Source organism: Glutamicibacter sp. GQ173, from assembly GCF_059759215.1.
The window spans coordinates 57,672-115,342 of record NZ_JCAXDT010000005.1 but is presented as its reverse complement, the minus strand read 5'-3'; the positions used below and the strand labels follow the sequence as shown (position 1 = coordinate 115,342).

The following is a 57,671-nucleotide window of genomic DNA, read 5'->3' as shown; positions in this document are numbered from 1 at the left end:
ACCACGGGAAAGAAGCCGCGGGTGGCGGCGGTTCACTGGACCGATGCCTCGGGGCAGCGGCAACGCACCGGGGCGCAGGCGGTGATCGGTGCCGCCGATGCGCGCCATATCGACGGCAGCCTGCTGCCATGGCACCTGCAGACGCATACGGCCAAGAGCTTTGCGCGCAGGGATCCGGGCCCGAGCGCCATCCTGGTCTGCCTGGGCATCACGGGGAAATTGCCGGAACTGGAACATCACAATCTGCTTTTCAGCAAGGACTGGAAGGATAATTTCGCGCGCATCCGCCAGGGCCGCGAACTGCAGCCGGAAACCAGCATCTACGTCTGCAAGCCCAGCGCCACCGACCCCTTTATCGCCCCCGCCGATTGCGAGAATCTGTTCATTCTCGTGCCCGCGCCGGCCCTGCCCGAATGGGGGCAAGGCGGCCCGGACGGGCTCGGGGATGCCATGGTCGAGCAGGTCGCGGACGCAGCCATCGACCAGCTGGCGAACTGGGCCGGAATCCCGGATCTGCGCCAAAGGATCGTGGTGCGCCAGAGCATCGGTCCGGCGGATTTCGAACAGCAATACGGCGCCTACCGGGGCGGGGCGCTGGGCCTGGCACATACCCTGGGCCAAAGCGCCATGCTCCGGCCCGGCAATCACAGCAAGAAGGTGCAGGGACTGCATTATGCCGGAAGCACGGTGCGCCCCGGGATTGGCGTTCCAATGTGCTTGATCAGCGGCGAGCTGGCGGCCAAGGCAGTACTGGGCATCACTGGCCCCGGGCCCTTGCCCCACGAGCGCCGAAGCGCCAGCAGCAGGGAAGCGGGAGCATGATCTATCTGGGTATTCTTCTCGGACTGCTCGCCTGCATGGCGCTCTTGGATGCCAAGTGGAAGCTTTTTGTCTTCCGCCACCCGCTGCGCGGGCTGATGGTCCTGGCGTTGGGGACGGGATTTTTTGTGCTCTGGGATGTCCTGGCCATCGGGCAAGGGATCTTCCTGCATAAGCCATCGGAGCTGATGACCGGGATCATGGTCGGCGAGCAATTCCCCTTGGAGGAAGTCTTTTTCCTGGTTTTCCTGTGCTATTGCGCGATGATCGCGGTGACCGGGGCGCAGGCGCTGATCAAGTTCCGCGCGCGGCGAACCCGTGGAAGCTCAAAGGCAGGGGAGGGCGACGGCCATGTTTCTTGAGATGAGCTTCTGGTTTCTCGCCGCAGCGGGCAGCGTGTTCCTCCTCGGCGCCCTGGCCGGCAGGAAAAAGCCTGCCGCCATCGCGCTGCCGGTCCTGGCAGCGATGATGCTGATGCTGCTGCTCACGGCGATCTTCGACAACCTGATGATCTTTGCGGGGCTCTTCGACTATGGGACGCACACCCTTTCCGGCCTGCGCATCGGGCTGGCTCCCATTGAGGACTTCGCCTACGCTGCCTGTGCCGTGCTCCTGGGGCCCGGCCTCTGGTGGCTCTTCGAGGCCTTGGCTTCACGGCGCAAGGACAGCGGCCATTCCATTCCTCCCAACGACAAGGCCTGACTATGCTCCATGGAATCATCACAACCTCGCGGCCGGTGTCGTGGGTGAACACCGCCTACCCCTTTGCCGCCGCCTACCTCTTGGCCGGAGGATCGGTGGATTGGAAATTTGTCGTTGGCACCATCTTCTTCCTGTTTCCCTACAACCTGGTGATGTACGGGGTCAACGACGTCTTCGACTATGAATCGGACCTGCGCAACCCGAGAAAGGGCGGCATTGAAGGCGCGCTGCTGGCCCGCCGCAGCCATCGGATGATCTTGCTGGCGAGCGCGGTCACGGCCGTGCCGTTCCTGGTTGTCTTGGCTTTTGCCGGAAGCGGCATCTCCACTGCGGTGCTGGCAGGGTCGGTTGCGGCGTTGCTTGCCTACAGCGTTCCGGTACTGCGTTTCAAGGAACGCGCTGGACTGGACTCCGTCACCAGCGCCGTCCATTTTGTGTCGCCGGCGATCTTCGGCTGGGTGCTGGCGGGCGCGCCGGTGCACCCCACCCAATGGCTGGTGTTCATCGCCTTCCTTCTCTGGGGCATGGCCAGCCATGCATTGGGCGCCATCCAGGACATCCTTCCCGACCGCGAAGCTTCGCTTGGCTCGATCGCGGTAGCGTTCGGCGCGCGGAGAACGATCTACTTGGTGGCAGGCGCGTATCTGCTCGCTGGGCTGCTGGTCCTGTTCGGAGTACGCGGAATCGGCTCGTTGGCCGGCTTGCTCGCCATTGCCTACATTCTTAATGTGCTTCCGCATCTTGGGGTGCAGGATTCGACGTCCGGTACGGTTAACCGGGCGTGGAAGAGATTTCTGTGGATCAACTACCTGTGCGGATTCCTGCTGACGATGTTGTTGATCTACGCAGCTGTATTCACCCGCTAACCACCAAAGAGAAGTCGAGGATTTGATGGATGTCATCCTGCTTTCCGAAGACGGCCAGCCAGTTGGCGCCATGCCCAAGGAAACAGTGCATAACAGGGATACGCCTTTGCACCAGGCGTTCTCCTGCCACGTCAGGAATTCCTTGGGGCAGGTGCTGATGACGCGCAGGGCGCTGTCAAAAGCGACATGGCCCGGGGTATGGACTAATTCCTTCTGCGGCCACCCCCAGCCGGGGGAGCAGATGGAAACCGCGATCCGGCGGCATGCTGCCGGGGAACTGGGCATGGAGATCCGGGATATCCAGGTAGCGCTGCCGGACTTCCGCTATCGCGCGGTCGATGCCTCCGGCGTCGTTGAAAATGAGATCTGTCCGGTCTTCACCGCCGTGATCGATGGGGACATCGCGGCTAATCCGGCCGAAGTCATGGATTACCGCTGGGTTGATCCCGCGGAATTTGCTGTAGCAGTCCAATCAGCTCCTTGGGCCTTCAGCCCATGGCTGGTCATGCAAGCCGGCGAAATGACCCAGTATCGGACCCGGTAGCGAACACCTGCCAGACCGGCTGCGCGCATAGCGCGGAGGAATAGGAAAACGGTGGATGCCATGCGGCATCCACCGTTTTGCATGAAGGGCCGGTGCGAAACACCGGCTTTGCGGCTATACGAAGTTCTCGGTGCCTTCGATGGTGTTCATGAAGTGGTCCATGAAGTCGGCAAAGTCGTGGGCATCGGATTCCTGGTCAACTTGTGCGCCAACGGTGACGGCATCATCGATGTGGTAATCGATGCTCAGCTTTTCTGGAATGCTGAACCGGAAAACCCTGCCAGTTGAGGTGGCAACTTCGTAGCCGCCATCGCTGAGCTCGGCGAGCTGGTTCACGTTGGTGTTGTTGATGTTGATGGCGTTTTCCGACGCGCGCAAATCGTTCGCGTTGACCGGGGCAATGATGAGTTCTGCTGGTTGGCGACGATATCCGATGACCTTGAGCCCTCCAGAACCGGCAGTTCCGGTTCCAGCCACGAGGTTGTAGCTGGCGAAATTAGGGATCTGCGAGTCGAAGGCCTCGTGGAGACGGGCCTTGACCTGCTCGGCTGGATTTTCGTCTGGGCGGTTGTCCATGACTCCTACTCTACCGATAAGTTTGGACAATTTGATCAGTCACATCATTTATCGAAATGTGTCACGGTTGCGTCATAGGTTATCCGATTGGTCATATTGACAACTAGAATGAGATTTATGAGCCAGGATGCTACGCCAGATATCAAACCACGTTCCCGTGTGGTCACCGATGGTATCCACGCCGCTCCAGCGCGAGGCATGTTGCGCGCTGTCGGCATGGGCGATGATGACTTCGCAAAACCGCAAATTGGCATTGCCAGCTCGTGGAACGAAATCACCCCTTGTAATCTTTCGTTGAACCGCCTTGCGCAGGGAGCCAAAGAAGGCGTCCACGCTGGCGGAGGTTTCCCGATGCAATTCGGAACCATTTCGGTATCCGATGGCATTTCCATGGGGCATGAGGGCATGCACTTCTCGCTTGTTTCCAGGGAAGTCATCGCCGATTCGGTTGAAACGGTCATGATGGCTGAACGCCTGGACGGCTCGGTGCTCTTGGCGGGCTGCGACAAGTCGCTGCCGGGCATGCTCATGGCCGCCGCGCGGCTCAACCTTTCGTCGGTCTTCCTCTATGCCGGTTCCATCATGCCAGGATGGGTGAAGCTGGAGGACGGCACGGAAAAAGACGTCACGCTGATCGACGCCTTCGAAGCGGTCGGCGCTTGCGCCGCAGGACGCATGAGCGAAAAAGACCTCGATGCCATTGAGCGAGCCATCTGCCCGGGCGAAGGCGCCTGCGGCGGCATGTACACCGCAAACACCATGGCATCCATCGGCGAGGCGCTGGGCATGAGCCTTCCAGGTTCCGCCGCGCCACCATCAGCTGACCGGCGCCGCGACATGTTCGCGCACCGCTCGGGCGAAGCCGTGGTGGAGATGCTGCGCAAGGGAATTCGCGCCCGCGACATCATGACCAAAGAGGCCTTTGAAAATGCCATCGCCGTGACCATGGCTTTTGGTGGCTCAACCAACGCCGTGCTGCACCTCTTGGCCATTGCCCGGGAAGCCGAGGTCGACCTATCGCTGAGCGACTTCAATCGGATCGGCGACAAGGTGCCGCACCTGGCAGACCTTAAGCCATTCGGCCGCTATGTCATGAACGACCTGGATCGCGTCGGCGGCGTGCCGGTAGTGATGAAGGCGTTGCTCGATGCAGGGTTGCTTCACGGCGACTGCTTGACGGTCACCGGAAAAACTGTCGCCGAAAATCTGGCCAGCATTGCGCCACCGGATCCTGATGGCAAGATTCTTCGAGCCATGGATAACCCCATCCACAAAACAGGTGGTGTCACGGTGCTGCACGGTTCCTTGGCTCCGGAAGGGGCCGTGGTGAAATCCGCGGGCTTCGATGCGGATGTCTTTGAGGGATCCGCGCGGGTCTTCGAGCGGGAGCAAGGCGCCCTCGAAGCGCTGGATGCCGGGCAGATCCAGGCCGGCGATGTCGTCGTCATTCGCTACGAGGGTCCCAAGGGCGGACCTGGCATGCGTGAAATGCTTGCCATTACCGGTGCCATCAAGGGCGCAGGCCTTGGCAAGGACGTGCTGCTGCTCACCGATGGCCGCTTCTCTGGCGGTACTACCGGGCTGTGCATTGGGCACGTGGCTCCTGAAGCCGTTGACGGCGGGCCCATTGCCTTTGTGCACGATGGGGACCGGATTCGCGTGGACATTTCCGCCCGCAGCTTCGACCTGCTGGTTGATCCTGCCGAGCTGGAAGCTCGAAAGGCTGGCTGGAAGCCGCTTCCCGCCAAGTTCTCCTCGGGCGTCTTGGCCAAGTATGCAAAATTGGTAAATTCGGCTTCGACAGGCGCATATTGCGGCTAATGAAGCCGTGGTCCAGGTGGGTGGGCGCCAAATGCGTCCACTCATTGGACATCCATCTCATATAATGAGATGAACGGGGTGTCTAGTTGAACTTTATCCTTGGGTAGAGAAAACTAGAGACATGCAAACAAACTTCGATGTTCTACTAGTTATCAGGCGCGGAGCCTGAGACGCTGTCGCACTAAGCGGACAGAACATCGGTAACGCGCAAGCCCCCTTTCGTCAGTAGTGACGGCCGCGGGGCGTTTTTTATGCGCAAACGAAGAGATAGAAATGGAAAGGATCCCGATGAGCAACTCAACACCAGCCAATCCGGCGTCGGTTGCGAAGTCAATCAATCGATCTAAGGATGCCGCCGCCGCTGTCTCTTCCGTCGTGGAAGCTTCGAACCCGGTACAGGGTCCGAATAATATCGTTGCTCCCACACAGATGACGGGCTCACAAGCCATCGTCCGCTCGCTGGAAGAACTGGGCGTCAAAGACGTCTTCGGATTACCAGGTGGGGCCATCCTTCCCACCTATGATCCACTGATGGATTCGACCAAGATCAACCACGTCTTGGTCCGCCACGAACAGGGTGCAGGCCATGCCGCACAGGGTTTCGCCATGGTGAGCGGGGAAGTTGGCGTATGCATCGCCACTTCCGGACCAGGCGCAACCAACCTCGTCACCGCACTGGCCGATGCCAATATGGACTCGGTGCCAATGGTGGCAATCACCGGTCAGGTCAATAGCGCCTTTATCGGCTCTGACGCATTCCAGGAAGCAGACATTGTCGGCATCACGATGCCGATCACCAAGCACGCCTTCCTGGTCACCAACGCGGAAGATATTCCCAAGACCCTGGCCAGCGCCTTCTACCTGGCACAGACCGGACGCCCCGGTCCGGTGCTGGTGGATATCACCAAGGACGCGCAGCAGTCGGAGATGACCTTCTCCTGGCCGCCCAAGGTGGATCTGCCCGGCTACCGCGTGGTGACCCGCGGCCACAACAAGCAGCTGCGAGAAGCAGCCAAGCTGATCGCCGCGGCAACCCGCCCGGTGCTGTATGTCGGTGGTGGCGTGATCAAGGCCAACGCCCACGAGCAGCTCAAGGAATTCGCGGAATACATCAACGCGCCAGTGGTCACCACCTTGACCGCCCGCGGTGCCTTCCCGGATTCGCACGAACAGCACGTGGGCATGCCCGGCATGCACGGTGCGGTGTCCGCAGTGACTGCCTTGCAGCAGTCGGACCTGCTGATCACCCTCGGTGCCCGTTTCGACGACCGGGTCACCGGAGTGCTTTCCTCCTTCGCCCCGAACGCGAAGGTGATCCACGCAGATATCGACCCTGCGGAAATCTCCAAGAACCGCGTGGCGGACGTGCCGATTGTGGGCTCGCTGGATGAAATCATCCCGCAGCTGCAAGAAGCCTGCGCAACGCGCTTCGAGAATGAGCCGCAGCAAGATCTTTCCAGCTGGTGGGGCTTGCTCAAGCGCCTGCGCGAGACCTACCCGATCGGCTACACCGAGACCCAGGACGGGCTCTCGGCGCCACAGCACGTCATCCAGCGCATTGGCGAGCTCACCGGGCCAGAAGGCGTGTACGTTGCCGGCGTGGGACAGCACCAGATGTGGGCCGCCCAATTCGTCAAGTACGAGCGCCCGCGCTCGTGGCTGAACTCCGCCGGGCTGGGCACCATGGGCTACTCGGTCCCTGCGGCCATGGGTGCCAAGGTTGCACAGCCGGATCGCGTGGTCTGGGCCATTGACGGAGACGGCTGCTTCCAGATGACCAACCAGGAACTGGCCACCTGCGTGATCAACAATATTCCCATCAAGGTCGCGGTGATCAACAACTCGTCCCTGGGCATGGTTCGCCAGTGGCAGACGCTGTTCTACGATTCCCGGTACTCGAACACGGATTTGAATACCGGGCACGGGACCGCGCGCGTTCCCGACTTCGTGAAGCTGGCCGATGCCTACGGTTGTGTGGGCCTGCGCTGCGAACGCGACGAGGACATCGACGCCACCATTGCCAAGGCATTGGAAATCAATGACCGTCCCGTGGTGATCGACTTTGTCGTCTCGGCCGACTCGATGGTGTGGCCGATGGTTCCATCGGGCGTGAGCAACGACCAGATCCAGATCGCCAGGGGCATGACCCCGGAATGGGAAGAGGAGGACTAGAACATGGCAAAGCACACTCTGTCGGTACTGGTTGAAGACGTTCCCGGTGTACTCACCCGAGTAGCCAGCCTCTTCGCCCGCCGTGCCTTCAACATCCACTCGCTGGCTGTGGGCCCCACGGAAATTGACGGCATCAGCCGCATGACCGTGGTGGTCGACGCCGAGGGGGATTCCCTGGAGCAGGTGACCAAGCAGCTGAACAAGCTGATCAACGTCATCAAGATTGTCGAGCTGCTTCCGGAAACCTCGGTGCAGCGCGACCACATCATGATCAAGGTGCGCGCCGACGCGGCGACCCGCCTGCAGGTGACCCAGGCTGCGGAACTCTTCCGTGCCTCCGTCATCGATGTGTCCACGGACTCGCTGGTGGTCGAGGCCACCGGCAATGCAGCGAAGATCGACGCGCTCCTGGCAGTGCTGGAGCCCTTCGGCATTCGCGAAATCGTCCAGTCGGGCACCCTTGCGGTAGGCCGCGGCGCCAAGTCCATGAGCGACCGCGCATTGAAGATCCTGAGCGCCTAGGGCGCGCAGAAGACTTCTACGGACACGAACTACAAATTTTAGATACTTGGCACCTAGCTTAGAAAATGAGCTAAAAAGCCAGAGCACAAATAAGGAGAACTACAGTGGCTGATCTGTATTACGAAGACGACGCAGACCTCTCGATCATCCAGGGCAAGAAGGTAGCCGTCATTGGGTACGGTTCCCAGGGCCACGCGCACGCGCTGAGCCTGCGCGACTCGGGTGTCGAGGTTGTTGTAGGCCTGGCCGAGGGCTCCAAGTCCCGCGCCAAGGCCGAGGCCGAGGGCCTGAAGGTCGCCACCGTTGCCGAGGCTGCTGCCTGGGCCGACGTCATCATGATCCTGACCCCGGACCAGGTCCAGGCCCAGGTATACACCGAGTCGATCGCCGAGCACCTGGAAGAGGGCAACGCCCTGTTCTTCGGCCACGGCTTCAACATCCGCTTCGGCTTCATCCAGCCGCCAGCCAACGTTGACGTTGCCCTGGTTGCCCCTAAGGCTCCAGGCCACACCGTGCGCCGCGAATTCGAAGCCGGCCGCGGCATCCCTGACCTGATCGCCGTGGAGCAGAACTTCACCGGCGGCGCCAAGGAACTGGCCCTGTCCTACGCAGCAGGCATCGGCGGCACCCGTGCCGGCGTTATCGAGACCACCTTCACCGAAGAGACCGAAACCGACCTGTTCGGCGAGCAAGCTGTGCTCTGCGGCGGTACCTCGCAGCTGGTCCAGTACGGCTTCGAAGTTCTGACCGAAGCTGGCTACAAGCCAGAAATCGCCTACTTCGAGGTGCTGCACGAGCTGAAGCTGATCGTTGACCTGATGTGGGAAGGCGGCATCGCCAAGCAGCGCTGGTCCATCTCGGACACCGCTGAGTACGGCGACTACGTTTCCGGCCCACGCGTGATCACCCCTGAGGTGAAGGAAAACATGAAGGCTGTCCTGGCTGACATCCAGTCCGGCGCTTTCGCCAACCGCTTCATGGAAGACCAGAAGGCTGGCGCTCCGGAGTTCAAGGCACTGCGTGCCAAGGGCGAATCCCACCCGATCGAGACCACCGGCCGCGAACTGCGCTCGCTGTTCTCCTGGATCTCCGATGCATCCTCGGATGACTACGTGGACGGCTCCGTCGCCCGCTAAGCCCAGGCGCTCGCGCGACTTGCGGTAGCTGACAAAAGGTCCGGTTCCCTATCCCCATTTGGGGATAGGGAACCGGACCTTTTCGTTGCGACCGTGTAATACGAAAAGCATGCCTGTTTTGCCTCCGAAGCTTGGGGACAAACCAGACATGCTTTCTTGCGCAATATTGGTGTTAGCGGACTCCGCCAATGTGGCTAGCGCATCGATGCGCGGTAGCCGGCCTTGCGAGCATCAGAAGTGGTTTTGAAGCACTCTTCAGGCTTGGTGCGGTTGTAGTAGGCTCCGCCAGGCACATGGTACTTCCATTCCTTCTGGCTGCCGGTGCGGTTTCCCTTGACCGGGAATCCGGAAGGGCAACTGTAGGACTTTCCGTTCATCTTGACCGAGCGCTTGGCAGCTGCCTTTTTCACGGTCAAGGTCTGGGTCTTAGATACCGTTGAAGTTTTGCCCTTGAGCTGGTACTTTACGGTGGTCTTGACCTTGTAAGTCCCCGCAGCTATCTTGACCGACTTCTTATTCTTGGCAACGGTCTTCTTGCCCTTGGTGACTGTCAAGAAAGCTGATTTGATCTTGACGTTCTTGGCCTTGGCGTAGCTTGGCTTGATAGTTGCCTTGGCATTGCCCTTGACGGTCTTGTTACTGATTTTCTTGATGGTGACCGGTGCAGACTTTTTTGCTGCCACGATACCGATGCTCGGTGCTGACGCCGGTAGCGGTGTTGCCGATGCTACCGCGACACCTGAAAAAGCGAGAGCGCAGGCTGCGATAACAGCAAGCGAGCGCCTAACAATGTTTGTCATTTTTCCTCATGATTCAGAGTACGAGTGAAGAACTTGAATGTTCCAGTATTGATTCTAATACGGAAGGATCAATTCTTCACTCGTGAATATCACGCCACCGGAGAAATGGAAAAAGCGAGCTCTGCCAAGATTTATTCGCATCATGAATGCTCATGGCCGCTTCACACTAGGATTGCGTCCGGCGAAATAGACCCAGGCTGCGGCTGCCAGCACCGCGGCCCCGGCAATCACCGACCACCAGGGGAAACCGGGAATGTCCGGTGCCTTGCCCAGGGCGTTGAGATCTTCAATCGGCGTGGGCAGAATGCGTTCGGCTGTGACGAGCATTCGATGGGAATTGATGCCCAGCGGGGTGCAAGTTACCAGCGTAGCGAGGTCTTTCCCGTATTGGGGAACCAAGGATTTGGTTTCATCCGGGAGCACAGTTTGGGTTTCGATCACTTGATAGGAGAGCACTTCTCCGAGCACTTCAATGGTGAAGGTATCTCCGATTTTCAACTTTGGAAGGTCATTGAACAGCGTTGCATCTGGAAGGCCGCGGTGTGCTGTGAGCACCGAATGCTGGGAGATGCCGCCCACGGGTAAAGCTGTTCCTTCGAGATGCCCGACTCCGCGCTCCAAGGTTGCGGCATCGGTGCCGTGGTAGATGGGCAAGTCCACGGTGATCGCTGGAATTCTCAAGCGTCCCATCAGGCCGTCATCAGATACTTTGAGCAGCTGATCGTAGGACTGGCTATTGCCTTGGCGCCCGTCGCTGGTCGGTACATTGCTAGCGGGGGAGAGCAGGGCACCTCCGACAAGTTGCTGGTTGTACTCATGTGCCTTGTCCAGCTCTGCCTGCAAGCGATCCGGTTCATCTTGTGATATTTCGGAGGAGATCATGCCAATGGTCTTGGACTGGTTGTACTGGGCAAACCAACTGGCAGTGGATGGATAAAGCAGTGTCAGCGCGCCAAGAAGAAATACGCTCGCAATAGCCAAGGTCGCTACAGGCACCTTCCAGCCCCGGGGAGCCTTCGAGGTGTTCGTGTCCTTCTGGTCCACTGCGGACATGGAATGCTCCTCTTTCTCAGGTGTAGACAGAGATCATGGCGAACTTGGCAAGCTTTTTGCAGGGAGTTAAACCGCAGAAGCGGGGGAACGGTTAATCCCCGTCCTCCCACTTCTGCGGCCTGTCAGCATAAATTTGCTGGTCTTCGCTTACTCAGCGCGGCGCTGGCGTGCTCGCCGCTGTACCAGAACGGCACCACCGGCTACAGCCATGAGGCCGATACCTGCCAAGGTGAATAGCAAGGTACCTTGTGCACCGGTCAGTGGAAGATCCGGTCCATCGGCCTTGTGGTTGGATATTGTCAGCTCGGCGGTGGCACCTGCATCCACCGCGGGGACCTCGGACCACGGATTAGCAGGAAGAACAAATCCTGCCGGAGCAACAGTCTCCCGCACCCAATAGGTTTCGGTGAGATCATCATCGATACCCACGTGGACCTGCCAGATGATTTCGCCGCTGTCGTTGGTCGTGGCAGTGGCGATCGGATCACCAGTCGGTTCACCATCTACGGGTGCCTCGGCGTAGAGCTCTAACTTTGCGCCGGCCAGAATCTGGTCGCCTTCATCCGTCTTGATGAGCTTGATGGTGCCCAAGTTGGTGTTGGCAGGATCCTTGACCGTAGTCCCGTTGATGGTCAGGCTCGCCTCGTTGACGACCTTCCCGTCCTCGGGGATGGCATTGACCGTGGTAACCATGCTGATGGTGAAGGTGGCTTCCCCTGCACTATCAAGCTTTGCCAGTCCGGAACCGGTCAACGAGATCTCCGTATTGTCAGCCGAGATTTCATAATCGGCCGCATCCAGTGGTGCGCCGTTGAGCGAAAGCGCGCCCCAGGAGACGAAGGTCAATTGCCCAGGCAGCACGTCGGTGAGGGTGAATGACTCGTAAGGAAGATCAGAAGCGGGAACAGTCGTTTCCAGCGTCCACGTGACGTTGTCGCCCAGCAGCTGAGCGGTGTCGTCCACCGTCTTGCTCAGGTTGATTTCATTAAGCAGGTTCTTTGGATACACGTGAACGTTGTAGTTCCACGACCCATCCTCATTAGGATATGGAACAGTTACCCAGAACGGATCATGTTTCTGGCTGATCAAGTTGTCGCCGGACTTGGTTTCGGTGACCAGGTACAGTCCCAAATTCAAGCCGGAGAATGTGGCCACCCCCGAGGCGTCCGTTGTCGTCGCTGTGCTTGCTCCCAGCGTGTATTCAGCGGAGGGAAGCGATGGCGCGCTTCCGGTAGACGTCACTGCCTCCGAGAGTTCCCAGCCTTCAGCGGTGCTCAAATCAATGGGTGATCCATCATGCAGTACCTGCTGCAAGGTGAACTCAACCCCGGCCAGTTCCTTGTCCAGGCCTGGATCTGGAGTGATTTCATTGCCATCGCCCGCCTCGCCCGGCGTAGCCGAGGACTTGTGGATGCTTATGGAACCGGTCATGCCCGAATCAATGCCCGGTGCATCGTCGGCAGCAGCGGCGGTGGCCCCCAATAACCCCGCCCCAGCCAGCGCTAGCGCGCTTGCTCCGGCAATCAACTTGCCGAGTCGTTGTTCGCTGAACACAATTACTCCTCATAAATGAAATGCGAATGATTGCGGTACCGGCCCCCAATTAATACCGGTACCGCGGCTTATGCGGCGGTTCGTTCAACTAGCGGATCATGCGATCGCGCCGAGTCTTCCAGAACCTGCCTCCTAGTACGCTCAACCCCAAGATCAGGATCGCTGCGCCTAGAAGATAAACGTGGTCACGTCCGAAACCGCCGGTGAGCGGTAGAACTGGACCAACCTGCTGCTCATTGACTACGGCAGCAAGTTCAACCTGCAATGCCGTGCCTTGAACAGTGAATTCATGGATGGTGTCATCTCGCTGGTAACCAGGAGGTGCCAGCAATTCGGCCAGGGTGTAATCGCCCCAGGCCAAGTTCTCGATGGTGAACTTGCCGGCAGCTGCGTCCCGGTCTGCTCCCGTGCAGGGGTCCTCGGTGCAGTCAGTGATTTCCACTGACTGCGAGTCTTCGCCAGCCGGGCCGGTGAGTGTCCACGTGGCACCGGCCAGAAGGCGATCCTGTGTGTCGGTTTTGGTCCACGTCACGGAACCTGGCTTGGCCGTGTTGACGATGGTGCAGGTGGCTTGTTGGCCCAGTTCCAATGAAATGGTTTCTCCTGTTTGCTCACCAGTTCCGGTGCAGTTCCACGCGCCTGCCTCATACCCGGCGGGCCCGGACTCGGCCAGTGCATAGCTTCCGGCAGGAAGCTGCGCTTCGGTGATGGCCGGTTGGCCTGTCATGCCGGTAGCTGTGACGGCAGGGTCTGCGGTATTGGTTGCAGTTAGCGTCCAATCAGAGACCTGCGAGGTGCCGGAGAAGTCGTCATTATCCAGCTCCTTGACCAGTGTCAGCTGCTGCACGCAGTCCACCGTATTGACGACGTCAACGACGTTTGGATCTGGCGTAACCGTCATAGTGTGCGTTGCTTGGTCGGTCTCGACCCCGTCGATGGAGGTCAGGACGGAACACAAGTCCGGAAGATCTGAGACGGTTTCCTCGATAACCACGTCGTCGCCGACGAGGTAGCCGTTGATCTCCGTGCCGAATTCCTTCTCGGCCCCATCAACGCTGAGCTGCGCTTTGCCAACGGGCTGGTCCCCGTTTGCGTATTCCTCGCCGTTGACTATCCATGTCTTGGTCACGGTCAGTGCGACTTCGGCAGTATTGGTGAAGGTGCACGTGACCTTGTCTCCCGCAGCGATGCTCACACCGTGGGCCTCCGAAACAGGATGAGAACTTCCGCAGTCGATATTGGTGAGCTGGTAGCCGGGTGCACCATCGGACTCCGACAAGGTGTAGTCGCCGGGCGAAACCGGGGCTTCTGTTACCGTGTCGCTTCCGGAACTGCCTGCCAGTGCAGTGGGACCTGTGGCCTTCAGCGTCCAGCTATCAGCCGCGGCGTTGCCAATGACTTTCTTGACCAATGTCAGTTGCGTGCAGGTCACGGTATTTGTCACCAAGTAGCTGTTCTTGCCAACGGCAAGAGCATGTTGCCCGAGATCCCCGGATGCCTCGTAATCGCATCCTTGGGGGACTTGAACATCAGCCTCGGCAACTGTAATAGTCTGCCCCGCCTGATAGCGCGTGTTGTCGCTCTTCTTGGAATACTCAGTGCCAAATTGTGCCGCGTTCTGCCCGGTGAGTTCCAGCGTTGCGTCGAATCCCTCCGGTTGCTTGCCGTTTTCGTAGCTGTGCCCGTCGATGACCCACGCCTTGTCAACAACAACGCTTGAACAGGTGCTCGGGATGGCCAGAGAGATCGGCATGACCCAATCCTTGAGGGCGGAGGTGTCGCCAGAAGCACTGGAGCGGATGTTCAGTGTCCCGTAATTTCCACTGCAATCCGCTTCGCCGAACAGCGTGGTCAAATTCAGCGCAAATTCCGCAAAGAGGCCTTTTTCAAGATTGGCTGTTCCATTGAAATTCTTGATGATGCCGTTGTTCGCCTTGCCGGTGAATCCGGCCAGATTCGGCAGTGCATTCCAGGTTCCGCTGGTTGTTCCAGTGGATGTCCAGACATCGGCGCGAGTCAGCACCAGATCATTTTGCCCATTCTGGTTGACCAGAAGCCGCAGGTCGCCGGTGCTTCGCTGCGGGGAGGGAGACGTGCTAGGCGAATTGCCCAGGGCATTGAGCTCCACGACCAGCTGCGCAGTGCCATTGCCTGTGGCGCGTTCGAAGCCGAGGTATGCATAGACCTGATTGCCCACGGTACGCTGCAAAGCGTAGACATTGTGCACATCGGACTTGTCACCTGCGGTGTTGACGCCACTGGTTTGGCTTGCGCTCCATGGCCAGTCTCCTTCGCTGACACCGTTGGTGAATTGCGTATTGTCAGAAACCCCATCATTGGCAGTGGGCCCCGAAAGCGTTGTGGTCCAGTCATCTACAAGGTTCGAGCAAAGATTTCCATCGATTTCAAAATTTCCGATGACTGAATTGCCGAATTGCGGGTCGCTGCATGTTGCCGCTGCCGCACCGGCGCTCAATTGCTTCTCTTGGACCGTCGCAGATTCGCTGGGTTCAGCCGTTGCTGAGGCGCTCGGTGAAGCTGCAGCGGTCGCGCTGGGGGCTTGGGTCGAGGATTCTTTCGTGATCTCGACGCGGGTCACTGTCTTTTCGCTTTTAGTGGTTGCAGATGGCGTCACCGACGGCTCGACCAGTACGGTCGTGGCCAACGTCGGGTCAGGATTTTCAGACGGGACGGTAGCAGTATCAGGCGTGCTCGATGCACTAGCCGTTGGTCCAGCCAGCCGTACGGTTTCCTCCGCGGTTGGTGCCGGCGCTTCTGGCTCGTCGGTTCTCAATGTGCTTTGAACCGGGGCAGGATCGGAAGGCGTGGCTTCCGTCGAGGCACTCGGTTCGCTCGAAACCTCGGTCGCAGTTGATTGCTCTGCAGGTACCGGTGATGCAGCCGCGCCCGATGCAGCGATAAGAGTGAATGCGAGAATCGCAACGGACGATGTCCTGTACGTTCTTGAACGCAGAACTGTCCTCATAAATTGGTCACGGCGACGTCTCCGTCGGCGCGCAATTCTGTCCCCAACAGGATTGCCAAACACTAGATTTCCCCAAATTTTAGTGTGAAGCTGGGAAGATTAGTTCTTGAGAGCGCGTTTAAGAGTGACCTGTCGCCGAACTGTTCATCAAAAATGAAAAGTCCGGTAATACTTATCGTTCAATCCCCACGAGAGAACGACGTGCCCCAAGTTTTTGCTGTTCTACCCAGCTTCTATGCGAGTGTTATAACCGTCAGCGTATACATCCGAATAGGTTTCGTCAACAAAGTTTTAAATCCTATATATTCGGCACTGAATTGCGTAACATCATGGCTTTCGGCAGTTATGAACTAGGCTGCATTCAATAGTCGAGCCGCTTACTCGTTCTTACTTTTGAGTAACCAGAGAATACTTTTAGCTTGGAAGCGCTGAATTTTCCGAATCCAACTTGAAAGTGGCCGCGATGCAGGCAATTAGTGCGAACTACAGCAGATATAACGCCGAGAGCATCGGCCTGCCCAAGGCATAGCGCAAGGCCAGCAGGCTGAAGATAGAGCATTATTTCGAGCTTGGTGCCCGTTGGACGAAATGCCGCATCGGGTCAACGGCGCCCTGCCTGAGTGATTGCCATGTCCCTCAATTCAATGCGATAATTCCCGGTAAATATTCTCATCATGAATCATCGATTCGGGAATTTGTTCGAGGTATACAGAGAGTTATTATGCAGAATATTATTCGCCAAGTGTTCAAAATGAAAATCGGAGTATATGAAAATTTGGGGCGGATAATTGAATGTTCTCAGCCTGGGAGCTTTGGGGGTCTTGGACGGTCTCATGGCCGGCCGGTGCCGCAGGAATATTTTCCTATTTCGGCAAATAAGAATAAGTGCAAATAGCTATCCGAGGGATCTGCAATGGATGAATTTAGAAGCTGGGCACTAAGACCTGACAATTCTGATAGTGCTTCAGGTCTGTCACCCTGAGGGCGCCAGCAGGGAACAAGGAGTAGCCAGTCGAAGTCCAAAGTGGCGAGTTATCAGTTATGGCGTGGGGTAGAGGTCAAGTGTGGCACCTGGATGGCCACGTTACCGCGGCTCGGCATTCCATGACGTCTTTTGTGCTTCGGTTGTTGTTACACTCGTCCGAAAGCAATCCAAACAAGGGGTATAAAGATGGCTGCCAGCAATTACGATTCGTTCGCCAAGGATTACGCTATGGAAAATGAATCCAGTTTGCTTAATGCCTACTATGAACGACCAGCTATGCTGGAATTGGCCGCTGATGTCGCAGGTCGCGAGATCCTGGACATCGGGTGTGGCGCTGGCCCATTGGCCGGGGAATTGATATCCCGCGGGGCATCGGTGACAGGATTTGATGCCAGTCCAGAAATGCTGGAATTGGCACGGGAAAGGCTCGGCGCATCAATCGATCTGCGGGTGGCCCGGCTGGGGGAGCGGCTTCCCTATGAAGACGATTCTTTTGACGATGCCGTCTCTTCCTTGGTGTTTCACTATCTGCCAGACTGGTCATTCGCCCTTCAAGAGGTCCGACGCGTCCTGAAACCCAAGGGCCGATTGATCTTGTCGGTCAATCATCCAATTCTCTACCCCTGGAACCATAAGGGATCGGACTATTTCAAGGTCACCGAATACAGCGACGAAGTGACTTTGAATGGGCATGCGGCTGAGCTGACGTATTGGCATCATCCACTGCACGCCATGGTTTCGTCGATGATCGATGCGGGGTACTCCATTGAGCGCATCTGGGAACCGCCCTATTCGAAGGACGCACCGCAGGAGATTGTGCCGGATGCGCTGCGCGAACGGGAGGCGTTCCTGAGCTTCATATTTTTCGTTCTCAGGGCCAATTGAGAGCCTGCTGGGTTTGAGGACTTTCCTGGGCTTAGGGCATTCAGAAGCAGGGCTGGAGTGATGAGAAAACTGATTAGCTGAAGCTCGGCTTGTCACATTCTATGTAATAAGTGAAAGTTTTCACAAAGTAGGGTTTTCACTGCGTAACATGCGTGATTTCGCACCAAAACGAAGGATGCATAGGGTTACGCTTGAATCGACGGCAGGCTTTTTGAAGCTGCTGTCTTGCAAGCATCAGCCCAATGAAATCGCAAAGGTGCCACACCCGTGTCTGACATTAAGCCCATCGTACTTTTGGCCGAGCAACTTTCCCCTGCAACCGTTGCTGCCCTCGGTCCCGACTTTGAAATTCGTCAGACTGACGGTGCGGACCGCTCTCAGCTTCTCGAAGCCATTGCCGATGTAGATGCGATCCTGGTTCGCTCTGCAACCCAGGTGGATGCAGAAGCCATTAATGCAGCGAAGAACCTGAAGGTCATCGCCCGCGCAGGTGTTGGATTGGACAATGTCGACATCAAGGCTGCCACCCAGGCAGGTGTCATGGTGGTGAACGCTCCAACCTCGAACATCATCTCGGCTGCCGAGCTGACGGTCGGGCATATTGTTTCACTGGCCCGCCGAATTCCAGCAGCCAATGCCTCGCTGAAGAACGGCGAATGGAAGCGCAGCTCCTTCACCGGTGTTGAACTCTTCGAGAAGAAGGCCGGCATTATCGGCCTGGGCCGCATTGGCGCCCTCGTCGCAGCTCGCCTGCAGGGCTTCGGCATGGAAATCGTCGCTTATGACCCATACGTCACCCCAGCACGCGCTGCACAGCTTGGTGTCACCCTGCTGCCGCTTGACGAGCTCTTGGCTGAAGCGGATTTCATCACCATCCATATGCCAAGGACCCCGGAAACCGTGGGCATGCTGGGCAAGGATGCTTTCTCCAAGATGAAGGACACCGCTTACGTGGTCAACGTTGCCCGCGGTGGACTGGTTGATGAAGCGGCACTTTACGAAGCATTGAAGAACAAGGAAATTGCTGGCGCTGGAATTGACGTATTCGTCAAGGAACCAAGCACCGATCTTCCATTCTTCGAGTTCGACAACGTCACCGTCACTCCTCACTTGGGTGCATCGACCGATGAAGCCCAGGAAAAGGCCGGAGTATCCGTCGCCAAGTCGGTTCGCCTGGCGCTGTCCGGCGAATTGGTGCCAGACGCAGTCAACGTTGCCGGTGGCATCATCGATGAAAATGTACGCCCGGGCATCCCGCTGATTGAAAAGCTGGGTCGTATCTTCAACGCATTGGCAATTGGATCCCTGACCAGCATTGACGTTGAAGTAGCTGGTGAAATCGCCGAACTTGATGTCAAGGCCCTGGAACTCTCGGCACTCAAGGGTGTCTTCATGGATGTCGTCTCGGAGCAGGTCTCCTACGTGAACGCTCCGGTTCTCGCAGAACAGCGTGGAGTCGCTACCCGCCTAATCACCACCCCGGATTCGCCTGAGTACCGCAACCAGTTGACTATCAAGGGCTCCACCAACGAAGGAACCCAGCTGGCCGTGGCCGGCACCCTCACCGGCCCGAAGCAGATTGAGAAGCTTGTGGGAATCAACGGTCACGAGATCGAAATCCCAATCTCGGACCACATGATCGTTGTTCGCTATGCGGATCGTCCAGGTGTTGTTGGCTCGCTGGGCAATGTACTGGGCGAGCAGGGCGTGAACATTGCCGGCATGCAGGTTTCCCGCGACGAGAAGAAGTCCGAAGCGCTGGCTGTCATCAGCATCGACTCGGCTCTGCCAGCCGGCGTTCTCGATGTTGTCGGCGCTGCCATTGGCGCTAGCGTAGCTCGCGAGATCAACCTCGAAGACTAGAGCTGCTCTATTGGCCATGTCGTTCATCGGCTACCTCATCCATCTGGTGATGCGGTGTCCAACATGAGCGATTGATTATTTGGCCCCTCTCAACCCGTCTGCTGACTGCCAGGTCAAGCAGGCGGGTTGTCTCGTTTAACATCTGCACCAGAACTCCCGGGTATTGCGCCAAAAAGGTGTACAGATGACGAACCGAAGAGGATCCGCAGTCTTCCTCCCGCACTATCTGCACTCCGTTCCACGTTCGGCCATGGGTCTTGCAGGCTATCGGCCTATTGATAGGTATGCCAGCGCGCGAGCGTTATGGGGCGCTGCGGCGTCAAGCGCCGGGCGAGTTGCCGATGTTCGCTCCGGTGCCCTGCTTGATCCGTCGTGGCAACTTTCATCAATACCTTGGCCAAGGAGAGTAGCTTATGGTCTGGGAAGGCACATGGGCCCAAGGCGAGGTGCTTGATCATCGCTTGGCGCATCTGGAGGAAGCAGAGCTGGATCCTCGCCTGATGCCAGGCCCCGGTGATCGCGGTTTCCGGAGTATCGTTCCCGTCGAGGACCGTGATCGGTGGGGAGTCATGCGGTGGATCCTGCGGATCCATGAGGCGGACGTTCCGCGGTTGCAGGATTGCTGCTAGATGTTGTGCCGCCATTAAAGACTGTGTGGGCGCCGTAGCTTTTGAAGTAGGTGCCACCGGGCACGGGGACGATGTTGGTCGCCGGCTTGCTTAAGGCGTGGTTGTACTTGCCAGCACCAGAAGAGGACGCGGTGGAAGGTACGCCGGAGAATAAGTAGTCCGGGGATGCTGTGTCTTCCGGTGGATCAATGACAGAAGCGGGGAACCCGGTTTTTGCGGTGACGCCGGGGCGGGAATGTCCGCTGGAATCTCCGCCGTTATTTCCGTGCCATTGGGCTCGCCCAGCACGGTTTCCCGTATATCACTGCGGGGTTGGTGTGCCATTATTGCCACAGTACAGGCTGTCATGGGCAGTAACTGTGGCGTTGCAGCCAGCGACTACGTGTATTGAGCAGGAAATATCCACCCCTTCGACGCCTAGTTCGAACCCTGCTGGCATGCAGAGCCGTAGATAGCCGCTAGTGCGAAGGGTGCTGGTGAGGATCTGGATTGAGTAGCGGCACTGCACACTAAAAGCGGTGCCTCGGTCGGCTGCTGCGCATGCGCGCCTGTCTGTGGATGGGGGAGATGATTGCAAGTGAGCTTTCATTCTCGCTTGAGCCCGCTCGAAACTGTGCCGGTCATGTACGTGCTATCCGCTGGAATTATTGGAGGTGCGCATTCGGATAATCCCAAGCTTGCGATGGTAAAGTCCGCATCCATCTGAGAATTCACAGGCAAATTTCATGAAACGTTCAAGTGAACGCAAGGTTAATATTTGGTTGATTCTACGTTATTACTAATCGCAGGTCGTTCATGAAGTCGCTGGGATCTACTAATTGGGATAATCTTGGTTTGCTATGAGGGATGAATCGAGAGACCAGGCGATGACCGAAAAGACGAGTTTCGCCCCGTCTGACACTGCTATCGTGATCGTTACGTACAACCGATCGCATCTACTCGACCGCCTTCTGACAAGCATTCAGACAATGGATCCTTCTCCCGGCCACCTCGTCATTATCGACAATGCATCTGCCGACGATACGCACGAGATCGTCCAGAAGCATGCAGATAATCTTGATGCCGAAGTGGTCTACGAGAAGCTTCCGACGAATACCGGCGGCGCTGGCGGATTCCACACCGGTGTGAAGAAAGCCTATGAACTAGGCGCCTCATGGATCTGGATGATGGATGACGATGTCGAAGTCATTTCAGATGGACTTGGAAAAATGGGAAAATGGGCAGAACGTTTCCAGGTCATCCAAGGTCGACGCTACGACTATGACGGCAGCGAATTCTATTGGCAGTACAGAATCTCTGATCGGCTGGCCATCCCGATTCCTTTTGCACCAAGCGACTTTGACGCCACCGGGTATCGAGAGATGAATTCCGGGTGCTTCGAGGGGATGTTCATCCACCGTGATGTGGTCCGTCGTATTGGACTGCCTGACCCACGATTCTTCATCTACTGGGATGACCAGCTTTATGGCTGGTTGGCATCGCGGATCACCACCGCAGTTATCGTCAATGAATTCGTGCTGCGACGCACGCGCGACATCAGGCAACTTGATCTGGGCATTCGCCATTTCAACGCTTCAAGCGATCCGTATCGCTATTACATCATGCGAAATCGGGCAATACTCAAGAAATACTATCGTTTCCACGGAATGTGGTATCCGGGTGCCTTTGCGCTCGGCACGGCGCTCACGTTCGCCAAAGAAATACTGCGCCTCATCTTGGTCGAAAAAACTATCCGCGGGACGTCGAACCTCTTTAAAGGCCTTCGCGACGGTCAGCGAATTGCTAACGATAATTCGTGGAAACCGATGGCTCCACTCAAGACGAAGCCGCGTAGGCACTAGCCCAAGGGCAATTACTCGCCTTGTAGCAGTATCAATTGCCTGACCTGATATGCAGTGATTCGATGCATTCTTAAGCGTTGGAATGCCGACGCTGATTTGTGTGCGCAGTCTTCCGTTTTCTTGTGGACGAACATGTATTTATGGCTTCAGAGGCCACGCAATTTTAGTCCGCATAAGAAGCATTTCCAATGCTTCGGCCTCCGGCTAGAAAGGCTTAATCTGGGCGTATCCCTTGTCGCGGGATTCCAGGACTCAACCCGTTGCATCCCGAGGTCAAGGCGTCGGGGGCGTCTTTTAGGTTCCGAGCGCGAGTTCCGGAGAACGTCTTCAAACAGCAAATGTGGGTGTGGCCGCAGCTGGCATGCAATAAATTGCTAGCTGCGGGCACACCCACATTCAGTGGTGCTTTACTGCGAAACCTTCAAGGTCTCTGCAATCTTCGAAATCTGGTTGTCCCACATGGAAAGAGCAGAACCGATAGCCATGTGCATGTCCAAGTACTGGTAGGTCCCCAGCCGGCCACCGAAGAAGACGTTATCTTCCTTCTTGGCCAGTTCGCGGTACGCGAGTAGCCCAGTTCTATCTTCTGGGGTATTCACAGGGTAGTAAGGCTCGTCGTCATGGCTTGCAAAACGAGAGAACTCCCGCATGATGACGGTCTTGTCATCCGGGTAGCTATCCTTGCGTTCCGGGTGGAAGTGCTTGAACTCGTGAATACGTGTGAATTCGACATCAGCATCCGGGTAATTCATCACCGGGGTTCCCTGATAGTCACCGACATCCAATACTTCTTCTTCAAAGTCCAACGTCCTCCAGGACAATGAACCTTCGCTGTAATCGAAATAGCGATCAATTGGGCCGGTGTAGACAATCGGAACCTGCCCCACCATGTCTTTCTTGTTGAACGGCTGGCTCGAATCAAAGAAATCAGTATTCAGCTGAACTGTAATGTTCGGATGATCCGCCATTCTTTCGATCCAGGCGGTGTAGCCGTCGACTGGCAAGCCTTCGTACTTGTCATTGAAGTAGCGGTTGTCATAGTTATAGCGAACTGGTAGTCGGCTGACAATATCCCCTGAAAGCTTCTCAGGGGATGTTTGCCATTGCTTGGCCGTGTAGTGTGCAAAGAAGGCCTCGAACAATGGTCGGCCTACGAGGGCAATTCCCTTTTCGTAAAAGTTTTTAGCATTTTCTACATTAAATTCTCCAGCCTGCTCCTTTACTAATGCCCGTGCTTCGTCAGGAGTGTATGCGGCGTTGAAGAACTGATTGATCGTGTGCAGATTGACAGGAAGTGCGAAGGTTTGTTTGTTATGCGTTGAGTAAACGCGGTGAACGTAGTTGGTGAAGCTGGTGAAGCGATTCACGTATTCCCATACTCGCTCATTGGACGTGTGGAAGAGATGGGCTCCGTATCGGTGCACCTCAATGCCTGTTTTTGGCTCAGGTTCGCTGTAGGCGTTTCCGCCAATGTGTGCGCGTCGGTCGATGACCGTGACCTTGAGACCAGCGTCTGCTGCGCGCTCCGCGATGGTGAGGCCGAAGAAACCGGACCCGACAACTAATAGATCTGTATCCATGTAAGGCAGTCTAACCACACCTCAGCAACGGGCCATAAAAGGCAGGTTAACGAGAGGTGTACTTAACGTAAACAAATTGTCATACGAGTATTGCCCAACAGATGGAGAATAAATTTGTTGATAACGTGGATTCCCGAGACCAGAAAATCACCTGCTGTCGGCTCGTCAGAGATGGCCGATCAGCAGGCGAGCCCGCGGAGCCGCAAGGCGGTTACGCGCTAGTTCATGCATGATGCGTAAGACAAGGAATGAGGAAATTCCCCTTGGTGGATCCGAAGAAAAAGTATGATGTGGCTGTCCTCGGATGGTGGTACGGCAAAAATTACGGATCAATTCTGACTTATTACGGACTGAATCGTGCCATCGAAAATCTGGGACGCTCGGTACTCATGGTTCATGAGCCCGTGGGGTACAACGGATACCGTGTCCAATGGCCTGACGCAATTCTCTCCATGGATTTCGCGCGCCGAACGGGGTACGAGTACACCGAGCAGTTGCATTACTCGGAGCTCAACAAGCTCAACGAACTGGCCGACACGTTTGTTGTCGGAAGCGACCAGTTGTGGAACCCCCTCATCGGGCGGGTAAACGACGACCTTTTCCTCGACTTTGTTGCTCCCAATCGCAATCGCGTTGCATACGGCACTTCGTTTGGAAACCGCGGAACCGAGAAATTCAAGCCGAATTTCATTGCCAAGCACTCGCAGAACCTCCAAAAGTTCAAAGCCATCTCCGTCCGTGAGAACTACGCGGTGGACACCGCTCGCGACATCTTTGGCACCAAGGCGGATCTAGTTGTTGACCCGGTATTCCTATTGGACCAAGACCACTACAGGGAACTGGCCGCCAAGGCATCGATCTCACCAGAAGGCGAGTACTTGGCAGTCTTCTTCCTCGATCCGACGCCGGAGAAGAAGTCCACAGCGATGGCCATTGCCGACAAGGTCGGACTGGATAAGATCCTGGTGATCTGCAATCCGGATGAAGGCCGCAAGGCAGCGCAGGAAATCTGGGCCGACGAACCCCGCGCAGAACTCATCGCCAGCGATGCACCGGAGAATTTCCTGCGCGGCTACCAGGACGCCAGCTACGTCGTGACCGATAGCTTCCACGGAACTGCATTCTCCGTGATCTTCGAGAAGCCATTCTCGTCCATCTACAACAACAAGCGTGGCGCGGACCGTTTCAAGAACTTGCTTTCATCTCTGGGGTTCGGCGACACCCGTCGGGTCTACGAGAGCGACACGGTTGAGACCATCAACGAGAACAAAAACGTCACCCGTTCAATCAACTTCGCCAAAGCGCGCAAGTACATCAAGAACGGACGTAAGTACTCGCTGAAATGGCTTGAATCGGCGCTTGACCCCTCAATGAAGTCATCTGCAGCTATTGACAACGGCAAAGCAGTCGCCGCCTCGGAGAGTATCCCCTCGCAAAGCCACACGCTGGATCTGGACTTCTCGGCCAATAGCGACATCTGGTCGATTGCCAAGGGAAACGGGGGCGTTTCGCTGAGCGTCGGCAAGGACAAGGACTTGCGCGGAAAGCACGTGTGGACGGACCTGCCAGAACCGCTGACTCCAGGCACGAGGAAACGACTCAAGATCCAGTGGGCACCCACGACCAAGACCAAGACCATCAACGTCCACCTGAGGAATCCTGAGTCCGGGGCATTCAAGGTCATCGGCAAGGCAAGTGTCGCTGAGGGCTCGGGCAACCTGCGCACCGACGAATTCGAATTCTCCGTGGCCGAAGCCGGCCTCAGCCAAGTCATGCTCGGTGCGCTGCACTTCACCGGCCCGAAGGCTGGCGCCCAAGTTCACGAGATCTCCATTACGGAAGTGAAATCGAAGGCACCTGCAGCCCCTGCTCCTGCTGCGAAGTCTGATGATGAAATCGTTGAGGGCTTCTCGAAGCAAGCACGCCGCCTGGCGCTGCACGACTTCGAATCCCAGGTCCGCTCGTTTAGCCGCGGCCGCTCGGCAGATTCGGTTACCGGAATCCGCGCACGGATGTTCTTCCATGCGCACGCCATTGAAAAGGGCCTGACCCACAGCAACTTCCGCCCAGGCTTCGGTCGCATCGCAATTCCAGGCCTTGCCAAGGAAATGAACGCGTGGCTGAACCGGGGACTCGGGACCGACGACACCATCGTGCAGAGCTCGGCCTCGGTCATGAAGGCCTACTTCGCTCGTAATGAAGAGACCAACACGGATGTCTCGCACTTCCGCAAGCTCTTCTCGGCCCAGGCCCTCGAAGTCATTGCCAATGGCCGAGTAGGGGAGGGCGGCGCGTTCCCTGCGGCGAACCACCGCGAAGACCCAGTGGAAACTCCTAACGATGACCGCGCGTTCATGGACGTCATGTACGGTCGCCGAAGCGTGCGCGAATTCGTTGACACGCCAGTGGATGATGCAGCCATCTCGGCGGCAGTGCAGATTGCCATGCAGTCGCCATCGGTGTGCAGCCGCCAAGGCGCCCGCGTGCACCAGTTCGATGATCCGGAGACCATCAAGCAGCTCCTGGATGTCCAGGGAGGATTCTACGGATTCAATGCCCCACCGCGCTTGCTGTTGGTGACGGCAGATCTTGACGCATTCCTTTTTGCTCCAGAACGGAATCAGCCCTTCGTTGACGGCGGACTGTTCATGATGTCCCTGCTCCTCGGCCTGACCCAGATGGAGCTTGGCTCGTGCCTGCTGAACACCGCTATGGGTGTCGAGAAGGAACAGAAGATCCGCAACATCGTCGATATTCCAGAGAATGAAGTCTTCATCGCGTTCGTAGCCGTCGGCAATTTCGACAAGAACGTTCTGGTTCCTCGCTCAAAGCGAGTCGAATCGGACAGCATTCTCAAGCGACACGCATAGAACTTAGATAAACCGGTAAGGAACGCAACAAGAGTATGACGACGCCAACAGCAATTGCGCAGGAACAGATTGAAGGACCAGACATGACCGAGTCAAGCACCGCTTATCCCGTGCAGCCAGGTATCTGGTTGCAAGCAGGGATTTCCACGGAACAAGAAGCGCACTTTCATGTTTATGGTCCCGTCGGCATTTCTTTGAGCAGAGGCGTGGCAGAGTTCGCACCGGGCGGACTGCTCTCCACGAGCACCTACTACAACGTATTCAACTACGGTAAGTGGAAAAGAATCTGCGGCGATCTCCCATTGGAGCTCCAGCTCAAGGGCACCGGGCGCTACCAACTGAATGTCTTCCAGGCAGACCGGCACAAATCGTGGCACAAGATTGTCAGCGAAGTTGTCACGATCGATGGCTTGTACAGCCATCCAGTAGTGGTTGACGAGTCGACTTCCGACGAATCCCTGCTGTTCTTCGACCTGATGGCCCTGCAGGACGGTGAACTGGAAGACTTTGCGTGGGCTACCACGGCAAAACCAGTTCGGACCCCAGAGCTGATGCTCTCGGTCACCACCTTCCGCCGCGAAGCCGAAGTTGAAAGCACGGTTTCCCGATTCCGCGAATTCCGTGCAGGTTCGGAGCTCAAAGAGCACATCAGCATGACCGTGGTTGATAACGGTAATTCGCTGAAGGTCGAGGACGGCGACGGCGTAGAAATCATCGCCAACGAAAACCTCGGCGGAGCCGGCGGCTTCACCCGCGGCTTGCTGCGAGCCCGGGAAATCGGGGCAACCCACTGCCTGTTCATGGATGATGACGCGTCTATCCAGATGGAAGCGCTGTCCCGCACGTGGTGGCTGCTGGCCTTTGCGAAGGATCCACGCACCGCAGTCGCAGGTTCGATGATCAATGCTTCTCACCGGTGGCAGATTTGGGAGAACGGCGCGGAATTCGAGCTTGGCTGCAAGCCTCGATACCACGGCCTGGACCTCCGTAACCGCGATGCAGTGTTCAACATGGAATACGAGACAACTGCTCCCGCACCAGAAGATCTCTATGCCGGCTGGTGGTTCTTCGCATTCCCGGTTGACCAGGTTCAGCACCTGCCATTCCCGTTCTTCGTGCGTGGCGATGACGTGAGTTTCTCGCTGGTCAATGACTTCGACATTGTTTCACTGCCAGGCGTTGCTTCAGTTCAGGAAAACTTCACTGACAAGGCTTCGCCGATGACTTGGTATTTGGACTTCCGCAGCCACCTGGTGCATCACTTGTCGCTTCCGGAGAAGCGGCGTTCCTGGGTTGAGCTGCAGCAAATGGTGGCCAGCTTCTACATGCGCAATGTCATGCGCTTCCATTACGACACACTTGCTGCCATCAACCTTGCATTCGAAGATGTGCTTCGAGGACCGAAGTTCTTCGACAAGCACGCTGACATGTCGAGAAGGCGTGCCGACCTGAAGGCGCTGACCAAAGACGAAGCATGGAAGCCTGTCCAGGCACGCCCGGATGAATTGCATGGGGACAAGCCTCGCTATTCGCGTGCGCTCTTGCTGGCAACCTTGAACGGCCACTTGCTTCCCCTGGGCAAGGAAGCCGATGCAAACCTGACGCTCTCCTCGCCGTTCCGAGATGACTACCGCAAGGTCTACGGGGCTAAGGAAATCACGTATCTCAACGGTGACCAGTCCTCGGCCTACGTTGTCCGTCGTAACCAGAAGAAGTTCTGGCGCGAATCGCTGCGGTTGGCACGAAACACCATGCGCTTGCGCTCGGCCTACGAGGAGAATATCCGACTATGGCGTGACGGCTACGATCAGCTGACTTCAGATTCGTACTGGACCGACAAGTTGAATCTTGGCGACACTGGTTCGTCTGTCAAGCGATAATAGGAATCTAATTCCTGACAGGAACTTACTGTGATCCATTTGTTTGCCCCTGACATGGTTGATATTTGAGACCATAACCCGGACTCAATCCAAGTGACTATGGAACTCCTGGTATCTGAGGAATTTGGCGTCCGAAACCAACTTTTGAACGAAAGTTTTTAGCGAAGCAAGGAGGTCCGGAGGCTGGGGTTCATGATCATGGAGTTGACCTCTTCGCCATTTCAAAGAAAGACTTAGCGATTGAAAGAGCGCTATCTCCACGCAAAGTGGACATAGCGCTCTTTCTTTGCGCCAAGCACCAGGGCGCGACTCGGTGCACGATTGTACGTCTGTTGACAGTTATCGTACTTGGCGGATTCGTAACGAAATCACTGCTGCAATCGTGCGGTGATGAAATCGATAAGAAGCGAACTATCTTTCAAAAGAGGATATGAAGGGAACCAGACAGACCACATGGACAGAGGACGACGCCCTTTTAGATTTTAATCAGTGCTGTAGGATGAATCTATGCCGAGCAAACCCATGTCTGGTGTTAGGCGAAGATCATTCCACGCACCTGCATTTAATTTGCGTGCTTTGTCGCGCGGGGCCACCAACCTTGTAGACTCATGGAATCCTAGGGAAGTGGCCAAATCGCCGCCGTTCGTTCATGCGATCTATGATTCAAGAAGGAATGCCACAGAGACCGAGCATTCCATGCTTACGTTGGTCGTTTCGTTGAGAGTGGTCTGTGAGCTTATAGCCCGGGCTGAGTTTTCAAGAAACCAGGATAAAAAGTTACAGAAATTTATACAAAACCGTATTTATGTGAATGAGAATTGAATCAAATTCGCTTTTAAGTTTGGTTATGAGCATAACTTAACAGGCGGTAGGCAGGTATAACTCACGTTTCTAATGGAGCAATCGAAGTCATGCTTTAATTGTGGGATCAAGAGGATGGTTTTGAGTTCATCAGCCTATAGCCTAAATGGCGTAGAAGTATTCATTTATTATTGTGGCGAACTGATCACCGAATCGGGCAAAATAATTTTTCATTTAAGGACAAATTAATTGATATCAGAAGTAATTTCATTGAACTCCGTTTCCCTTGATGAAGGTAATGGGATTTTAAGATCAAAACCCCGACCTGTTGAACTACGGCAAAAGGATTACGATTCAAAGTTCGATTCGAGTACTTTATTTTACGACATTTACACGGATGGTGAGCTAGTCAGGTTGGCTGGGCCACCTCTCTTAAATTTGAAGCCTTCCGTGGAGAATCTGCAATTTACGGTAAATGGTAAGAAACAGCTTGAAAGTAAATTCACAGATTTGGATCGAACTCAGCATTCATGGCTGCGATTTGATGGTCTAGCCGAAACGATGGAATTTGGCGGTGACCTCGCGACTGCTTCCGTTAAGGTAGGGAAATCTTACACGGGCATATTTAACGGGAAAAAGGCCCTGGTCACAAAGTCGAAAAATAACGATTTGCGCTGGATTCGTGACTGGGTTGCGTTTCATGTCGAAACTCAAGGAGTTGACGCTGTTCTTATTTACGACAATGACTCTACTGACTATAGCACTTCAGACTTAATTGACACTTTGAATACTATTGATGGTTTAGAGGTTGCAATTGTAGTTGAGTGGTCATTTAAATTTGGACCGCAAGGTGGTAATTGGGGCGGTGTCGTAAATGCTCCTTGGGACTCTGACTTCACCGAATACAGTATCCTAGAACACGCGAGATACAGGTTCTTAAAGACTGCAGATCTTGTTATTAGCGCCGATATTGACGAGCTGGTAATGACTGAGAACGGCCGTAACTTGGGCGAATTAATGCGTGACTCTAGTGCACCTGGTCTCGTTTATGAAGGCCGGTGGATCACAACTGTAAATGACGAAAACGAGTCGAATGAAACGCAGGTTTCATTCAAGGATTTCATTTACTATGATAAAAATTCCAAGCCGACGACGCAAAAGTGGTCGATAAGACCTGATGCATGTGCGTCTGCAACGCAGTGGAAAACCCATAGTATCGCAGGCGTAAAACTATTACGTACCAAGGATGTTTGTCACAGGCACTTCCTTGGAATAAGTTCGAATTGGAAAACGAAGCGAACAAACGTCGCCGCGTTCGACCCAGATAAACACGTTGTAGACATTGAGCTAGTTTCCGCCCTAATTAATAGCGGAATTAAGCAAGGAAATATGCTGGTGAACTCACTCGCGGATCCAAACCGGATGAATTTAGAAGTTGGTTTCAAGCACAAGAATCGGTTTATGGTTTCATTGGCCAACCGGATTTTTTCGATGGAACGAACTTTTTCGCTAGAGCAAGTTCATAGCGGATCCAACGAAATTCTGAAGCTGGGGTCTGTACTCTACGGACGTGGCTTAGCATTTGAGTTCAAATTCTATGGCCTTGATATAGCTATTGAAATAAAGGCAGCCGACGAAGCTGCCGAAAAGTGGTTGGAATCCCTATATCGTCCACGCCCGCAATCTTCATATCTCGGCTCGGGAAGACTCTTGATGTCTATTGCTGATTCGCGTTCTGGCGTTGACCATGTGGCTGGTGCTTTCTTTGACCAAATCATGTGGTTGCTCACAAGAGCACAGGCTTTCAACTACGACAATCCAGCCGTTGAGAGTGTATCGTCCTCGTGGTCAATCCCGACTTATTGGTGGCAGGGTAGGACGAATTTCGGTGATTTGATCGGACCACTACTAGTCAAAGGGTTGACTGGACGTGAGCCGAAAAACATGAAGGATACGGACGAAACGGGTCCTTGTCTCGTAACTGTTGGCTCAGTTCTAAACCTCCTCGAACGTGGTGGGACGGAGATTTGGGGGAGTGGGCTCATTGCGCCGCTACATGCAAAGAGCATTCAGCACCTAAGTGCCCGGAAACCTTTGAAGATTCATGCTGTTAGAGGCTGGCGGACGTACAAGGAGTTGACTCAAAAACTAGGTTGGAATGTTCCCCGCGTATTTGGCGATCCTGCGTTGCTGTTGCCAAGAACTTTTGAACCAGCACCACAAGCCAGTCACCATCCAGTAATCATTCCGCATTATCAACACACGAAGCATTTTCAGAGTGTTAGCGAGAAGTTTAGCGTTCTCGATGTAGAGCGTTCGGCGGAAGAAGTTGTTTCTGATATTGCAAACGCAACTGCTGTAGTTTCGACATCGTTACACGGCATCATCGTGGCCCAAGCTTACGGTGTCCCTTGGATTTGGCTCCGGATAAAAGATGTTACTTTAGCGGGAGATCAGTTCAAGTTCGAAGACTTTTTCTCCGTTTTAAACCGAGAACAAGTTGCGGAAATTTCTGTTGATTCAAATCAAATCTCTGATCATTTGATCAGGTCACTGATATCGAGGGCCTCTCTTCCAAAAAATAAGTTTGATTTCAACAATTTATTGGACGCTTTCCCTAGAGGTTTTGCGCTATAAGTTTTATTTCTCATCATGTTCCGGGCGGCCGTCGAGAATATTTTTAGTGTTGGTCGATGGCCGTTCGGCAGCTTTCGAAAGAAGTGGAAAGCAACGAATGAGTCGGATAAAAATGATCCTAGAATTCGGTTTACCTAGATTCGATCATGTGTTGCATCCATTCCAGAGACAATTTGGTTTATGAAAGTACTTGAGTTTCACGACGGGTGGGCCATTCAGTATTACTGCTCTTTAAGTTCCGAGAACGACGGGGTGTCGTGGTTGTTCGGAAATTCCGGATAATCGAGCGAGATCAATGGATCATCTCATACACACGGGGCATTATCCTGAAAGCTCGGAACGCAGAATGCTGCGCAATAATGACTGCAACGAAGAGCAATCTTGTTGCTTGAAGGCCTACTGCACTAAAAACAACGAGGGAGGCTATGTTAGTCCGCGTATGAGAGCTCTCAAATTTTAGGGAAACATTTATCAGCTGGTCGTTGGCTAGAGATCCTGGACAGCTGATCTTGAGTACTTATGAGATCCTTGGGATGCCTTTCTTCTTCGTTCATGGAGTTGTCGGACGAGTAATGCGCTTCTCCCTTTATCTCTGCATTTAAGATTCTTGTCGATGTGCGATGTGACGTCGTTCCTGTTACGTAAGCTATTAATCGATTCTGAGCAGTGCTTGGAGGTATTTTCGATCTGGCGACCTGGTGTGAGATCTCGCTTGGCCCTGGATACTTCAGACGTAGTTGAGACCCGATGCCATGACAGCGTGCGCGCCGTATCTCAAGACTTCGCGGATCTTATGTAAGTATATGACTGGCCAAGTTTTTAAGAGCGATCTTTGATTTCTCTTACTCGCATACAGGTTGCTAGAAGTATTGGCTCCTTTGCTTTTACACGGAGCCATGCCTTTTCACGGATAACCCCGATATCGACCGTGCAAAGGCAAGTGTCGATTGTGCCAAACAATTAAGAACTTCATCGCCGTTATAGGCGCCGCCACCTTGCGGGTGAATATCCTGTGATATGGCATCTGGCTTCGCAATGCAGCGTGAAGTTCAAGGAATGTCGCACTCCACAGAATCATGACAAATTCTGGACGGCGTACCGGGCGAGTGTCTGCCCCTTTGGAGATTCCTAGTTCTCTCGAGTGCGTAATCTATGCAACACCTCTACCGGTTGCCGGTAAGCGATTACAGCTCAATAGCGCATAGAGAAGATCCACGGTGGTCTGTGCTTCATTGCGTTGGCACAGGCTGCATCCCGTAGGTAGCGTGTAATAACGTGTTTGTATCTGGAAGGAAAGGATCCTCAACCACGAAGAGACTCGTTCCATGGGCATCACGGCATGCGGGTGGTTTTCTGAGATGACGTCAACGGCAAGACACCCATCATAGACAAAAGGGAACGATACGCGGCTGAGGAACTTTCATTACTAATTTACCGACAGACGCAATGTCGACGGCGAGTTGATCACAGGCGCGGAAATATTGCGGTTACCACCGGCTAAATAACTTAGGCAGCGAACTCAAAAGGTAGCCTGTAGAAAGCTAGCTCAGGAAATTTCCTAAGCCAGCTTCCATGGAACAATGGCTAGACCCAGTACGCTTTCCTGGCGACCTTGAGGAGAGCATTCCAATGAATTGTACGGACTTCGAGCGAGTCAATAATGTGATGATCAAAACCTGCCGGGATGAATCGTGGGTTGATAATTCCCGTGGCCTGGTCAGCGAGTTCGCCGTTTATATCGAAGTATCCGTATCCATGTTCTTGGCAGGCAGATTGAAGCTGCTCGTTGAATCGACGGGCAAGATCAGAGCGGACGACGTCAGATGCGTAAGTTTGGGTAAGTTTCTTTATAGTTTCCTCACGACGTGATTCGTCTTCCGCGCTGTCTGTGAAGCGTTCGGTAACGATTCGCGTGATGTACTTGATAGCCTTGCTTCGGTCGTAGCAGAGCACCGGTAAATTGATTCCTTTGACGATGATTCGTGATGCAGGAATGTTAAGGGAGCCAATGAATTTGAGATATGACTCGATGAAGTAATCGAGTCTCGCATCCATCGCTTCGTCTACATTTTGCACGTATTTCCGGAATGGTATGCCAAGTTCAACGTCTACTTGGCCGAGATTTAGCACCAGAAAATCTGGCTGTGCTGAATCGATCCATTTTGGAATGTCCGACCCGACATTAAGAGTCGAAGTCAACTTTCCAACGCCGGTGACCGTCGCGCCATGGATTACTTTCGGGATGCAGTTAATCCCGCGTAATTGATCGTTTAGGACTCGAAGTTGGTTTGATATCCCGAAATAACGCGTGTGTGAGTCCCCAACGATCAAAAATTTCATAGTAGATGTATCCCTATCAGACTTGTAATTAACAGCTTTCGTACAGAGAATAACGCTACCGCGAATTTCTGTCTCCGGCCGACATATACCTTGGTGAGCCGACAAGAAAGTCCAGTAAACCGCATCGAGGATTGGAATGAAAATAACTTTCTAAAACTAGGAAAAATTTCTGCCGACACATCGATGCTGTTGCATGACTGGCTGAACGTTTAGATGCTATCGCCGAGTAGATCTAGAGAAGGACCGTATGACTTGTGATTTCTTAGGATCTGGGAGTTTCCGCGCGTTGCCTGCAGAATAGTGTTTTGAAGGTACTTTTGTTCCTAGGCAGGGTCTGCAATCTCGCCTCGTCGTAGACATTGAATCTCAAAGACCCGTGGAGAACCGGTCTCAATGCATTGTGCGCAGGTAGTAAGAGTCCACCAGCACAAGACTGATGGACTGCGTCGTGGCTTCCTGAATCACGCAATGAAGGACTTGGAAATAAACCGAGCACCAGTTTTTATCGGTGCTCGTACTCCGAGACATGGCACTAATCTGACATGTGACACTGTGATAGAACATCGCCTGCATTAACAGTCACTAGGTGAACACCCCTACTCTGTCCGCATCTGTCAGGAATACTTCTAAGTGGTTCATGTCCGGCAGCACTGTTGGTCAGCGATTTTCGAATGGACTGAGATTTGCAGCCTTATGTAAATACTTACTATTGCCCCGTTTAGACATCGACGAGCACTTAGTTAGCTACCAACCAGGTACCTGGATCCTCAAATGGGTTTGAGTCTACGATGTGTCCTTTCTTAGATCCTCGTAAGTTCGTTTTGCCTTACTAAATGTGGTTGGACTTGCGATAACGTCGGTAATTGGCGGTTTAGTCTTCCAACACAGACAAGCGTAGTGAATAGACAGTAGGAGTATGCTCCAAGCTCAGTCATACGATCTCACAGGTGACGCCTTCAAGGTTTGATGCGGTCGGCGCTCTTTGTATTGCGCACAGCATAGCGTGATCCAAATGTGCGTCTGCGCTGGATTTGCAGGCTTATTCGTCTTCAAGGACAACTCTTCGGTTGAGGGGAAGACTCATTTTTTCTCGCAACTTGGGTATTCTAAGCAGGCCGCTAATCGAAATGGTTTTTGTATGCCAAAAACGGTTCAACAGAGTCGTCCGTGTCGTCGCGTAGTTGATTGAATGCTGAAGGATTATCGCTGGGCAGCTCCTTGCGAGCGCCGTAGGATTGATGAGATGAGCGAGTATATCGGGGGTATCGCGGTTATTGTTTTGCCGATAAGTATCGCCAAGGGCCAAAATCGACGCGTGTTAGAACATCAAGCAACTTATAGATGGTGACGCCTTTGTCACCACTGGTGGGGAATCCGAACGCGCCCAATTGCCGCAACTCTATCTCGGTCGATCCGAGAAATATCAGATATGAAAATTTCAAGCGTTTATAAGGGGTTTCCAGCGGCCCGGAGCCAGAACTCTGGTGATCGTCGCTATTGGAGGGCGTTACCAAGCCGGACTAATGCTACTTGGACAGTTGCCGCACAGCAGATGGTATTTGGGCCGTATTCACATCGGACGTTTTCAGTCGCTTCCGGCTTAGGAACAGATTGTTGACGAAGTCGAGCCCGAATCTCCGTGCAGGATGATGCGTTGCTTAGAATCGTAGATGCAACTCTTAGGCTGACTAGACCGCGGCGTAATACCGATGCCGGCACAAGATGCCGCTCTAGATCTTCTGGGATCCGAAGAAATCGCTGACAGATCGGCATCAGCTAGTACCGGGTGGAGCTGAAGATCATGGCGTGAAGACAGTGAATTGCTTATCCGTAGAATGTGCCATTAATCAGGCAGATGTGAATGTCCGCGATGAGCTCATAGAGGGCATTCAACCTCATGAGAACAACTGTTCGCGATGGCGCGAAATTACACGCCAATTAGCTCGGACAGAAGTATCGCTTCGCCTTCTTCAGCGCTCATTGCGATATTTGATGCGCGCAGCACCGCTGAGGAGACAGATTCCTCCCGAACAATGTCCGGGAGGAATCAATATTTACTAATCTGGTGTACTTCGAATCAGAAGTTCACGACTACTTATGGTCTGTCCATATAAGGAGATTGAATTAGCTAGCCCCAGATCTTATCAGCCACGCGCGAACTAGCCTGACCATCATCCTTGGGAGCAAATTGGTTTGCGTAATTCCGAACTCGGTATAGATAAGCTACCGGATCCTTTTTGAGGAGCTTAATCAGTTCACCAGTGTTCTTGAAAAGTGGGCCTGGAAGATTCTGCTCGAATTCATAGTAGAAACCGCGAGTCGAGGACGCATAGTCTTCAATGTCAGGAGCTAGAACGTAAATCGGTCGCTTCAGCGTTGCGTAGTCGAACATGATTGACGAATAGTCCGTCACTAGCGAATCGGAGGCTAGCATGACTTCATTGATGTCAGGATGCCGACTCACGTCAATTACGTTGGTGTTGCTGAATTGGCGGTTTGCGGCAACCGTATTAGAGTGGCCGCGAAGTAGGACGACTACAGAATCCCCGAATGCCTTTGCGAGAGCATTAAAATCCAGATAGCTTACTAGATCGTAGTGATTTGAAGCAGTCCGAATATTATCTCGCCAAGTAGGCGCATATAGAACGACGTGCTGATCGGGGGAGATACCTAGACGCGATCGAAGATCGCCACTGGATTCGGCAACTTGACCGGTTACGAGCGAGTCATTTCTCGGGTATCCAAGTTCCAATACGCGGCCGTCGTATCCAAATGCATTTGCCAATCGCTCACTGGCATACTCATTCTGCGCGATCAAGAAGTCCCACTGTAGAGCTTCTCGTTTCATCAACTCTCGGTACGAGATTGACAGATTACCTGACGGAACGTCGTTGCCAATTTTTTTCAGGGGCGTGCCGTGCCATGTTTGCACATAACGCTGACCGGGTTGCTTACTGAAGTAGTACGGGAAGTTGTTGTTGTTAACTAACCATTTCGCAGTGGATAGAATTTCATGATACTCAGCGGAGTGCAGTACCACGGGTGTCGCGCCGGCTGGAACCGGAACGCCATGATCCTTGACGGTCCAGTAGAGCTTACCTCCCACGCCTCTCTTGATCGCTTCCCTGAATAGAGCTAGAGGCGAATCGGCGATTGCGGAACCAGCGAAGGATTCAAATAGCGTTGCGTCGACGAGCTGTCGTTTTCCAGAGGACGACAGTATTAGCTGCTTCTGTCCATTTTTGGTCGCGTCAGAGTAAGCGATCCGCGGATAAATATTTAGCCACAATGCACCCGCCTTGACTGTACGTGACATTCTAATCCGCGACTTCTCGGTGAGGCTATGGATTGGAAGTTGCTGATGCAGCGACAAATCCACCGGAACCCAAAGATTCTTGTCTCCAATTTGCGTTCCTGCACGGCTAGCAATGAGCGCGTAGCCGCCCTCTGCAAAGGCAATCTTCTGTCCGTTTGATCCGGTCTGTTCAAGACTGAAACGAATTTCGAACTCTCCTGAAGCCTCGTCAAATCGGTATGTGTGAGGCAGAATTCGTGCTTTAGCCGAATTTTCGAAGAATAGACGCGTTTCAGATCCATGTGGGGATCTGTACCGGCCCTCAATAACGAGATCGTGGTTGCCCTCATCAACGTAGGCACCATTTACGGATATTCCGAAATCTCGTTCTTCTAAACGGAGGAAGCCGTTCGGCGAGAGCGATACACGGAGCCTCCTACCGAAGGAAAGCAATTCTTGAAGGGACGCCGAGCTCTGCCCGGATTGGATTAGTGCAGAGGAATGCCTATTTGCTAGACGCAGCTCCCACAGAGCAGAGCCAACGAGCGTTTCTTCAAAGAGCGGAAGGCTTACACGGAAAACTAATTCATCGTCGGTGATCTCACTTGCCAAGAAGGAAAGGTCCTTCTTGTGCTTGGACCTCAGTACTAGATGATTGAAATCGCCGGACGAACGCTTGTCGACTCGTAAAACGAAACTCCGACCATCCAAGGAAATCGATGTTGCAAGGGGTTTTGGCGTTGGGACGTTGACTACCAGGCCGAGCTTATCGTCGTAGTGGATTGCGTAACGTACGCCATCAACGGGGGTTCCATGAGAAAAAGCGACAGCTGATCCGAGCGGAGTCCTAGCCGTGATTTGTCCATCGCGGGAAATTTCACCAGCACGTACATGTAATTGCAGAGCCCACTTTAGGTCTTCGCTTTGGACACCTTCAGGCACGGCAAGCTTGCGAGTATCTATTCGAACGGAATACGTCGACTTTTCGTATGTGTTGTACGCGTCACCTGACGGGACTAACTCAGGCTTGATTCGTATGCTCTTGACTTCCGCCGGTAGAGCGATGAGATCGTCGTTTATTCCGATCAATTCTGCCGAAACTTCATAGTCGAAATTATTAGGAGACAAGCCGGAAATCCAGGTAGCTACGGTTGCGTTGGCTACAAATGACTGATCATCCCAATTGAAACTAATCAACTCAGCACGAAGACGCAAAGAAGAGTCGGCTGGCGTGAGCAGACTCTTTTCCGGGACAAACGAAAGCGATTCTAAGAAATCTGTTGCACAGGTCAGCCCAAGCTCAGGGTGAGCGGTAATTTGATAACCGGCCCCGTCTTCTTGCTTCTTCTGCAGGATTAGCGTGACATCTTCTTGTGTGCCGTTGAGTAACGACAAAGCAATGGTACGCTCCCAGAATGGAATTTCGTTCCAGTGGCCTTGATCCATGAATTCATTTAGGAATCGAATACCAGCTGCCAGTTCGGCCCAATAATCGTGGTCAGTGCGTGGTATTTGTTCGTAATACGGCTTAAGGTCAAAACCTACGGATTTTAAGAGCCACTGATCAAAAATCTCTTCAGTTGAGTTGTCTTGGAGAACCCGAGCAACGGACCTCATGACTTTGAGGCGATCCTGAAGGTCTTCAATTTTCGCTTTTTGCTGCGTGATTGAGGTTCCATCGTCACGAATAACCCACGTATACACAACTCGTTTTAGAACATCAAACTTGGTGGACGTAGTGTAGGCGATCGCCGTAGGGGTCTGATCCTCATATCGAATGTCTACCGGGAATTCTCGAATATTCTCGTCCCAGAAAGTTCTGCGGAAAACCTTGTTCCATGCGAAGACATCCTTCAGGAGTTCAGGATCGTCACCTAGGCTTCCACCAATACGATCAACAGCATGGACATTTTGAGCCCACTCCGGAATCCAGGTCTTCATGCCACGCTTGCGTTCGACCGAACCCACAACGAAATCAGAACCGGATTGCTCAAGTTGGGAGACCATGGCTTTGTAAGCACCGCGTGGAATATAGTCGTCAGAGTCGGCAAAAGTAAGATACTTTGCGGTTGCTGCTTGTATTCCGGTATTTCGCGCAGCACCTAAGCCAGAATTGGGCTGAGTAATAACAATGATTCTGGGATCGTTCGCTGCATATTCTCTAGCTATATCGCCAGAACGGTCTGGAGAACCATCATCGACCACGATTACTTCGATAGGTATTTCATTCTGGGCCAGTATGGTGTCTAAGGTTCCGCGAAGGTAAGATTCGACCTTGTAGCACGGTACTACGACACTCAATAACGGCGAATTTTTAGTTTTCTCTATTGGTAAAACGGGGGCGTCAGCGTTTTGCGCAATATCTGTGTCCAACGATGCCGTTTCTTGTTTGGCGTTGAACTTACTTATGAAGGTTCTAATCATTATTGTTCCCTTTGTAGAATGATCAGCTAATGAGATCTCGGAGTTCGCGCAATGCGGATTGGTTATGTAACTCGGCGCTAAATTTAGGACCCGGGTGCTGGGAATCAATCATCTTCAGCATGCCCTGAGCCAGAGCATCGTCAGAATTTTCCGTAATAATTCCATCATCATTACCAACAACGCTTTCGACGACATTATACCGCGTGGTTACGATGGGTTTACCTAGAACCATAGCCTCAATTACGGCCAGCCCTTGTCCTTCATAGATGCTTGAAAAAAGGAAATAATCACACTTAGAAACTAGAGCGTGAGGGTTTCGATGGTATCCCAGAAGGTGAATATTAGACTTTAGATTCAGGTTAGAAATGAGTGCATCTAAACTATTGAAAAGTGGCCCATCGCCAACAATGTAAAGGTGAACATTTTCAAACTTAGATACCACTTGCTTCATTGCGCGAATCATTCGTGCCTGGTTTTTCTCAGGAGATAACCGGCCAACCGTAACGAAGTTAATATTTGATGAATCCGGGTTGAAATCTCGATATTCACGAGATTCACGCAAAACTTCTTTAAAATTAATAAAATTCTGCACCGTAGTGAATTTTGATTCGTCAGCGTACTGTGACATTTTGTGTCTATTTATTTCAGTCAGCTTAGGCGAAACTGAAACGATCTTATCGAAATCATCGTAGAGCGAAAATAAGGAGCTTAGGTTTTTGTAATGCGGCATAACCCCGTTAATCGTTCTACGGGAGTCAAGCATTAGGTCGTTGTGCATCCAAATAAATTTCTTGGAGGATTTCGCGGCTAGTAACAATTCGGCCCAAAATACTGAATATCCATCAAAGGCGAGGATGGTGTCAAACTCAGCGTTACCGAAACAGCGCGCCCACTCGCGCGAGAAAATTGCTTGGATTCGCTGCAGATTAATCTTTTTTGCCTTGCGCCCACCCTCGCTTAGGTATCTTCTATACGATCGGCGTGACGACAAGGGCAAAGCAATCGTCCCTACGCGTGGGAAATGTCGAACCGATGGATCGAAGCCATAAACTTTCGCCACCTGGTTTTCATTCTTTGAATACGGGTACAAAATACTAACGTCATGACCATCTGCTGCTAGTTGATTAGCTACATTGATAGCAGCAGTTGTGATTCCGTTGGCAATTAGAGATCCAACATGTATGAGAATTTTCTTCTTATCCGAATCCAGACAACTTTCGATTTTCTGGACAGAGTCAAAGTTATTCTTGAATACTGCGTCAACCACTTGTTGAGTGGCAGTGCCGCTTTCGTGCGGTAAGAATTTATCTCGCCAACTCCGTCGTATGGCGACGAATTGGTCCATATGGTCACTTGAGCGAATGGCCGCAGCTACCGAATTAACGTCCGAGTTGATACTTCCCGGAAGTGAATCCTTCTGAAAATATAGACCGCGCTCATCATTCAACGCGTCCTCATTGAAGAAAAAGTGGATTGGACGATCATGTACCAATTGGTCGAAGACGATGCTGGATTCGTCTGTTACTAAGTGGGCCACGATGGGTAGCAGGCGGTTTGTCGGGATGGAGTTGTCGACGAGTCTTATTTGCGACAGTTTTCCTCGTTTAATGCCTCGCAGTGCAAGTTGGTGAACCTTGAGTAGAACAACGTACTTATGGGGATCTAAAAGTTCTACGAGAGACTGATAATTTGTGACTAGCGATTGGCTGGAATCAAGTATATTTGTGGGTGAAGTTCCTCGCCACGTTGGCGCGTAAAGAACGACCTTACGATCATCGCCTGCTTCGATGCCATGTATCGATCGAAGTTGCTCAAGGTCGTTTTTCTCCAAAATTTGCGCATCAAGACGTGGCGAACCCGTTTCCAGAATTTTTCCGCGAAAGAGCCCCTCTAGCTTAAATGCCCGTTTCCATATTTCTTGAGTCATAAAATTACTAGACGAAAGGACGAAATCGGCAGACATCAAATTGCGGATAACGTTTCGTGTAGTCGGCACCCCGAGTGGGATGTCATATCCCATTCTTTTGATCGGCGTTCCGTGCCAAGTGTTTAGGTAAACTTGGTTCGCGTTCTTTGTGAATTGGTGTGGAAAGGTGGAATTGCTCACCAAGTACTTGGAGGATGCAAGTTTCTTGTAGTAAGCGTGAGTTCCGTGTTTAACCCATTGTACGTTTTTATTACGTGAATATTTTTCCCACGTATACCCAGTCGGTGATTCTCCGCGATATGCCCAGATGAATCTAAAATTCTTGTAGTCTGTATGATTAACCAGATACTCGAAAATGGCTAGAGGGTGGCAGGTCTGACTCGTACCGTCAAAAGATTCTAAGAAAACCGTTTTAGAATGAATCCGAGAATCATTTGACCTGTAGTTAAAATCGTCCTTGAGGTACCGCTTGGCGCGTTTTTTAATCCTTGCGATTCGTTTTTGCACGTTTTCCTCTAGGTATGCGATTAATGCAGCAGGTCAAGTACGGCATGTAGCCTAGACAATCATTGCGTGAAGTTTACATGCCTGACCGTAGGGCTTAAGGGCAAATTCACTCAATATTCACTTTAGTTGCCAAACTAGTCTAGCAAATGATTGTGTCGCTCAGTAGCGCGCACATAGTTTGGATATCCGACGATTCAAGGCCGCGCACCATGAAACAGCGCCGTCAAAATGCATCGGTTCGTTAACAACCTATGCAATGGTTATGCCGTTTGGCGTGACGTTATCGAGGTAGACGCCGCGCACTTCTTCAACCACTAAGGCTTTGTCGGCGTAAAGCATCTACGAACATTATGAAGTTGCGCTCAGCAAGCGAGCTGTCGCAGGAAACACGGCCTAGATTTGAGTACCTCTGCAATCGAGATCATTTGACTACAACTGGTTGAAGGGCGTGCGCTTCCTTGTCGAGTCTCCTTTTTCGTGTGCGCAACTGCAGATTTTACTGTTAAACCGATGTTGAGTCGTTTGAATTGGAACGGAATGTGTGTAGTCCGCGAAAGATTTGCGCACTGATTCTATTTCCGTTGTGAGCATATCCGCCGATTGTTTTGCACTCATCAGGGCATCAGGGCATCAGGGCAACCGCAAAGATTTCAAGATTTGTTGTCGCAAGTACGATCCTGCGTCGCACTTCTAAACAAAACTGGCTGACTAATGAACGGCTTCACTTTCCTCGTTGGCATAGAGAAGAAGCGTGAACAAGCCATTACCTATCTGCCATTTTAGAAGAGACTCCCCAATTGGAGCTGGTTCGAAAAGGCACTTTCAGTAGGTTGGTGCGAATTGACTTAGGGGAGGTCAATCCACTCCTGAATTTCCAGGCCCGCCTGTAGTCCGTTGTCAACATCTAAGCTGAGCCTGGCGTCCGTGTTCTGTTTAGTATTGTTCATGAGCTCACCATAAAATTTTACGGTTAGGCTGTAGTCATGATGAACCAAACAGCAATATTTATTGACGCCGGATTCTTACTTTCACTAGGTGGTCATCGTGCTGCCGGTACAACATTGCGGTCAGCTTTTACGACGCACTATGAGTCCTTGGTCCGAGGCATAGTTCAAACGGTCAAGAAGAATACTGGACTGAATAACTTACGCGTTTATTGGTACGACGCATCTAAAGACGGCCTGTTTACCGAGCAGCACAAGCGTATTGGGCTGATCCCAGGCGTTAAAGTGCGTTTAGGTCGAATTTCTTACAACGGTGAGCAAAAGGGCGTTGATCTTCGTCTTGCATTAGATCTTGTCGGGGTGGCTAGGAACCGTTCCGCGTCAATTGCTTATCTTGTTTCCGGAGATGACGATCTTGCGGAAGCAGTAGAAGAAGCGCAAGACCTTGGCATGAAAGTTGTTCTTCTAGGTGTCGCAAAGGCCGACAGCAGGCTTGGTGTTGCCTCGGTTGCGGAACATTTGGCTTTGACCGCCGACTACATTGAAACCATACCCAATCAACTGTTGGACAGCGCTTTTACCAAGGTCTTGGAGTGGGACCAGCACCACTCGGAGAAGACATCGATTATTGCCAATGCGCCTGCAGAAGCGCCGGCCCCAGTTTCCGCGAAGCCCTTTGCTCCAACGCCAGCGGTGATGGCTCAAAAGGCATCCTCCAAGGCGATATCGGTGACCGAGCCAAACGCTGAAGTCGTATATTCCAGTGGTGGCGAGCGCCCTGGGTTCAAAGGCAACGCTGCCTATGAACAGCAAGAACTCAAAGTGGCTGAAGAAATTGGCGCCAAGGTTGCAGAATCATGGCTCGCGTTTACCACGCAATCAGAAGTTATCGAGCTCATGGCAGACAAGCCCCAGCTTCCACCAGAAATCGACAGGACACTGCTCAAAGACTGCGCTCAAGTTCTGGGGGAGTGGAAAACGGATCAGCAGACAATCCGCAGAACCTTGCGTAGCGCCTTCTGGGAGTATCTGGCAAAGATCATGTGACGAGTTAGCAACGACTTGAAGAACTCCAACGGGCGCGAGCTAAGGTAAATTTGTAACGTGACTTCTCAGCAGAAACCTTTTTACATCACCACTGCCATTTCCTACCCGAACGGCACTCCGCACATCGGCCACGCATACGAAGTCGTGGCCACGGACGTCATGGCGCGGTTCAAGCGGCTTGACGGACATGACGTCTTCTTCATGACCGGCACAGACGAGCATGGCCAAAAGATGATGCAGACGGCTGAAAAGCTGGAAATCACGCCAGCTCAACTAGCTCAGCGCAACTCGGACGCATTCCAAGCGATGAATGATGAGCTGGGCACGAGCTATGACCGTTTCATCCGCACCACGGACGCGGATCACCATGCAGCTGCCCAAGAGTTGTGGCGCCGCATGGAAGCCAACGACGATATCTACCTCGATAAGTACGCCGGTTGGTATTCAGTGCGCGATGAAGCGTTCTACACCGAGGAACAGACTGAAGTTCGCGAAGACGGTATCCGCTACGCAACCGAAACCGACACCGAAGTGACTTGGACTGAAGAAGAATCGTATTTCTTCCGACTCTCCAAGTACCAGGACAAGTTGCTTGCGTATTATCAGGACAATCCTGAATTTGGCGCGCCACGTTCCCGTTTCAATGAGGTAGTGCGATTCGTTGAAGGCGGCCTCACCGACTTGTCGATTTCCCGCACAACCTTTGACTGGGGCATCCCGGTACCGGGCAACGAAAAGCACGTTATGTACGTGTGGGTGGATGCCTTGACTAACTACCTCACTGGAGTCGGCTTCCCAGACGTAGAGTCCGCGTCTTTCCAGAAGTACTGGCCAGCAGACGTTCACGTTATCGGCAAGGACATTTCGCGCTTCCACGCCATCTACTGGCCGGCATTCCTGATGTCTGCCAAGCTTCCGCTGCCAAAGCGCGTCATGATCCATGGATTCCTGCACAACAACGGCGTAAAGATGTCCAAGTCCTTGGGGAATACTGTTTCGCCTGATGACTTTGTGAATCGATACGGCTTGGACCAGGTCCGTTACTTCTTCCTGCGAGAGGTACCTTTCGGAGCTGACGGTAGCTACAACCACGAGACCATCGTCGCTCGCATTAATGGTGACCTCGCCAACAACTTCGGCAACCTTGCTCAGCGATCGTTGTCGATGGTCGCAAAGAACTGCGGCGCGGTTGTGCCAACGCCGGGTGAATTGCTAGAAGCAGACCAGCAGATTCTCAATGCCGCTGGACAACTTCTTGAGCTTAATCGGGATGCCTACTCGCGTCAGGAATTTAGCAAGGCCCTCGAAGCTGTGTGGCATGTATTGGGCGATACCAATGCCTACTTCGCGGAACAAGAGCCATGGAAACTGAAGAAGACTGATCCGGAACGAATGGCTACGGTGTTGTACGTGACCATTGAAATCGTCCGCAAGGTTGCTCTGCTTCTGCAACCAGTTTTGCCGCAGGCCATGACCGCAATGCTCAACTCGCTGGCAATTGGCGAAGGATCAGCACGGACCTTCGAATACTTTGATACGGCATTAGTGCCTGGCACCGAGTTGCCGGCACCGTCGCCAGTATTCCCTCGGTACGAGGAAGAAAAATAGCAGAGCCTGCTTAAGCCAGATTTGCCTGCCGCGCAGAGACCTCAGTTCTCAGTGTGGCAGGCAAATTTGTACCCAGCTGCTGGTCCGCTTAAGCGCCTAGGGGCTTACAACACCAGTCTGGTAGGCAATGACCACTGCCTGAACTCGGTCCCGTGCTTCCAACTTCGCCAGAATGTGGCCAACGTGGGTTTTCACCGTTGCCTCTGAAAGGAACAATTCCTCTGCAATTTCTGGATTGGATCTTCCCAGCGCAATCAATCCGAAAACTTCCCTCTCGCGTCGCGTCAGGGACTCCACGAGCTCTGAAAGCTGCTTGTTGCCCTGGGTGCTCTCTTTTTTCAGCAGGGGAGCCATGTGATCCAGGAGGCGGCGAGTAGTCGAGGGGGCAATGACCGCATCGCCCTTGTTTACTGTGCGAATGGATTCCAGGAGTTCCTCGGGTGGTGCATCTTTCAACAAGAAACCACTCGCGCCAGCTTGAATCGCGCTCAAGGCGTATTCGTCCATGTCAAAAGTTGTCAGAACGAGGACTTTAGGCCCTTCGGCTGCAGTCTTGGAGGGATCCAGCAAACGCTCTGTTGCTTCGATGCCATCCATTTCCGGCATGCGCACGTCCATGAGGATGACATCGGCTTGGCGCATCAGTGGAGTGGCAACGGCTTCACGGCCATTGCCAGCCTCAGCAATCACATCCATGTCTTCTTGTGAATTAATCAGCATTCGGAAGCCACTTCGTACCAGCAGCTGATCATCGACCAGGGCGACCTTGATGACGTTGTTATTTTCCATGTGAATTTAGTCCTCGGAGTATGGAATGAAAACTGCGACGGCGAATCCGCCGGAAGATTGTGGGCCGGCGGTGCATGTTCCCTCATATAACGCTACGCGTTCTTTCATGCCTTGCAGCCCTTGGCCGGCTCCCTCAAGCTTGATTGCGCCTGCGCCGCGTCCGTCATCTTTGACCCGCAGCTCCAGTCCCCGGTAGGTCCAATTGAGGAGAACTTCTGCCACGGCGTCGGAGCCAGCGTGCTTGAGCACATTAGTCAGCGATTCTTGAACGCACCGGTAAGCCGTCAGTTCCGCGCCAGCGGGTAGTTCCTTGCGTGGCGTTCCATGGGTTTGAAGTTGTACGGCCAATCCTGAGTTCGTGGCGATCTCTACCAAATTGGGGATATCTCCCAGAGCAGGCAACGGCCTGTTTTGCAGTTCTTCGTCCTTCCGGAGGACACCGAGAAGGCGGCGCATCTCCTTGAGCGAAGAACGCCCGGTATCAGAAACCGTCTTGAGCGTATCGATGGCGATTTGAGGATCATTGACGGCCGCATAGCGCGCACCGTTGGCCTGCGTAATGATCACTGACAAGGAGTGGGCAACAATGTCGTGCATTTCGCGGGCAATATGGTTCCGTTCATCGGAGGCAGCCAGGGCCCTTTCCATAATGCGCTCTTTTTCAAGGCGTTCTGCATGTTCCTTCAGCGATTTCATGGCCAGCCGCCGTGTACGCGCCAGGTCGCCGAAGGTCCACGAGACAGTGACTACGAGAGCGAGGCCGACAAACGAGACCAGCATGTTGAACGTCATGGATGGGCTCGGGTCCGTGGCGTATCGGAATGGGTTGAACATGCTGAACGTCGCCAGCACCGCTCCTGCCAATCCGAGCGAGAGCGTGCCGAACGATTGCCATCGTTTCCCATAAACCGCCATGGTGTAAACCATGATGGGAACCGAAAACTGCGAAGGCAGCAAGAGGCCGTCGAATCCGAGCTGCAGGAGATGCCCAAATGCGATAACCAGGGTGACGGCCCACGGATATCGCCTGCGAACCATCAGCGGAGCTGACTGCAGCGTGGCGATAGCCATGATCGACAGCATGGCCGAGGCGGACATGGCGCCAGCCAACCCGATGGTTCCGGGGACACAGAACAAGGTGTAGATCAGACCGGTAATGAAGTCTATTCGTCGCGGATTCGCTCTGATCCAACCGTCAATTCGACGGTGGGGATTGGCAAAAATCAATGCGTCCTTCAATTCAATGGTATGAGCTGCAGGCTAGTGAAGCAGTGTTTGCTCCGGCCCGTACATCTAGAATATCGACTTCAGCAGCATGTATACCTCATGCCTGGGATTGAGATTTGAGCGGTCGTTAAATAGTAGTCCAACATATGAGATGAACTCTCACATGTTGGACTAAGATCGCTAAAGTTGAAGCATGGCAAATGAAATTGATATTGCGGTCATTCCAGGCGACGGGATTGGCCCTGAAGTTGTAACTGAAGCGGTCAAGGTACTGAAGTTCGTCACCAATGGTGGCAAGCAAGAACTCAAGCTCACTTACTACAAGCTTGGCGCTGAACACTGGTTGGAAACTGGCGAAACCTTGCCGGAGGAGACCCTCTCGGCTATCAAGCAGCATGACGCAATTCTTTTTGGCGCAGTGGGAGCAGCGCCAGGGGATGCTCGAATCCCGTCAGGGATCATTGAGCGCGAAATGCTTTTGAAGTTGCGTTTCTCCCTGGACCATTTCGTGAACCTGCGTCCGTCCAAGCTCTACCCCGGCATTGAAAGCCCCTTGTCCAACCCCGGGGCCATCGATTTCATTGTGGTGCGCGAAGGTACCGAAGGCCCATATGTTGGCAACGGCGGTTCGGTCCGAACCGGAACCGCGCATGAAATCGCGACCGAGGTATCGGTCAACACGGCCTATGGAGTAGAACGCGTGGTGCGAGATGCTTTCCGCCGGGCTTCCGAGCGAGAACGCAAGCACGTGACCTTGGTCCACAAGCACAACGTCCTGGTGCATGCCGGACACCTGTGGAAGCGCACTGTGGAAGCTGTCGCAGTCGAGTTCCCAGAAGTGACCCACGATTACCTGCATGTAGACGCGGCCACTATCTTCCTGACTACTGAGCCATCCCGCTTCGATGTCATCGTTACGGACAACCTCTTCGGTGACATCCTGACTGACCAGGCTGGAGCAATTACCGGTGGCATCGGCTTGGCTGCGAGCGGCAACATCAACATGGACCGCACCTACCCATCGATGTTTGAGCCAGTACATGGATCTGCCCCGGATATTGCCGGGCAGCAGAAGGCCGACCCAACGGCGGCCATCCTTTCGGTAGCGCTGATGCTGGACCATCTCGGAATGTCAGAAGAAGCACGCGCTGTTGAGCAAGCTGTTGAAAAAGAGATCACTTCACGTCAAGAATTGACCGATAATCGCACCACCAGTGAAATCGGCGATGCAATTGTCGCTTTACTGGCATAAGCTGAAAGTGACGTTTCCGATTAGCATCTAATCGGTAGCAATTCCACGAACGGGTGTTCCGCTTTGGCGTGGAGCACCCGTTCTTTGTTTATTGAGCTAGGAAGTCCAAGGTAGATGGAATTCACCGAAAATCTTTCAACGAGTCGCAAGAGCGATCAAGAGCGCGCCAGCGTTTTGGCCAACCCTGGTTTCGGGGACTTCTTTACTGACCACACCTCCGTTGTCGACTGGAGCGCCAATGAGGGCGGCCATGGCGGGGAATGGCATGATGCCCGCATCGAGCCTTATGGTCCCATCGCGATGGATCCAGCTGCCTCGGTGCTGCACTATGGCCAGGAAATCTTTGAAGGCCTCAAGGCTTACCGCCATGAGGACGGCTCGGTGTGGACCTTCCGTCCGCGCGCAAACGCAGCCCGCTTGAACAAGTCCGCCCAGCGGTTGGCCCTGCCCCAGCTGGACGAAGATGTTTTTGTTGAGTCACTGAAGAAGCTGGTTGCCACCGACATCGATTGGGTTCCAAGCGGCGAAGGCGAAGCGCTGTACCTGCGGCCGTTCATGATTGCCACTGAAGCATTCCTCGGAGTGCGTGCGGCGCGCGAAGTTTCCTATCGGGTCATCGCCTCGCCAGCGGGCAACTACTTCGGTGGAGAGCTCAAGCCGGTAGCCATTTGGGTATCGAAGAACTACGCCCGCGCCGGCCGCGGCGGCACCGGTTCTGCCAAGTGCGGTGGCAACTACGCGGCATCATTGGTAGCGCAACTGGAAGCCGAGGAGAATGGCTGCAAGCAGGTGCTCTTCCTCGATGCCTTCAATGACAATGCTGTTGAAGAACTGGGTGGCATGAATGTTTTCTTTGTCACCAAGGACAACAAGCTGGTTACTCCTGCACTGACCGGAACCATCCTTGAAGGTGTTACCCGTTCATCAGTGATCCAGCTGGCCAAGGACCGTGGCATGACAGTGGAAGAACGGAAGATCACCCTTGATGAATGGCGTGATGGCGTTGCTTCCGGTGATATCACGGAAGTATTTGCCTGCGGTACCGCCGCAGTAATCACTCCAATTGGCCTGCTCAAGAATGGCGATGAACTCATCGGAGACGAGAACGCTCCTGCCGGTGAAGTAACGATGTCCATTCGCGAGGAACTGCTGGGCATCCAGCTGGGCACCGTCGAAGATCGACACGGCTGGCTGGAGCGTTTGGCCTAGACGGCAATCCAAACGACTACGATGGTCTCGGGGCTTAAGCCCCGGGGCCATTGTTGTATGCGAAAAGGAATGAAATGCACGTACTGGTAACTGGCGGTGCAGGCTACATAGGATCACACGCCGTGCTCTTGCTGCTCGAAGCTGGCCACAAGGTTTCTGTCTTCGACAATCTGAGCAATTCATCGCCTGAGTCCCTGAGGCGCGTACGCGACATGTCCAATTCGGCTCCCGAACTTTTCATTGGCGACTTGCTGGATAGCGACCGGCTGGATTCTGTCTTGAGCCAGACCAAGCCGGACGCAGTCATCCACTTTGGCGGTTTGAAGGCCGTAGGAGAGTCCGTTGAAAAGCCGATTTCCTACTACCAGAACAACGTCGTCGGCACCTTGAACCTGGTATCAGCGATGGAAAAAGCTGGAGTAAAACGACTGGTTTTCAGCTCATCCGCAACGGTCTACGCCGAGTCCACCCAGTTGCCACTGGTAGAAGATGCACAGCGTGCCGCATCAAACCCCTACGGGCGGACCAAGCTGCATATCGAGCAAATCCTCGAGGACCTTGCGGTCTCCGACTCTTCATGGTCCATCGCCACCTTGCGCTACTTCAATCCAGTCGGTGCGCATCCTTCGGGAAACATCGGCGAAGATCCTCAGGGCATCCCGAACAACCTCATGCCGTTTATTGCACAGGTAGCGGTCGGGCGCCGCAGCGAAGTCCAGGTCTTCGGCAATGATTACCCAACCTACGATGGAACTGGCGTGCGGGACTACATTCACGTCATGGACCTTGCCCAGGGTCACCTGGATGCATTGGACTTCTTGAACACCCACACCGGCCAGTACGTCTGGAATCTCGGAACCGGAAGTGGAACGAGCGTCCTGGATGTCATTGGCGCCTTCTCGCGGGCCTGCGGCCGGCAGCTTCCATACAAGTTGGTAGAGCGCCGCCCGGGCGATATCGCCGAGTACTACGGTGATCCGACAACAGCACGCTTGGAGCTCGGCTGGAAGGCTGAACGAGGAGTCGAGGAAATGGCCCGGGATATGTGGGAATGGCAGTCGAAGAACCCCGCTGGATACCCGGATTATGATCTTGACGGAATTTCTGAAGAAGAAATTAACGAGTTTATCCGTGGAAGCCGCGCCACGATCGCTAAACAAGACTAGACAAGAGAAAACCGAATGAAAATTGCAAGATTTGTAGTAGACGGTGATCCGCTGTACGGAGTCGTTGATGGCAACGACATCCACGTCCTGGCAGGAGACCCTTTCTTCCAAGGAATCAAAACCACAGGGGCAACCCACAGCCTGGATGATGTTCGCCTGGTGGCGCCAATCATTCCTCGTTCGAAGGTTGTCGGGTTCGGGCGCACCTACCGTGAACACGCTAAGGAACTGGGCAATGAAGTTCCGCAGGAACCCATCATGTTCTTGAAGCCTAATACCTCGGTGGTTGGCCATGGGGATCCTGTCACCCTTCCAGCGTTCTCTGATGAGGTTTCCTTCGAGGGTGAACTAGCTGTCGTCATTGGGCGTATTTGCAAGGACGTCCCTGCCGACAAGGCCCAAGACGTAATCTTTGGCTACACCGTAGCCAATGACCTCACCGCGCGCGATGCGCAACGCAGCGACCTCCAGTGGGCCCGCGCCAAAGGGTTCGATGGATCCTGCCCTCTGGGTCCGTGGATTGAAACTGAATTGCCGGATCCAGACGACGTGGGCATTGTTACTCGAGTCAACGGTGAAGTTAAGCAAGATGGCTCAACCAGCGAAATGATTTGGCCAGTCAACGAACTGGTGGCGCGAGCTTCGGAAGCCTTCACGCTCTTGCCAGGCGATGTGATTATGACTGGAACACCTGCAGGCGTTGGACTGGTCGATGCTGGGGATGTCGTTGAAATCGACGTCGAAGGAATCGGTTCATTGCGAAGCGTATTCCGGCGCTGAGTTAGTTTAACTAGTCTTTATCTGGGTACAATAGTTATTAACACCAACTTGCCATCATCATTTGGGTGGAACCGCACTGGCTCTCGATCATTTATGTGATCGGGAGCCTTGCGGTTTAAATGCGACTTTCGGTGCGAAAGGCATAGAATGAAGACATCATGACTGATCTATCGCTGATTCCCGAAGTAACCGAAGATACCCCGGTACGCGTTCGCTTTTGCCCATCACCCACTGGAACTCCACACGTTGGATTGATCCGTACGGCCCTGTTCAACTGGGCTTACGCTCGTCACACGGGCGGCAAGATGATTTTCCGCATCGAAGATACGGATGCGAAGCGCGACTCGGAGGAAAGCTACAACCAGGTGCTGGACGCCTTGAACTGGTTGGGTATTGACTGGGATGAAGGCGTTAACGTCGGCGGGCCGCACGAGCCTTACCGCCAGTCTCAGCGAGGCGAGATCTACCAGGATGTCATTGCCAAGCTCCGCGCGGCCGGACACCTGTACGAGTCATACTCCACCCCCGAGGAAATCGAAGCGCGCCACAAGGCTGCCGGCCGGGATCCAAAACTTGGCTATGACAACTTTGACCGCGAGCTCACCGACGAGCAGAAGGCAGCGTTCAAGGCAGAAGGCCGCGAGCCTGTGCTGCGTGTTCGCATGCCGGATCACGACGTCACGTTCAATGACCTGGTCCGTGGTGAGATCACGTTCAAGGCAGGCAGCGTGCCGGACTATGTTGTAGTTCGCGCCAACGGGCAGCCCCTGTACACGCTGGTCAACCCCGTTGACGACGCTTTAATGGGCATCACCCATGTGCTTCGCGGTGAAGACCTGCTGTCTTCCACGCCACGCCAGGTTGTCTTGTATGCACTCCTGCACGATATCGGTGTTGCAAAGTACATGCCGCGCTTCGGCCACTTGCCATACGTGATGGGCCAGGGAAACAAGAAGCTTTCCAAGCGTGATCCAGAATCAAGCTTGTTCCTGCACCGCGACAACGGGTTCATTCCAGAGGGCTTGCTCAACTATCTGGCATTGCTCGGCTGGTCATTGAGCGCCGATGAAGACATCTTCACCAGCGAGCAGCTTGTTGAAGCCTTTGACGTTACCGATGTCCTGTCCAACCCGGCACGATTCGATGTCAAAAAGGCAGAAGCCATCAACGGTACGCATGTGCGCATGCTGGAACCGAAGGACTTCCGGGATCGCTTGGTTCCATATCTCCAGGCCGCCGAACTCGTTGGCGCCGAGCTGACCGCTCGCGAAAACGAAATCCTTGATCAGGCAGCTCCACTGGTGCAGGAGCGCATCGCGCTCTTGGGCGAAGCTACCGACATGCTGGAGTTCCTCTTCAAGTCGGACGATGAGATTGTCGTTGCTGACAACGCCCTAAAAGGCATGCCGGCGAACCTCGCAGAGGTGGTGGATGCATCGGTTCAGGCGCTTGAAGGCTTGTCGGACTGGAACGCAGAGACCATCCAGGCAGCGCTTCGCGCCAAGTTGGTTGACGAGTTGGAGCTCAAGCCGCGCCAGGCTTTCGGCCCTGCTCGTGTCGCAATTTCGGGTAAGCGCGTATCGCCACCGCTCTTCGAGTCCATGGAAATCCTGGGCCGCGAGTCGAGCTTGAACCGTCTTCGTGCTTTTGGCGAATCCCGGTAGGGTCATTCCCTAGCACCAGCGGTACATGCAGAGCACCTTGGATGTTTGCAACATTGAACGATGTTGGCATCCTAGGTGCTCTTGCTTTTGCCGGATAGTGAGCGTGTCTGCGGGGGAGTCCAAGTGAAGCAGTCGCGATTCAGGCTGAATGCGGGGGTGCGTCAATTCACAGTGGCAATTTGCGACGGAAGCGGAACCCCAGCAAGACCAAAATGCTAATTTTCATTGATTCTGCGCGGAAATTGGGCGTAGCCGTGTGCCGGTCCCTCGATTTGTGTAGTTCTTTGCTGGACGGTATAGTTTTATCTCGTGCTACGGAAGTGGCCTGGAATAATGCTTGACAGAATTCCTAAACTCCCAAGTCACAATGGGATATGGTGTAATTGGCAACACAACGGTTTCTGGTTCCGTCATTCTAGGTTCGAGTCCTGGTATCCCAGCGCTTCATCGGATTCATCCGATGAGCCAAGGTAAAACTTGGCGTACGGCCCCATCGTATAGCGGCCTAGTACTCCGCCCTCTCACGGCGGCAACACGGGTTCGAATCCCGTTGGGGTCACCACATGAAAAACCACGGAGAGATCCGTGGTTTTTTCTTTTGCATGGAAAATGTGCCTCTATCTCTCAGCAATCACCGTCGCCATAAGGCAAGATGGTGCACATGGAGTCGAACTCAGATCAGATCAAGCCTGCATTGAGCGAGGCTGCTGGTGACGGGCAAATCAGCAACACCACCATCAAGAGCCTTACCGAATTGCGCGGCATTCTCAGTGATCTAGTTTTCGTCGGCAACTCGTCTCCCGCAACATCTGAAAGTGATCAGTTGCGCGAGAAGACGTTGCATCAAATATCCGACTATCTGATACCAAGAGTCTCCAACCTCGGTGCACCGCTGTTAGCGGTGATAGGCGGATCAACTGGATCTGGCAAGTCCACTCTCGTTAACTCGTTGGTCGGTGAGCAAATCAGCATTTCGGGTGCTGTCAGGCCGACAACCAGAACGCCGGTTCTCGCTTTTAATCCCGTGGATCAACCATTCTTTGAATCCGACCGCGTCCTGCCTGAACTCACTCGCGTTTCCGGCGGCGGGTTTGCAGTAGCCGGTGATTCTTCCCGTCACGATGCGCTGGTCATGAAGCCACATGCGAACGTGCCTCAAGGGCTGGCAATCCTTGATGCGCCAGATATTGATTCTGTTTCAGACGATAATAGGGCTCTGGCAGGACAACTGCTCAATGCCGCTGATTTGTGGATTTTCGTGACAACAGCCAATCGTTACGCAGATGCTCTGCCCTGGGAGCTGCTAACGGACGCGGGCGTTCGGGACATTACTGTATGCGTAGTCCTCAATCGGGTTCCTTCAGGTGCAGAGCGCGACATTGTCCCGGATCTGCGTCGTTTACTCATTGAAAAGAACTTGGATCCCGCTTTGTTGCATGTCGTCAATGAGACGCAGCTCAATGAACAAGACTTATTGCCGGGGGAGCGCCTCGAGCCGCTCATGGCCTGGCTTAATGCCTTGGCCGCGGATTCATCCAAGCGCCAGCAGGTGGCAGCGCAAACTCTTGCAGGAGCCTTGAAGCGCACTACTGCCGACGTAGGCGAGCTACTGGCTGAATTGCAAGATCAAGAAGCCCAACTCGACGACTTGCGCCGGCTGACCAATGAGAGGTTTGACCAAGCTCAGGAACGGATCAATGCCGCGCTCAATGATGGCTCGTTGCTCCGTGGAGAAATCTTGTCGCGATGGCAGGATTTTGTTGGTGCTGGAGAACTCCTTCGGGGCATTGAGGGCGCTATCGGTAGGGTAAGAGATCGAGTCGGAGCGTTCTTCTCGGGGCGGCCGCCAGCCACGCATCGCGTGGAACAGGCAATCGAGTCAGGATTGCATACAGTCTTTATCGCAGAGATCACCAAGGCTTGCCATGACGTGGACAGGTCGTGGAAGAATACTCCGCTCGGGCAGGTGCTCCGAGACGGGCTAGAGGCACCGCGGCCTTCCAATGATCTCAGCGAGCAAGCTGCAGAAAGCATCCGTCTGTGGCAAAAAGATATTCTTGAGATGATTCGCGAAGAAGGCGCTGGCAAACGCAAAACCGCCCGGATGGCTGCCTTCGGAATCAACGGAGTCGCGGTCATTTTGATGGTTGTAGTATTCGCCTCTACCGCAGGACTAACTGGTTTGGAAATTGGCATCGCTGGTGGATCCGCGGTCGTGGGGCAGAAGCTTTTGGAAGCGATTTTCGGCGAGGACGCAGTTCGCAGAATGGCGATGAGAGCCCGGAAAATGCTGGATGCGCGTGCCCAGGGTTTGATTGCCAAGACTTCCGAGCCTTATGCCAGCGGAATTGGCCGTGCGGCTCAACCCGCGGTGGCTCAGGCATTGAGCCGAGTCACCGAAGGACTGAACAGCAAAGGGGCCAAGAAGTGACAGAACGAAAAGTCGTCCGTGCTGTTAATGGCCTGAACCAACAGATTGACAGTGTTGTTGAAGCCATGCAGCTTGCTGAGCCGTATTTGGATTCAGAAAGCATCGACTTGGCAGCATCGGTCATCAGAAAATCCGAATCACGGCGAAAGCTGTCTTCGGAACACGTGGTCGTCGGGCTTTTTGGCGCTACGGGAAGCGGAAAATCGACACTCTTCAATGCCTTGGTTGGGCGTGAGCTGGCATCCACAGGCGTGATACGTCCAACGACCACGAACACTGTGGCCGCGATCTGGGATACGGCGGGCGCCAATGAACTTCTGGATTGGCTTGAAGTCAACGACCGTCATGTGATCGAAGCATCAGCGGAGTCGAAGCGGGGGGCCTCGAAAAAGGACTTTGATTCTGGTTTGCTGCTCTTGGATTTGCCGGACATGGACTCGACGAAGGTGGAACACCACCAGATTGCTACCCGGCTTGTTGGCCAAGTAGATTTCCTCGTCTGGGTTCTCGATCCTCAAAAGTATGCTGACGCGTCTATTCATCATGGATATTTGAACTCCTTGCGCAGCCAGCAGGGGAACATCTTGATTGTTCTGAATCAGATGGATCGAGTCGCCGCGTCCGATAGAAGTAGCATCGTTAATTCCTTGCGCGAGATCCTGGCTTCCTCGGGGTTGGAACGACTTCCGGTGGTGTGCGCTTCGGCTTCCACGGGAGAAGGGCTGGAGGAAGTCCAACGGCAAATTGCTACGGCCGCGAAAAACAAGGCGATCTCTACCCGCAGGTTGCGGGCAGACGTTGATCAAGTGGTTCACCATCTCAAAGCCGAGCTGAATGCTGAAAAAGTGCGTCTCCCGGATCAGATGCAACAGTCTGAGCTGGAGCGGGCTATAGCCAATGCGCATGGGGCGCAGTACATTGCAGATGCCGTAGAGACTTCCTACAAGCTCCGCGCCGCGCGACGCACGGGATGGCCTGTGACTACTTGGCTGATTCGATTGCGCAACGATCCGCTTCAGCGAATGAACTTGGGAAGAAAGCGGGAGGCGGCCGAACTGTCCATCACCTCGCGTCCCGAACTTTCGGTTGCTGAATCTGCGGCCATCGACCATGCCATCGACAACTACGTCCAGCAAGCCACGCAGGAACTGCCCGACAGCTGGATTGAACCGGTCCGGGTAGAAGTCGGGAGCAACGTGCAGCAACTGGACGGTGCGGTTGACGCCGCCATTGCCGGCACGGCCTTGGGCGTTGAAAAGTCGTCCTGGTGGTGGCCTGCAGTCAAATTTGTCCAGTGGGTCTCTTTGCTGGCAGCACTGGCGGGGGCCCTGTGGCTGGCAGCCTACCCTGTGGCCGGCTACTTCCAATTCGATCTGCCCGCAGCCCCTCGTGTCGAGGGTGTAGCTGCTCCCACCCTAGTTTTTGCCATCGGGGTGCTGCTGGGTATCGTGCTGGGAATTGCGTGTTCATTCGTCAATCGAATAGTGGCTAAAGTTAAGCGTAGGAAGGCATTGAGAAATATAGAACGTTCAGTATCCG

At 53.9% G+C, this 57,671-nt stretch carries 36 protein-coding genes and 2 tRNA genes (2 of these 38 cut by a window edge); 26 read left to right on the top strand and 12 right to left on the bottom strand.

Annotated elements, in window-relative coordinates; translation table 11 throughout:
- The 5 genes in view from crtI to idi are tightly spaced (at most 25 nt apart) and all read left to right on the top strand, a layout consistent with a single transcriptional unit that may run on beyond the window.
- A protein-coding gene (gene crtI, locus AC6CHO_RS09740; protein WP_498214828.1) for a phytoene desaturase family protein crosses the window boundary here: on the top strand, nucleotides 1-822 show its 3' portion. 771 nt of this gene lie to the left of the window's left edge; the window shows 822 of its 1,593 coding nt (coding positions 772-1,593); the start codon falls outside the window, past its left edge; its stop codon occupies nucleotides 820-822.
- Nucleotides 819-1,181, top strand: a complete 363-nt coding sequence (locus tag AC6CHO_RS09735) for a lycopene cyclase domain-containing protein (RefSeq protein WP_498214827.1) — start codon at nucleotides 819-821, stop codon at nucleotides 1,179-1,181. Before crtI ends, AC6CHO_RS09735 begins: the two co-directional genes overlap by 4 nt.
- Complete coding sequence (locus AC6CHO_RS09730) at nucleotides 1,171-1,521, top strand: lycopene cyclase domain-containing protein (protein ID WP_498214826.1); 351 nt, start codon at nucleotides 1,171-1,173, stop codon at nucleotides 1,519-1,521. Before AC6CHO_RS09735 ends, AC6CHO_RS09730 begins: the two co-directional genes overlap by 11 nt.
- Nucleotides 1,522-1,523: 2 nt before the next feature.
- Nucleotides 1,524-2,387 (top strand): prenyltransferase, encoded by an 864-nt coding sequence (locus AC6CHO_RS09725; protein WP_498214825.1) that lies wholly within the window; start codon nucleotides 1,524-1,526, stop codon nucleotides 2,385-2,387.
- A gap of 25 nt (nucleotides 2,388-2,412) precedes the next feature.
- Nucleotides 2,413-2,931, top strand: coding sequence for an isopentenyl-diphosphate Delta-isomerase (idi, locus tag AC6CHO_RS09720; RefSeq protein WP_146278125.1), 519 nt, complete (start codon nucleotides 2,413-2,415; stop codon nucleotides 2,929-2,931).
- A gap of 114 nt (nucleotides 2,932-3,045) precedes the next feature.
- Here the strand turns inward: idi and AC6CHO_RS09715 are convergent, their stop codons facing one another.
- Nucleotides 3,046-3,507 (bottom strand): hypothetical protein, encoded by a 462-nt coding sequence (locus AC6CHO_RS09715; RefSeq protein WP_146274961.1) that lies wholly within the window; start codon nucleotides 3,505-3,507, stop codon nucleotides 3,046-3,048.
- Nucleotides 3,508-3,624: 117 nt separating this feature from the next.
- Between AC6CHO_RS09715 and ilvD the strand changes: the two genes are divergently transcribed.
- The 4 genes from ilvD (at nucleotide 3,625) to ilvC (ending at nucleotide 9,158) form a co-directional block, all read left to right on the top strand.
- Nucleotides 3,625-5,328, top strand: coding sequence for a dihydroxy-acid dehydratase (ilvD, locus tag AC6CHO_RS09710; protein ID WP_498214824.1), 1,704 nt, complete (start codon nucleotides 3,625-3,627; stop codon nucleotides 5,326-5,328).
- 288 nt (nucleotides 5,329-5,616) lie between these two features.
- Nucleotides 5,617-7,500, top strand: a complete 1,884-nt coding sequence (locus AC6CHO_RS09705; RefSeq protein ID WP_498214823.1) for an acetolactate synthase large subunit — start codon at nucleotides 5,617-5,619, stop codon at nucleotides 7,498-7,500.
- A gap of 3 nt (nucleotides 7,501-7,503) precedes the next feature.
- Nucleotides 7,504-8,022 carry an acetolactate synthase small subunit gene (gene ilvN / locus AC6CHO_RS09700; RefSeq protein ID WP_498214822.1) on the top strand — a complete coding sequence of 173 codons (519 nt, stop codon included), beginning with the start codon at nucleotides 7,504-7,506 and terminating at the stop codon, nucleotides 8,020-8,022.
- 104 nt (nucleotides 8,023-8,126) lie between these two features.
- On the top strand, nucleotides 8,127-9,158 hold the full coding sequence (gene ilvC / locus AC6CHO_RS09695) for a ketol-acid reductoisomerase (protein ID WP_498214821.1): 1,032 nt from the start codon (nucleotides 8,127-8,129) through the stop codon (nucleotides 9,156-9,158).
- 194 nt (nucleotides 9,159-9,352) lie between these two features.
- Here the strand turns inward: ilvC and AC6CHO_RS09690 are convergent, their stop codons facing one another.
- The 4 genes from AC6CHO_RS09690 to AC6CHO_RS09675 form a co-directional block, all read right to left on the bottom strand.
- Nucleotides 9,353-9,841, bottom strand: a complete 489-nt coding sequence (locus AC6CHO_RS09690) for a sunset domain-containing protein (RefSeq protein ID WP_498214820.1) — start codon at nucleotides 9,839-9,841, stop codon at nucleotides 9,353-9,355.
- A gap of 267 nt (nucleotides 9,842-10,108) precedes the next feature.
- Nucleotides 10,109-11,011, bottom strand: a complete 903-nt coding sequence (locus tag AC6CHO_RS09685) for a class C sortase (RefSeq protein WP_498214819.1) — start codon at nucleotides 11,009-11,011, stop codon at nucleotides 10,109-10,111.
- A gap of 147 nt (nucleotides 11,012-11,158) precedes the next feature.
- Nucleotides 11,159-12,565 carry a SpaH/EbpB family LPXTG-anchored major pilin gene (locus AC6CHO_RS09680; protein ID WP_498214818.1) on the bottom strand — a complete coding sequence of 469 codons (1,407 nt, stop codon included), beginning with the start codon at nucleotides 12,563-12,565 and terminating at the stop codon, nucleotides 11,159-11,161.
- Between the two features lie 88 nt (nucleotides 12,566-12,653).
- Entirely contained in the window at nucleotides 12,654-15,230 is a 2,577-nt protein-coding gene (locus AC6CHO_RS09675; protein WP_498214817.1) for a SpaA isopeptide-forming pilin-related protein, read from the bottom strand.
- A 1,492-nt stretch (nucleotides 15,231-16,722) separates the two neighbouring features.
- Between AC6CHO_RS09675 and AC6CHO_RS09670 the strand changes: the two genes are divergently transcribed.
- Together AC6CHO_RS09670 and serA are read left to right on the top strand one after the other, a co-directional pair.
- Entirely contained in the window at nucleotides 16,723-17,421 is a 699-nt protein-coding gene (locus tag AC6CHO_RS09670; RefSeq protein WP_498214816.1) for a class I SAM-dependent methyltransferase, read from the top strand.
- A 267-nt stretch (nucleotides 17,422-17,688) separates the two neighbouring features.
- Nucleotides 17,689-19,284 carry a phosphoglycerate dehydrogenase gene (gene serA / locus AC6CHO_RS09665; protein WP_498214815.1) on the top strand — a complete coding sequence of 532 codons (1,596 nt, stop codon included), beginning with the start codon at nucleotides 17,689-17,691 and terminating at the stop codon, nucleotides 19,282-19,284.
- Nucleotides 19,285-19,556: 272 nt separating this feature from the next.
- On the opposite strand, the gene AC6CHO_RS09660 is transcribed toward serA, so the two are convergent.
- A complete protein-coding gene (locus AC6CHO_RS09660; protein WP_498214814.1) occupies nucleotides 19,557-19,877 on the bottom strand; it encodes a hypothetical protein in 321 nt (106 codons plus the stop codon).
- 902 nt (nucleotides 19,878-20,779) lie between these two features.
- Here AC6CHO_RS09660 and AC6CHO_RS09655 point away from each other — a divergent pair.
- Nucleotides 20,780-21,754: a glycosyltransferase family 2 protein gene (locus AC6CHO_RS09655; protein ID WP_498214813.1), complete on the top strand. Its 975-nt coding sequence runs from the start codon at nucleotides 20,780-20,782 to the stop codon at nucleotides 21,752-21,754.
- Nucleotides 21,755-22,161: 407 nt separating this feature from the next.
- On the opposite strand, the gene glf is transcribed toward AC6CHO_RS09655, so the two are convergent.
- Nucleotides 22,162-23,334, bottom strand: a complete 1,173-nt coding sequence (gene glf, locus AC6CHO_RS09650; protein WP_498214812.1) for a UDP-galactopyranose mutase — start codon at nucleotides 23,332-23,334, stop codon at nucleotides 22,162-22,164.
- Between the two features lie 266 nt (nucleotides 23,335-23,600).
- Between glf and AC6CHO_RS09645 the strand changes: the two genes are divergently transcribed.
- From AC6CHO_RS09645 to AC6CHO_RS09635, 3 genes are all read left to right on the top strand, one after another.
- Nucleotides 23,601-26,204 carry a polysaccharide pyruvyl transferase family protein gene (locus AC6CHO_RS09645; protein ID WP_498214811.1) on the top strand — a complete coding sequence of 868 codons (2,604 nt, stop codon included), beginning with the start codon at nucleotides 23,601-23,603 and terminating at the stop codon, nucleotides 26,202-26,204.
- 35 nt (nucleotides 26,205-26,239) lie between these two features.
- A complete protein-coding gene (locus AC6CHO_RS09640; RefSeq protein ID WP_498214810.1) occupies nucleotides 26,240-28,084 on the top strand; it encodes a glycosyltransferase family protein in 1,845 nt (614 codons plus the stop codon).
- Nucleotides 28,085-29,134: 1,050 nt separating this feature from the next.
- Nucleotides 29,135-31,522 carry a polysaccharide pyruvyl transferase family protein gene (locus AC6CHO_RS09635; RefSeq protein ID WP_498214809.1) on the top strand — a complete coding sequence of 796 codons (2,388 nt, stop codon included), beginning with the start codon at nucleotides 29,135-29,137 and terminating at the stop codon, nucleotides 31,520-31,522.
- A 1,584-nt stretch (nucleotides 31,523-33,106) separates the two neighbouring features.
- On the opposite strand, the gene AC6CHO_RS09630 is transcribed toward AC6CHO_RS09635, so the two are convergent.
- The 3 genes from AC6CHO_RS09630 to AC6CHO_RS09620 form a co-directional block, all read right to left on the bottom strand.
- Nucleotides 33,107-33,862, bottom strand: coding sequence for a hypothetical protein (locus tag AC6CHO_RS09630; RefSeq protein ID WP_498214808.1), 756 nt, complete (start codon nucleotides 33,860-33,862; stop codon nucleotides 33,107-33,109).
- 2,128 nt (nucleotides 33,863-35,990) lie between these two features.
- On the bottom strand, nucleotides 35,991-39,581 hold the full coding sequence (locus tag AC6CHO_RS09625; protein ID WP_498214807.1) for a bifunctional glycosyltransferase/CDP-glycerol:glycerophosphate glycerophosphotransferase: 3,591 nt from the start codon (nucleotides 39,579-39,581) through the stop codon (nucleotides 35,991-35,993).
- Nucleotides 39,582-39,603: 22 nt separating this feature from the next.
- Nucleotides 39,604-42,015, bottom strand: a complete 2,412-nt coding sequence (locus tag AC6CHO_RS09620) for a CDP-glycerol glycerophosphotransferase family protein (protein WP_498214806.1) — start codon at nucleotides 42,013-42,015, stop codon at nucleotides 39,604-39,606.
- 983 nt (nucleotides 42,016-42,998) lie between these two features.
- On the opposite strand from AC6CHO_RS09620, the gene AC6CHO_RS09615 reads away from it, so the two are divergent.
- The gene (locus AC6CHO_RS09615) at nucleotides 42,999-44,006 is read left to right on the top strand and encodes an NYN domain-containing protein (protein ID WP_498214805.1); all 1,008 of its coding nucleotides are present in this window, start codon (nucleotides 42,999-43,001) and stop codon (nucleotides 44,004-44,006) included.
- Nucleotides 44,007-44,063: 57 nt separating this feature from the next.
- Nucleotides 44,064-45,614 carry a methionine--tRNA ligase gene (gene metG / locus AC6CHO_RS09610; RefSeq protein WP_498214804.1) on the top strand — a complete coding sequence of 517 codons (1,551 nt, stop codon included), beginning with the start codon at nucleotides 44,064-44,066 and terminating at the stop codon, nucleotides 45,612-45,614.
- Nucleotides 45,615-45,710: 96 nt separating this feature from the next.
- Here metG and AC6CHO_RS09605 read toward each other — a convergent pair whose 3' ends face one another.
- Nucleotides 45,711-46,403 carry a response regulator gene (locus AC6CHO_RS09605; protein WP_498214803.1) on the bottom strand — a complete coding sequence of 231 codons (693 nt, stop codon included), beginning with the start codon at nucleotides 46,401-46,403 and terminating at the stop codon, nucleotides 45,711-45,713.
- Between the two features lie 6 nt (nucleotides 46,404-46,409).
- Nucleotides 46,410-47,642: a sensor histidine kinase gene (locus tag AC6CHO_RS09600; RefSeq protein ID WP_498214802.1), complete on the bottom strand. Its 1,233-nt coding sequence runs from the start codon at nucleotides 47,640-47,642 to the stop codon at nucleotides 46,410-46,412.
- Nucleotides 47,643-47,823: 181 nt separating this feature from the next.
- Here AC6CHO_RS09600 and AC6CHO_RS09595 point away from each other — a divergent pair, with 181 nt between their 5' ends.
- The 9 genes from AC6CHO_RS09595 to AC6CHO_RS09555 form a co-directional block, all read left to right on the top strand.
- Nucleotides 47,824-48,882, top strand: a complete 1,059-nt coding sequence (locus tag AC6CHO_RS09595; protein WP_498214801.1) for a 3-isopropylmalate dehydrogenase — start codon at nucleotides 47,824-47,826, stop codon at nucleotides 48,880-48,882.
- Between the two features lie 114 nt (nucleotides 48,883-48,996).
- Nucleotides 48,997-50,091, top strand: a complete 1,095-nt coding sequence (locus AC6CHO_RS09590) for a branched-chain amino acid aminotransferase (RefSeq protein WP_498214800.1) — start codon at nucleotides 48,997-48,999, stop codon at nucleotides 50,089-50,091.
- Between the two features lie 74 nt (nucleotides 50,092-50,165).
- Nucleotides 50,166-51,257 carry a UDP-glucose 4-epimerase GalE gene (gene galE / locus AC6CHO_RS09585; protein WP_075972444.1) on the top strand — a complete coding sequence of 364 codons (1,092 nt, stop codon included), beginning with the start codon at nucleotides 50,166-50,168 and terminating at the stop codon, nucleotides 51,255-51,257.
- Between the two features lie 15 nt (nucleotides 51,258-51,272).
- Entirely contained in the window at nucleotides 51,273-52,037 is a 765-nt protein-coding gene (locus AC6CHO_RS09580; RefSeq protein WP_498214799.1) for a fumarylacetoacetate hydrolase family protein, read from the top strand.
- A 158-nt stretch (nucleotides 52,038-52,195) separates the two neighbouring features.
- A complete protein-coding gene (gene gltX / locus AC6CHO_RS09575) occupies nucleotides 52,196-53,701 on the top strand; it encodes a glutamate--tRNA ligase (RefSeq protein WP_498214798.1) in 1,506 nt (501 codons plus the stop codon).
- Between the two features lie 368 nt (nucleotides 53,702-54,069).
- Nucleotides 54,070-54,141 (top strand) — tRNA-Gln (locus AC6CHO_RS09570).
- A 46-nt stretch (nucleotides 54,142-54,187) separates the two neighbouring features.
- A tRNA-Glu gene (locus AC6CHO_RS09565) sits at nucleotides 54,188-54,263 on the top strand.
- 99 nt (nucleotides 54,264-54,362) lie between these two features.
- On the top strand, nucleotides 54,363-56,132 hold the full coding sequence (locus AC6CHO_RS09560) for a GTPase family protein (protein WP_498214797.1): 1,770 nt from the start codon (nucleotides 54,363-54,365) through the stop codon (nucleotides 56,130-56,132).
- Nucleotides 56,129-57,671 carry the 5' portion of a GTPase gene (locus AC6CHO_RS09555; protein WP_498214796.1) on the top strand. It continues 101 nt past the right edge of the window, so only the first 1,543 of its 1,644 coding nucleotides appear in the window; its start codon is at nucleotides 56,129-56,131; its stop codon lies off the right edge, out of view. The genes AC6CHO_RS09560 and AC6CHO_RS09555 overlap by 4 nt, the downstream gene beginning before the upstream one ends.

Excerpts from the sequence above, each read along its gene's own strand:
- AC6CHO_RS09725 (WP_498214825.1), top strand. The coding sequence starts at position 1,524 with ATGCTCCATGGAATCATCACAACCTCGCGGCCGGTGTCGTGGGTGAAC.
- AC6CHO_RS09705 (WP_498214823.1), top strand. The coding sequence starts at position 5,617 with ATGAGCAACTCAACACCAGCCAATCCGGCGTCGGTTGCGAAGTCAATC.
- AC6CHO_RS09615 (WP_498214805.1), top strand. The coding sequence starts at position 42,999 with ATGATGAACCAAACAGCAATATTTATTGACGCCGGATTCTTACTTTCA.
- AC6CHO_RS09655 (WP_498214813.1), top strand. The coding sequence starts at position 20,780 with ATGACCGAAAAGACGAGTTTCGCCCCGTCTGACACTGCTATCGTGATC.
- gltX (WP_498214798.1), top strand. The coding sequence starts at position 52,196 with ATGACTGATCTATCGCTGATTCCCGAAGTAACCGAAGATACCCCGGTA.
- AC6CHO_RS09685 (WP_498214819.1), bottom strand. The coding sequence starts at position 11,011 with ATGTCCGCAGTGGACCAGAAGGACACGAACACCTCGAAGGCTCCCCGG.
- idi (WP_146278125.1), top strand. The coding sequence starts at position 2,413 with ATGGATGTCATCCTGCTTTCCGAAGACGGCCAGCCAGTTGGCGCCATG.
- ilvD (WP_498214824.1), top strand. The coding sequence starts at position 3,625 with ATGAGCCAGGATGCTACGCCAGATATCAAACCACGTTCCCGTGTGGTC.
- AC6CHO_RS09580 (WP_498214799.1), top strand. The coding sequence starts at position 51,273 with ATGAAAATTGCAAGATTTGTAGTAGACGGTGATCCGCTGTACGGAGTC.
- AC6CHO_RS09560 (WP_498214797.1), top strand. The coding sequence starts at position 54,363 with ATGGAGTCGAACTCAGATCAGATCAAGCCTGCATTGAGCGAGGCTGCT.
- AC6CHO_RS09590 (WP_498214800.1), top strand. The coding sequence starts at position 48,997 with ATGGAATTCACCGAAAATCTTTCAACGAGTCGCAAGAGCGATCAAGAG.
- AC6CHO_RS09715 (WP_146274961.1), bottom strand. The coding sequence starts at position 3,507 with ATGGACAACCGCCCAGACGAAAATCCAGCCGAGCAGGTCAAGGCCCGT.
- AC6CHO_RS09630 (WP_498214808.1), bottom strand. The coding sequence starts at position 33,862 with ATGAAATTTTTGATCGTTGGGGACTCACACACGCGTTATTTCGGGATA.
- glf (WP_498214812.1), bottom strand. The coding sequence starts at position 23,334 with ATGGATACAGATCTATTAGTTGTCGGGTCCGGTTTCTTCGGCCTCACC.
- AC6CHO_RS09670 (WP_498214816.1), top strand. The coding sequence starts at position 16,723 with ATGGCTGCCAGCAATTACGATTCGTTCGCCAAGGATTACGCTATGGAA.
- AC6CHO_RS09605 (WP_498214803.1), bottom strand. The coding sequence starts at position 46,403 with ATGGAAAATAACAACGTCATCAAGGTCGCCCTGGTCGATGATCAGCTG.
- AC6CHO_RS09730 (WP_498214826.1), top strand. The coding sequence starts at position 1,171 with ATGTTTCTTGAGATGAGCTTCTGGTTTCTCGCCGCAGCGGGCAGCGTG.
- ilvN (WP_498214822.1), top strand. The coding sequence starts at position 7,504 with ATGGCAAAGCACACTCTGTCGGTACTGGTTGAAGACGTTCCCGGTGTA.
- AC6CHO_RS09595 (WP_498214801.1), top strand. The coding sequence starts at position 47,824 with ATGGCAAATGAAATTGATATTGCGGTCATTCCAGGCGACGGGATTGGC.
- AC6CHO_RS09640 (WP_498214810.1), top strand. The coding sequence starts at position 26,240 with ATGACGACGCCAACAGCAATTGCGCAGGAACAGATTGAAGGACCAGAC.
- AC6CHO_RS09735 (WP_498214827.1), top strand. The coding sequence starts at position 819 with ATGATCTATCTGGGTATTCTTCTCGGACTGCTCGCCTGCATGGCGCTC.
- galE (WP_075972444.1), top strand. The coding sequence starts at position 50,166 with ATGCACGTACTGGTAACTGGCGGTGCAGGCTACATAGGATCACACGCC.
- AC6CHO_RS09625 (WP_498214807.1), bottom strand. The coding sequence starts at position 39,581 with ATGATTAGAACCTTCATAAGTAAGTTCAACGCCAAACAAGAAACGGCA.
- AC6CHO_RS09660 (WP_498214814.1), bottom strand. The coding sequence starts at position 19,877 with ATGGATCCGCAGGATCCACCGCATGACTCCCCACCGATCACGGTCCTC.